Origin of the sequence: Pseudomonas sp. DE0157 (assembly GCF_007678615.1) — a bacterium.
Taxonomy (GTDB): domain Bacteria; phylum Pseudomonadota; class Gammaproteobacteria; order Pseudomonadales; family Pseudomonadaceae; genus Aquipseudomonas; species Aquipseudomonas parafulva_B.
On sequence record NZ_VEJN01000002.1, the window covers coordinates 457,020 to 514,051 of the forward strand.

The 57,032-nt window shown below is 60.0% G+C and carries 53 protein-coding genes (1 of these 53 only partly in view); 16 read left to right on the forward strand and 37 right to left on the reverse strand.

The genetic code is table 11. From position 1 onward, the window contains the following. Positions 1 to 123: 123 nt before the first annotated feature. From glmS to rpmH, 21 genes are all read right to left on the reverse strand, one after another. Positions 124 to 1,959, reverse strand: a complete 1,836-nt coding sequence (gene glmS, locus FS777_RS04850; protein ID WP_058638776.1) for a glutamine--fructose-6-phosphate transaminase (isomerizing) — start codon at positions 1,957 to 1,959, stop codon at positions 124 to 126. Between the two features lie 6 nt (positions 1,960 to 1,965). Next, positions 1,966 to 2,739 carry a DeoR/GlpR family DNA-binding transcription regulator gene (locus FS777_RS04855; RefSeq protein WP_058602719.1) on the reverse strand — a complete coding sequence of 258 codons (774 nt, stop codon included), beginning with the start codon at positions 2,737 to 2,739 and terminating at the stop codon, positions 1,966 to 1,968. A 190-nt stretch (positions 2,740 to 2,929) separates the two neighbouring features. Further along, entirely contained in the window at positions 2,930 to 4,297 is a 1,368-nt protein-coding gene (gene glmU / locus FS777_RS04860) for a bifunctional UDP-N-acetylglucosamine diphosphorylase/glucosamine-1-phosphate N-acetyltransferase GlmU (RefSeq protein ID WP_058638775.1), read from the reverse strand. A 120-nt stretch (positions 4,298 to 4,417) separates the two neighbouring features. Further along, entirely contained in the window at positions 4,418 to 4,837 is a 420-nt protein-coding gene (locus tag FS777_RS04865) for a F0F1 ATP synthase subunit epsilon (RefSeq protein ID WP_023532701.1), read from the reverse strand. Positions 4,838 to 4,881: 44 nt separating this feature from the next. After that, the gene (atpD, locus tag FS777_RS04870) at positions 4,882 to 6,258 is read right to left on the reverse strand and encodes a F0F1 ATP synthase subunit beta (RefSeq protein ID WP_023532615.1); all 1,377 of its coding nucleotides are present in this window, start codon (positions 6,256 to 6,258) and stop codon (positions 4,882 to 4,884) included. A 27-nt stretch (positions 6,259 to 6,285) separates the two neighbouring features. Next, positions 6,286 to 7,146: a F0F1 ATP synthase subunit gamma gene (atpG, locus tag FS777_RS04875; RefSeq protein WP_058602716.1), complete on the reverse strand. Its 861-nt coding sequence runs from the start codon at positions 7,144 to 7,146 to the stop codon at positions 6,286 to 6,288. A gap of 48 nt (positions 7,147 to 7,194) precedes the next feature. Further along, positions 7,195 to 8,739, reverse strand: a complete 1,545-nt coding sequence (atpA, locus tag FS777_RS04880) for a F0F1 ATP synthase subunit alpha (RefSeq protein WP_023532736.1) — start codon at positions 8,737 to 8,739, stop codon at positions 7,195 to 7,197. 21 nt (positions 8,740 to 8,760) lie between these two features. Then, positions 8,761 to 9,297 carry a F0F1 ATP synthase subunit delta gene (locus tag FS777_RS04885; protein ID WP_023532623.1) on the reverse strand — a complete coding sequence of 179 codons (537 nt, stop codon included), beginning with the start codon at positions 9,295 to 9,297 and terminating at the stop codon, positions 8,761 to 8,763. Between the two features lie 12 nt (positions 9,298 to 9,309). Further along, positions 9,310 to 9,780: a F0F1 ATP synthase subunit B gene (locus FS777_RS04890; protein ID WP_011536505.1), complete on the reverse strand. Its 471-nt coding sequence runs from the start codon at positions 9,778 to 9,780 to the stop codon at positions 9,310 to 9,312. 57 nt (positions 9,781 to 9,837) lie between these two features. Next, on the reverse strand, positions 9,838 to 10,095 hold the full coding sequence (atpE, locus tag FS777_RS04895; protein ID WP_003097235.1) for a F0F1 ATP synthase subunit C: 258 nt from the start codon (positions 10,093 to 10,095) through the stop codon (positions 9,838 to 9,840). Between the two features lie 145 nt (positions 10,096 to 10,240). Further along, the gene (gene atpB, locus FS777_RS04900) at positions 10,241 to 11,110 is read right to left on the reverse strand and encodes a F0F1 ATP synthase subunit A (protein WP_023532311.1); all 870 of its coding nucleotides are present in this window, start codon (positions 11,108 to 11,110) and stop codon (positions 10,241 to 10,243) included. A gap of 16 nt (positions 11,111 to 11,126) precedes the next feature. Beyond that, positions 11,127 to 11,534 (reverse strand): F0F1 ATP synthase subunit I, encoded by a 408-nt coding sequence (locus FS777_RS04905; RefSeq protein WP_023532288.1) that lies wholly within the window; start codon positions 11,532 to 11,534, stop codon positions 11,127 to 11,129. A 148-nt stretch (positions 11,535 to 11,682) separates the two neighbouring features. Beyond that, positions 11,683 to 12,555, reverse strand: coding sequence for a ParB/RepB/Spo0J family partition protein (locus FS777_RS04910; RefSeq protein ID WP_145254129.1), 873 nt, complete (start codon positions 12,553 to 12,555; stop codon positions 11,683 to 11,685). A gap of 9 nt (positions 12,556 to 12,564) precedes the next feature. Then, complete coding sequence (locus FS777_RS04915; RefSeq protein ID WP_023532809.1) at positions 12,565 to 13,356, reverse strand: ParA family protein; 792 nt, start codon at positions 13,354 to 13,356, stop codon at positions 12,565 to 12,567. A gap of 18 nt (positions 13,357 to 13,374) precedes the next feature. Next, on the reverse strand, positions 13,375 to 14,025 hold the full coding sequence (rsmG, locus tag FS777_RS04920; RefSeq protein ID WP_058602714.1) for a 16S rRNA (guanine(527)-N(7))-methyltransferase RsmG: 651 nt from the start codon (positions 14,023 to 14,025) through the stop codon (positions 13,375 to 13,377). Next, a complete protein-coding gene (gene mnmG, locus FS777_RS04925; protein WP_058603070.1) occupies positions 14,022 to 15,914 on the reverse strand; it encodes a tRNA uridine-5-carboxymethylaminomethyl(34) synthesis enzyme MnmG in 1,893 nt (630 codons plus the stop codon). Before mnmG ends, rsmG begins: the two co-directional genes overlap by 4 nt. Before the next feature lie 482 nt (positions 15,915 to 16,396). Further along, positions 16,397 to 17,767 (reverse strand): tRNA uridine-5-carboxymethylaminomethyl(34) synthesis GTPase MnmE, encoded by a 1,371-nt coding sequence (gene mnmE, locus FS777_RS04930; protein WP_058638773.1) that lies wholly within the window; start codon positions 17,765 to 17,767, stop codon positions 16,397 to 16,399. 86 nt (positions 17,768 to 17,853) lie between these two features. After that, positions 17,854 to 19,542, reverse strand: coding sequence for a membrane protein insertase YidC (gene yidC, locus FS777_RS04935; protein WP_058638772.1), 1,689 nt, complete (start codon positions 19,540 to 19,542; stop codon positions 17,854 to 17,856). A 2-nt stretch (positions 19,543 to 19,544) separates the two neighbouring features. After that, positions 19,545 to 19,790, reverse strand: coding sequence for a membrane protein insertion efficiency factor YidD (yidD, locus tag FS777_RS04940; RefSeq protein WP_078477749.1), 246 nt, complete (start codon positions 19,788 to 19,790; stop codon positions 19,545 to 19,547). Further along, positions 19,783 to 20,187 (reverse strand): ribonuclease P protein component, encoded by a 405-nt coding sequence (gene rnpA / locus FS777_RS04945; protein ID WP_058603069.1) that lies wholly within the window; start codon positions 20,185 to 20,187, stop codon positions 19,783 to 19,785. The genes yidD and rnpA overlap by 8 nt, the downstream gene beginning before the upstream one ends. Positions 20,188 to 20,200: 13 nt before the next feature. After that, entirely contained in the window at positions 20,201 to 20,335 is a 135-nt protein-coding gene (rpmH, locus tag FS777_RS04950) for a 50S ribosomal protein L34 (RefSeq protein ID WP_003253163.1), read from the reverse strand. A 598-nt stretch (positions 20,336 to 20,933) separates the two neighbouring features. On the opposite strand from rpmH, the gene dnaA reads away from it, so the two are divergent. From dnaA to gyrB, 4 genes are read left to right on the forward strand one after another with little or no spacing between them, the layout of a single operon-like run. Further along, the gene (dnaA, locus tag FS777_RS04955; RefSeq protein WP_058602711.1) at positions 20,934 to 22,460 is read left to right on the forward strand and encodes a chromosomal replication initiator protein DnaA; all 1,527 of its coding nucleotides are present in this window, start codon (positions 20,934 to 20,936) and stop codon (positions 22,458 to 22,460) included. Positions 22,461 to 22,500: 40 nt separating this feature from the next. Further along, positions 22,501 to 23,604, forward strand: coding sequence for a DNA polymerase III subunit beta (gene dnaN, locus FS777_RS04960; protein WP_023532585.1), 1,104 nt, complete (start codon positions 22,501 to 22,503; stop codon positions 23,602 to 23,604). A 14-nt stretch (positions 23,605 to 23,618) separates the two neighbouring features. Then, on the forward strand, positions 23,619 to 24,722 hold the full coding sequence (gene recF / locus FS777_RS04965) for a DNA replication/repair protein RecF (protein WP_145254132.1): 1,104 nt from the start codon (positions 23,619 to 23,621) through the stop codon (positions 24,720 to 24,722). 4 nt (positions 24,723 to 24,726) lie between these two features. Then, entirely contained in the window at positions 24,727 to 27,147 is a 2,421-nt protein-coding gene (gyrB, locus tag FS777_RS04970; RefSeq protein ID WP_027913303.1) for a DNA topoisomerase (ATP-hydrolyzing) subunit B, read from the forward strand. 136 nt (positions 27,148 to 27,283) lie between these two features. Here gyrB and FS777_RS04975 read toward each other — a convergent pair whose 3' ends face one another. Further along, positions 27,284 to 28,021, reverse strand: a complete 738-nt coding sequence (locus FS777_RS04975) for an SDR family oxidoreductase (RefSeq protein WP_145254135.1) — start codon at positions 28,019 to 28,021, stop codon at positions 27,284 to 27,286. 175 nt (positions 28,022 to 28,196) lie between these two features. Next, positions 28,197 to 29,495 (reverse strand): sigma-54-dependent Fis family transcriptional regulator, encoded by a 1,299-nt coding sequence (locus FS777_RS04980; RefSeq protein WP_058638769.1) that lies wholly within the window; start codon positions 29,493 to 29,495, stop codon positions 28,197 to 28,199. A 232-nt stretch (positions 29,496 to 29,727) separates the two neighbouring features. On the opposite strand from FS777_RS04980, the gene FS777_RS04985 reads away from it, so the two are divergent. From FS777_RS04985 to FS777_RS04995, 3 genes are read left to right on the forward strand one after another with little or no spacing between them, the layout of a single operon-like run. Next, entirely contained in the window at positions 29,728 to 30,612 is an 885-nt protein-coding gene (locus tag FS777_RS04985; RefSeq protein WP_145254138.1) for an MBL fold metallo-hydrolase, read from the forward strand. 37 nt (positions 30,613 to 30,649) lie between these two features. Further along, positions 30,650 to 31,921: an FAD/NAD(P)-binding oxidoreductase gene (locus FS777_RS04990; protein ID WP_058638767.1), complete on the forward strand. Its 1,272-nt coding sequence runs from the start codon at positions 30,650 to 30,652 to the stop codon at positions 31,919 to 31,921. Beyond that, positions 31,918 to 32,736 carry a sulfite exporter TauE/SafE family protein gene (locus tag FS777_RS04995; RefSeq protein ID WP_372239209.1) on the forward strand — a complete coding sequence of 273 codons (819 nt, stop codon included), beginning with the start codon at positions 31,918 to 31,920 and terminating at the stop codon, positions 32,734 to 32,736. The genes FS777_RS04990 and FS777_RS04995 overlap by 4 nt, the downstream gene beginning before the upstream one ends. On the opposite strand, the gene FS777_RS05000 is transcribed toward FS777_RS04995, so the two are convergent. Then, positions 32,725 to 33,612 carry a LysR family transcriptional regulator gene (locus FS777_RS05000; protein ID WP_027913298.1) on the reverse strand — a complete coding sequence of 296 codons (888 nt, stop codon included), beginning with the start codon at positions 33,610 to 33,612 and terminating at the stop codon, positions 32,725 to 32,727. The genes FS777_RS04995 and FS777_RS05000 overlap by 12 nt on opposite strands. 169 nt (positions 33,613 to 33,781) lie before the next feature. On the opposite strand from FS777_RS05000, the gene FS777_RS05005 reads away from it, so the two are divergent. Both FS777_RS05005 and FS777_RS05010 read left to right on the forward strand, forming a co-directional pair. Beyond that, positions 33,782 to 35,428 carry a GMC family oxidoreductase gene (locus FS777_RS05005; RefSeq protein ID WP_058638766.1) on the forward strand — a complete coding sequence of 549 codons (1,647 nt, stop codon included), beginning with the start codon at positions 33,782 to 33,784 and terminating at the stop codon, positions 35,426 to 35,428. Between the two features lie 93 nt (positions 35,429 to 35,521). After that, a complete protein-coding gene (locus FS777_RS05010; RefSeq protein ID WP_078477756.1) occupies positions 35,522 to 37,141 on the forward strand; it encodes an MFS transporter in 1,620 nt (539 codons plus the stop codon). Between the two features lie 180 nt (positions 37,142 to 37,321). Here FS777_RS05010 and FS777_RS05015 read toward each other — a convergent pair whose 3' ends face one another. The 4 genes from FS777_RS05015 to glyQ are packed head-to-tail and all read right to left on the reverse strand — an operon-like array spanning position 37,322 to position 41,681. Continuing rightward, on the reverse strand, positions 37,322 to 38,104 hold the full coding sequence (locus FS777_RS05015) for a 1-acyl-sn-glycerol-3-phosphate acyltransferase (RefSeq protein ID WP_058638765.1): 783 nt from the start codon (positions 38,102 to 38,104) through the stop codon (positions 37,322 to 37,324). Between the two features lie 47 nt (positions 38,105 to 38,151). After that, positions 38,152 to 38,679, reverse strand: a complete 528-nt coding sequence (gene gmhB / locus FS777_RS05020) for a D-glycero-beta-D-manno-heptose 1,7-bisphosphate 7-phosphatase (protein WP_100850530.1) — start codon at positions 38,677 to 38,679, stop codon at positions 38,152 to 38,154. A 3-nt stretch (positions 38,680 to 38,682) separates the two neighbouring features. Continuing rightward, positions 38,683 to 40,737 carry a glycine--tRNA ligase subunit beta gene (gene glyS, locus FS777_RS05025; protein ID WP_058602700.1) on the reverse strand — a complete coding sequence of 685 codons (2,055 nt, stop codon included), beginning with the start codon at positions 40,735 to 40,737 and terminating at the stop codon, positions 38,683 to 38,685. Beyond that, a complete protein-coding gene (glyQ, locus tag FS777_RS05030; protein ID WP_023532379.1) occupies positions 40,734 to 41,681 on the reverse strand; it encodes a glycine--tRNA ligase subunit alpha in 948 nt (315 codons plus the stop codon). The genes glyS and glyQ overlap by 4 nt, the downstream gene beginning before the upstream one ends. Positions 41,682 to 41,764: 83 nt before the next feature. Here glyQ and FS777_RS05035 point away from each other — a divergent pair, with 83 nt between their 5' ends. Continuing rightward, positions 41,765 to 42,316: a DNA-3-methyladenine glycosylase I gene (locus tag FS777_RS05035; protein WP_145254144.1), complete on the forward strand. Its 552-nt coding sequence runs from the start codon at positions 41,765 to 41,767 to the stop codon at positions 42,314 to 42,316. Between the two features lie 41 nt (positions 42,317 to 42,357). After that, on the forward strand, positions 42,358 to 43,245 hold the full coding sequence (locus tag FS777_RS05040) for a lysophospholipid acyltransferase (protein ID WP_058638761.1): 888 nt from the start codon (positions 42,358 to 42,360) through the stop codon (positions 43,243 to 43,245). Positions 43,246 to 43,300: 55 nt separating this feature from the next. Here FS777_RS05040 and FS777_RS05045 read toward each other — a convergent pair whose 3' ends face one another. Genes FS777_RS05045 through def form a run of 5 tightly spaced genes read right to left on the reverse strand, consistent with a single transcriptional unit; the run spans position 43,301 to position 47,818 of the window. Further along, a complete protein-coding gene (locus FS777_RS05045; RefSeq protein ID WP_078477758.1) occupies positions 43,301 to 43,609 on the reverse strand; it encodes a tetratricopeptide repeat protein in 309 nt (102 codons plus the stop codon). A gap of 10 nt (positions 43,610 to 43,619) precedes the next feature. Continuing rightward, the gene (trkA, locus tag FS777_RS05050) at positions 43,620 to 44,993 is read right to left on the reverse strand and encodes a Trk system potassium transporter TrkA (RefSeq protein WP_145254148.1); all 1,374 of its coding nucleotides are present in this window, start codon (positions 44,991 to 44,993) and stop codon (positions 43,620 to 43,622) included. Between the two features lie 19 nt (positions 44,994 to 45,012). Continuing rightward, positions 45,013 to 46,323: a 16S rRNA (cytosine(967)-C(5))-methyltransferase RsmB gene (rsmB, locus tag FS777_RS05055; protein WP_145254151.1), complete on the reverse strand. Its 1,311-nt coding sequence runs from the start codon at positions 46,321 to 46,323 to the stop codon at positions 45,013 to 45,015. Continuing rightward, entirely contained in the window at positions 46,320 to 47,252 is a 933-nt protein-coding gene (gene fmt / locus FS777_RS05060) for a methionyl-tRNA formyltransferase (protein WP_058638758.1), read from the reverse strand. The genes rsmB and fmt overlap by 4 nt, the downstream gene beginning before the upstream one ends. 59 nt (positions 47,253 to 47,311) lie before the next feature. After that, positions 47,312 to 47,818 (reverse strand): peptide deformylase, encoded by a 507-nt coding sequence (gene def / locus FS777_RS05065; protein WP_023532616.1) that lies wholly within the window; start codon positions 47,816 to 47,818, stop codon positions 47,312 to 47,314. A gap of 207 nt (positions 47,819 to 48,025) precedes the next feature. Between def and dprA the strand changes: the two genes are divergently transcribed. From dprA to FS777_RS05080, 3 genes are all read left to right on the forward strand, one after another. After that, positions 48,026 to 49,123, forward strand: a complete 1,098-nt coding sequence (gene dprA / locus FS777_RS05070; RefSeq protein WP_145254154.1) for a DNA-processing protein DprA — start codon at positions 48,026 to 48,028, stop codon at positions 49,121 to 49,123. Positions 49,124 to 49,164: 41 nt separating this feature from the next. Next, positions 49,165 to 49,722 (forward strand): L-threonylcarbamoyladenylate synthase, encoded by a 558-nt coding sequence (locus tag FS777_RS05075; protein ID WP_145254157.1) that lies wholly within the window; start codon positions 49,165 to 49,167, stop codon positions 49,720 to 49,722. Positions 49,723 to 50,097: 375 nt separating this feature from the next. Further along, positions 50,098 to 50,403, forward strand: a complete 306-nt coding sequence (locus FS777_RS05080; protein ID WP_145254160.1) for a hypothetical protein — start codon at positions 50,098 to 50,100, stop codon at positions 50,401 to 50,403. A 131-nt stretch (positions 50,404 to 50,534) separates the two neighbouring features. On the opposite strand, the gene FS777_RS05085 is transcribed toward FS777_RS05080, so the two are convergent. After that, on the reverse strand, positions 50,535 to 51,512 hold the full coding sequence (locus FS777_RS05085) for an NADPH:quinone reductase (protein WP_145254163.1): 978 nt from the start codon (positions 51,510 to 51,512) through the stop codon (positions 50,535 to 50,537). Between the two features lie 134 nt (positions 51,513 to 51,646). Between FS777_RS05085 and hemF the strand changes: the two genes are divergently transcribed. Together hemF and aroE are read left to right on the forward strand one after the other, a co-directional pair. Next, a complete protein-coding gene (gene hemF / locus FS777_RS05090; RefSeq protein WP_058638754.1) occupies positions 51,647 to 52,558 on the forward strand; it encodes an oxygen-dependent coproporphyrinogen oxidase in 912 nt (303 codons plus the stop codon). A 25-nt stretch (positions 52,559 to 52,583) separates the two neighbouring features. Next, positions 52,584 to 53,408, forward strand: coding sequence for a shikimate dehydrogenase (gene aroE / locus FS777_RS05095; RefSeq protein ID WP_058638753.1), 825 nt, complete (start codon positions 52,584 to 52,586; stop codon positions 53,406 to 53,408). A 39-nt stretch (positions 53,409 to 53,447) separates the two neighbouring features. On the opposite strand, the gene FS777_RS05100 is transcribed toward aroE, so the two are convergent. From FS777_RS05100 to betC, 3 genes are all read right to left on the reverse strand, one after another. After that, complete coding sequence (locus FS777_RS05100) at positions 53,448 to 55,013, reverse strand: SulP family inorganic anion transporter (protein ID WP_145254166.1); 1,566 nt, start codon at positions 55,011 to 55,013, stop codon at positions 53,448 to 53,450. 89 nt (positions 55,014 to 55,102) lie between these two features. Then, positions 55,103 to 56,032 (reverse strand): choline ABC transporter substrate-binding protein, encoded by a 930-nt coding sequence (gene choX, locus FS777_RS05105; protein ID WP_145254170.1) that lies wholly within the window; start codon positions 56,030 to 56,032, stop codon positions 55,103 to 55,105. Positions 56,033 to 56,046: 14 nt separating this feature from the next. Continuing rightward, positions 56,047 to 57,032, reverse strand: the 3' portion of a protein-coding gene (gene betC / locus FS777_RS05110) for a choline-sulfatase (RefSeq protein WP_145254173.1). Its footprint extends 532 nt past the window's final position; 986 of the gene's 1,518 nt are visible here — the last part of the coding sequence; its start codon lies beyond the right edge, outside the window; it ends in the stop codon at positions 56,047 to 56,049.

Below are 57,032 nucleotides of genomic sequence, written 5' to 3' on the forward strand. Positions count from 1 at the left end.
AAAATCGCCAATAAAAAACCCCCGTGAAAAACGGGGGTTTTGACTGCCGATCGATCAGATGATCACCGACCGTATTTCACGGCTTCTGCTCGACGTTAAGCTGGCACTGTCGAAAAGCTGCCCTCACTCCACCGTCACCGACTTCGCCAAATTCCGCGGCTGGTCAACATCAGTCCCCTTGAGCACGGCGACATAGTACGAGAGCAACTGCAAAGGAATGGTGTACAGAATCGGCGCCAGCGCATCCGCGATATGCGGGACCGGAATCACATGGGTCCCTTCGCCATTGCTCAACCCGGCTTGCTCGTCAGCGAAGACCACCAGCTCACCGCCGCGTGCACGCACCTCCTGCAGGTTGGACTTGAGCTTCTCCAGCAGTTCGTTGTTCGGCGCAACGGTCACCACCGGCATGTCGTTATCCACAAGCGCCAGCGGGCCATGTTTGAGCTCGCCCGCGGGGTAGGCTTCGGCGTGGATATAGGAGATTTCCTTGAGCTTGAGCGCACCTTCCATGGCCACCGGGTATTGAGCGCCGCGGCCCAGGAACAAGGTGTGATGCTTGTCAGCGAACAACTCGGCGACTTTCTCGACGGTTGCGTCCATGGCCAATGCTTCACCCAAACGTGTTGGCAGGCGGCGCAGTTCCTCGACCAGTTCAGCTTCGACGCCCTTGTCCAGGGTGCCGCGCACCTGGCCCAAGGCCAAGGTCAGAAGCATCAACGACACCAGCTGGGTGGTGAAGGCCTTGGTCGAAGCGACGCCGATTTCCGGGCCGGCCAGGGTCAGCAATGTCAGGTCGGATTCACGCACCAGCGAGCTGATGCCCACGTTGCAGATCGCCAGGCTGCCAAGGAAGCCCAGCTCCTTGGCGTTGCGCAGCGCTGCCAGGGTATCGGCGGTCTCGCCTGACTGGGAGATGGAAACGAACAGCGTATCGGGCTGCACGACCACCTTGCGGTAACGGAACTCGCTCGCTACTTCTACCTGGCAGGGTATCCCCGCCAGGCTTTCCAGCCAGTAACGTGCAACCATGCCGGCGTGATAGCTGGTACCACAGGCTACGATCTGCACATTGCGCACTTTGCCAAACAGCTCGGCTGCCTGCGGACCGAATGCCTGTACCAGGACATGGTCATGGCCCAAGCGACCTTCCAATGTGCGTTGCACCACCCGCGGCTGCTCGTGGATTTCCTTAAGCATGAAGTGACGGTACTGGCCCTTGTCAGCGGCCTCGGCGCCTTCGTGGTACTGCACGGTTTCACGCTGCACAGGATGGCCATCGTGGTCCCAGACGGCGACGTGGTCGCGACGGATCTCGGCGATATCGCCCTCTTCGAGATACATGAAGCGATCGGTGACCTGCCGCAGGGCCAGTTGGTCAGAGGCAAGGAAATTTTCACCGAGGCCCAGGCCAATCACCAACGGGCTGCCGCTACGCGCAGCGACCAGGCGGTCAGGCTGGCTTTTGCTGATCAATGCCAGGCCATAGGCACCGTGCAGGCGCTTGACCGCAGCCTTCAAGGCGTCTGCCAGGTCGGGAATGCCCTTGAGGAGATGGTCGATCAGGTGGACGATCACTTCGGTATCGGTCTGGGACACGAAGGCATAGCCCAATCCCTTCAGTTCCTCGCGCAGTTCCTCGTGGTTCTCGATGATGCCGTTGTGCACAACGGCCACGTCATGGCCTGAGAAATGCGGGTGGGCATTGGTTTCGGTAGGCGCGCCATGGGTTGCCCAGCGCGTATGCGCGATGCCGAGCCGTCCTGCGATTGGCTCGAGCGCGACGGCTGCTTCAAGCTCGCTGACCTTGCCGATGCGGCGACGGCGTTGCAATTCGCCCTCGGGCGTCAGCACCGCCAGGCCTGCGCTGTCATACCCACGGTATTCAAGACGCTTCAGGCCCTCGATAAGGATGGCGGTAATGTTGCGTTCGGCCACAGCACCTACAATTCCACACATGCTTGGTTACTCCTGACTGATAGCGGCGCAGATCAGATTGACGCCGCGTGCTTTAATTTGTGCGCGTGCCTGTTCGCACAGGCGTTCGTCCGAGATCAGGGTGTGCACCCTGCCCCACGGCAGTTCGAGGTTGGGAATCTTGCGGCCGACCTTGTCCGACTCAACCATCACGATCACCTCACGGGCGACCTCGGCCATGACGCGGCTCAGACCCAGCAATTCGTTGAATGTGGTGGTACCGCGTTCCAGGTCGATGCCATCGGCCCCGATGAACAACTGGTCGAAGTCATACGAGCGCAGAACCTGTTCGGCCACCTGGCCTTGAAAGGACTCGGAATGCGGGTCCCAGGTGCCACCTGTCATCAGCAGCACCGGCTCGTGCTCGAGTTCGCTGATGGCCCGGGCAACATTGAGCGAATTGGTCATGACCACCAGGCCCGGCTGGCGACCGAGTTCAGGGATCATGGCGGCGGTGGTACTGCCGCTGTCGATGATGATCCGAGCGTGTTCGCGGATGAGGTTCACAGCGGCACGTGCAATGGCACGCTTGTAGGCCGACACGGGTTGCGCCGGCTCCGCCAGCAACTCCTGCGGCATGGTTACAGCCCCGCCGTAGCGGCGCAGCAACAAACCATTGCTTTCCAGTGCCGCCAGGTCCTTGCGGATAGTGACCTCGGACGTGTCAAACCGTCTCGCCAGCGCATCCACGCTGACCTCGCCCTGCTCCGCGAGCAGGGCCAGTATGTTATGGCGGCGTTGTGGCGTGTTTCGTTTCGACATCGGCGCTTTAAGTTTCGTTTCGAAAGATAATGATCGCAATCAAAACCTAAATGCGCGGATCCGTCAACCCCGTCGTCTCGCTGTGGATAACCATACCCAGCCGTATGGCCAGCGTTAGCCAGCTAATGCCTGGGAAATAAAAAGGCCGGCTTGTTATGCACAAGGCCGGCCTCGAAAGAGCTGTGGATAATCAGGGCTTCTTGATCTTCTCTGGACGCTTCCACCCCGAAACGTTGCGCTGGCGAGAGCGTGCTACCGCCAATTCACCTGCTTCTACACACTGAGTAATCGTCGAGCCCGCAGCAGTCGTGGCCCCGGCCTTGATTTCCACAGGCGCGACGAGGGCGCTGTTGGAGCCGATGAAGACGTCTTCGCCCATGACCGTCTTGAACTTGTTGGCCCCATCGTAATTACAGGTGATGGTGCCCGCACCAATATTAGTGCGGGCGCCGATTTCGGCATCACCCAAATACGACAGATGCCCAGCTTTGGCGCCTTCACCAAGATGGGCATTCTTCAGCTCGACGAAGTTACCCACATGGGCCTTTGCATCGAGTACGGTCCCCGGACGCAAGCGTGCAAATGGACCTGCATCACTCCCCTCGCCCATGACGGCACCCTCTAGGTGACTGTTGGCCTTGATCACGGCACCTTTGCGCAGCGTGCAATCCTTGATCACACAGTTAGGGCCAATCTGCACGTCGTCTTCGATGACAACCTTGCCTTCCAAAATGACGTTGATGTCGATCAGCACATCCCGGCCGACCGTCACTTCGCCCCGGACATCGAAACGCGCAGGGTCACGCAAGGTCACACCCTGCGCCATCAGGCGGCGGGCCTCACGCAACTGGTAGTGACGCTCCAGTTCGGCAAGCTGACGGCGGTCATTGGCACCCTGCACTTCCATGGGATCGTCAGGTTGCTCGGTGGCGACCAACAGGCCATCAGCGACTGCCATGGCGATCACATCAGTCAGGTAGTACTCGCCCTGGGCATTGTTGTTCGACAAGCGGCCCATCCAATCTGCCAGGCGAGCGCCAGGAAGCGCCAGGATGCCGGTGTTGCCTTCGCGAATGGACTTCTGTGCCTCGTTAGCGTCCTTGTGCTCGACGATTGCCGTTACCTGCCCATGCGCATCACGCACAATGCGGCCATAGCCCGTCGGATCCTCGAGCGTAACCGTGAGCAAACCCAGTTGCTGCTCGCTGGCTTTGGCCAACAAGCGCTGCAAGGTCGGCACTTCGATGAGCGGCACGTCGCCATACAGCACCAGCACGGTGTCCGCGGACAGTGCCGGCAAAGCTTGCGCCAAGGCATGCCCCGTACCCAGTTGCTTGTCCTGCATGACAAAGTTGAGGTCGTCACCTGCCAGTCTCGCTTGAACCAACTCTGCCCCATGGCCTATCACCACGTGGATGCCCTGCGGCTGAAGCTGGCGAGCGCTGTGGATAACATGACCGAGCATGGAGTTGCCCGCTACCGGGTGCAATACCTTGGGCAGCGACGAGCGCATGCGGGTGCCTTGGCCGGCGGCAAGAATAACGATATCGAGGGACATGACTGGCTACCAATCCTGGGCGGTCAGTTGCTTGACCGAAAGGGGAAAATCGAAAAAAGAAAAAGGGTAGCCGAGGCTACCCTTTTACTCAATCGCTACACAAATGATGGCCGCAGCCGATCACTTGCCTCTGCGCATTTGCTGGACAGTACGCAGCTGAGCCGCAGCCTCGGCCAGACGTGCGGCAGCAGCGCCGTAGTCGAAGTCCGAGCCTTTGGTGTTCAGCGCGTTCTCGGCAGCCTTGAGGGCTTCCTGAGCCTGAGCTTCGTCCAGGTCGGCAGCACGTTGCACGGTGTCGGCAAGAACCTTCACCATGTTCGGCTGCACTTCGAGGAAGCCACCGGAGATGTAGTACACCTCTTGAGTGCCACCCTGCTTGGTCAGCGTGATCGGACCCGGCTTGAGATTGGTGATCAGCGGGGCGTGGCCTGGAGCGATACCCAGATCGCCCAAGTTGCCGTGCGCTACTACCATCTCGACCAGACCGGAGAAGATTTCTCCTTCCGCGCTGACGATATCGCAATGGACTGTCATAGCCATCTGCTTGCCTCAACCTGATTAGCGCCCCTTGCGGGGCGCCGGGATTACAGTTTCTTGGCTTTCTCGATCGCTTCGTCGATGCTGCCGACCATGTAGAACGCTTGTTCTGGCAGGTGGTCGTAGTCACCTTTGAGGATGCCGCTGAAGCCAGCGATGGTGTCTTTCAGGGAAACGTACTTGCCTGGCGAACCGGTGAAGACCTCGGCCACGAAGAACGGCTGCGACAGGAAGCGCTGGATCTTACGAGCGCGCGCTACCAGTTGCTTGTCGGTCTCGGACAGCTCGTCCATACCCAGGATCGCGATGATGTCCTTCAGCTCTTTGTAGCGCTGCAGAACATACTGAACCTGACGGGCAGTTTCGTAGTGCTCGGTACCGATCACGTTCGGGTCCAGCTGGCGCGAAGTCGAGTCCAGTGGGTCAACCGCTGGGTAGATACCCAGGGAGGCGATGTCACGGGACAGAACGACGGTGGCGTCCAAGTGGGCGAAGGTGGTCGCTGGCGACGGGTCGGTCAAGTCATCCGCAGGCACGTAAACGGCCTGGATGGAAGTGATCGAACCTTCCTTGGTCGAAGTGATACGCTCTTGCAGAACGCCCATCTCTTCGGCCAGGGTCGGCTGGTAACCTACTGCCGAAGGCATACGGCCCAGCAGTGCGGACACTTCGGTACCGGCCAGGGTGTAACGATAGATGTTGTCGACGAACAGCAGAACGTCGTTACCTTCGTCACGGAATTTCTCAGCCATGGTCAGGCCAGTCAGCGCAACGCGCAGACGGTTTCCTGGTGGCTCGTTCATCTGACCGTAGACCAGCGCTACTTTGTCGAGAACGTTGGAGTCCTTCATCTCGTGGTAGAAGTCGTTACCCTCACGAGTACGCTCACCCACACCGGCGAACACGGAATAACCGCTGTGCTCGATGGCGATGTTACGGATCAGTTCCATCATGTTCACGGTCTTGCCGACACCGGCACCACCGAACAGACCAACTTTACCACCCTTGGCGAACGGGCAAACCAGGTCGATAACCTTGATGCCGGTTTCCAGCAGATCGTTGCCGCCGGCCTGGTCCGCGAACGAAGGCGCCTTCTGGTGGATACCACGACGCTCTTCTTCACCGATCGGACCGGCTTCGTCGATTGGGTTACCCAGGACGTCCATGATGCGGCCCAGGGTAGCCTTACCGACAGGAACGGAGATGGCCGCGCCGGTATCGACGACGTCCAGACCGCGCTTCAGACCTTCGGTCGAGCCCATCGCAATGGTACGAACCACGCCGTCGCCCAGCTGCTGCTGAACTTCCAGGGTGGTTTCCGCGCCTTGTACTTTCAGCGCGTTGTAAACACTCGGCACGACGTCACGTGGGAATTCCACGTCGATGACGGCGCCGATGATTTGAACGATACGTCCGCTACTCATAGCTGGATCCTCTGAATTTTTGAACCGTTAAACCGCGGCAGCGCCGCCGACGATTTCCGAGATCTCCTGGGTGATCGCAGCCTGACGCGCCTTGTTGTAGATCAGCTGGAGTTCGCTGATCAGGTCACCGGCGTTGTCTGTGGCGTTCTTCATGGCGATCATCCGGGCTGCTTGTTCAGCAGCATTGTTCTCGACCACCGCCTGGTACACCTGCGACTCCACGTAACGCACCATCAAGCCGTCCAGCAGCTCTTTTGCGTCGGGTTCGTACAGGTAGTCCCAGTGATGCTTGAGATCCTGATCCGGGGTTGCCACCAACGGTACCAACTGCTCGACCGTCGGCTTTTGGGTCATGGTGTTGATGAACTTGTTCGAAACCACCGAGAGGCGATCGATACGGCCATCGAGGTAGGCGTCCAGCATGACCTTGACGGAGCCGATCAAGTCATTGATCGATGGCTCTTCGCCCAGGTGGCTGATCGCGGCTACTACGTTGCCGCCAAAGATACGGAAGAAAGTCGCACCCTTGCTGCCGATCACGCACAGGTCGATTTCCACGCCCTGTTCGCGGTTTTCGTTCATGTCCTTGACCAAGGCCTTGAACAGGTTGGTATTCAAGCCACCGCACAGACCACGGTCACTGCTCACCACGATGTAACCGGCGCGCTTTACAGGGCGCTCGATCATGAACGGGTGGCGGTATTCCGGGTTGGCGTTGGCCAGATGACCGATCACCTGGCGGATACGCTCCGCATAAGGACGGCTAGCAGCCATGCGCTGTTGTGCCTTGCGCATTTTGCTGACCGCCACTTTTTCCATGGCGCTGGTAATTTTTTGCGTGCTTTTGATGCTCGCAATCTTACTGCGAATCTCTTTTGCGCCTGCCATGTATCACCTATCAGGTTAGCAAGCGGGGGCCTGGGCCCCCGCTGCGGCTTACCAGGTCTGGGTGGCCTTGAACTTCTCGATACCGGCTTTCATGCCTGCATCGATTTCGTCGTTGAAGTCACCCTTCACGTTGATCTTCGCCATCAGTTCGGCGTGATCACGGTGGAAGAAGGCGATCAGTGCTTGCTCGAAGCTGCCGACCTTGGAGACTTCTACGTCGGTCAGGAAGCCACGCTCAGCGGCGTACAGCGACAGGGCCATGTCCGCGATGGACATCGGCGCGTACTGCTTCTGCTTCATCAGCTCGGTAACGCGCTGACCATGCTCCAGCTGCTTGCGGGTCGCTTCGTCCAGATCGGACGCGAACTGGGCGAATGCCGCCAGTTCACGGTACTGAGCCAGTGCGGTACGAATACCACCGGACAGCTTCTTGATGATCTTGGTCTGAGCGGCACCACCTACACGCGATACCGAAACACCGGCGTTCACTGCAGGGCGGATGCCCGAGTTGAACATGGCCGATTCCAGGAAGATCTGACCGTCGGTGATGGAAATCACGTTGGTCGGAACGAACGCCGAAACGTCGCCAGCCTGGGTTTCGATGATCGGCAGAGCGGTCAGGGAACCGGTCTTGCCAGTGACTGCGCCGTTGGTGAACTTCTCGACGTATTCTTCCGAAACGCGCGATGCACGCTCCAGCAGACGGGAGTGGAGATAGAACACGTCGCCTGGGTACGCTTCACGTCCTGGTGGACGACGCAGCAGCAGGGAGATCTGGCGGTAGGCAACAGCCTGCTTGGACAGGTCATCGTAGACGATCAGGGCATCTTCACCGCGGTCACGGAAGTACTCGCCCATGGTGCAGCCGGAGTACGGCGCCAGGAACTGCAGTGCAGCCGATTCCGAGGCGCTGGCGGCAACAACGATGGTGTTGGCCAGGGCACCGGCTTCTTCGAGCTTGCGCACGACGTTGGCGATGGTCGACTGCTTCTGGCCGACGGCCACGTATACGCAGAAGATACCGCTGTTTTTCTGGTTGATGATCGCATCGACCGCCATGGCAGTCTTACCGATCTGACGGTCACCGATGATCAGCTCACGCTGGCCACGGCCAACCGGGATCATGGCGTCGACCGACTTGTAGCCAGTCTGTACAGGCTGGTCTACCGACTTACGCCAGATCACGCCTGGAGCAACTTTCTCGACCGCGTCGGTCTCGGTGTTGTTCAGCGGACCTTTGCCGTCGATCGGGTTACCCAGTGCGTCCACGACGCGACCCAGCAGTTCCTTACCAACCGGAACTTCCAGGATGCGACCGGTGCACTTGGCGCTCATGCCCTCGGCGAGGGAGGTGTACGCACCCAGTACCACTGCACCTACGGAGTCTTGCTCCAGGTTCAGTGCCATACCGTATACGCCGCCCGGGAACTCGATCATTTCGCCGTACATAGCGTCGGCCAGACCGTGGATCCGTACGATACCGTCGGAAACGCTTACGACGGTACCTTCGTTACGGGCTTGGGAGCCGACATCGAGCTTCTCGATGCGGCCCTTGATGATTTCACTAATTTCGGAAGGATTGAGTTGCTGCATTGCTCTGCTGCCCCTTCAAACTCAAGATTTCAATGCTTCGGCCAGTTTCGCGATCTTGCCGCGAACAGAGCCATCGATTACCAGGTCGCCGGCGCGGATGACGACGCCGCCGATCAGGCTGGCATCCTCCGACGCGTGCAGGCGCACTTCCCGGCTGAGCCGTGCACTGAGAACCTTGGCGAGTTTGTCTTGCTGTTCTTGGTTCAACGCAAAAGCACTGGTGACTTCCACGTCCACGGATTTCTCTTGTTCTGCCTTGTACAGGTCGAACAGAGCGGCAATCTCCGGCAGAAGCAGGAGACGGTCGTTTTCCGCGGCAACATGAATGAAATTCTGTGCCGATGCATCGAACTTGTCACCGCAAACGTCAATGAATGCGGCGGCCTTTTCTGCGCTTGTCAGTCGCGGGGCCTTGAGCAGGCGCTGCATGGTGTCGTCTTCGGACACTGCAGCAGCCAGGCCGAGCATGGCTGACCAATTGGCCAGTTGCTGATGGGCCTGGGCATGCTCAAAGGCAGCCTTAGCGTAAGGTCGGGCCAACGTGGTCAGTTCTGCCATGATCGCCCTCGCTTAAATTTCAGCGGCCAGTTTGTTAACCAGCTCTGCATGCGCGTTTTGATCGATTGTGGCGCCAAGGATCTTTTCAGCACCGCCAACAGCCAGGGCACCCACTTGGGCACGCAGGGCGTCTTTGACGCTGTTCAGTTCCTGTTCGATCTCGGCCTGAGCCTGAGCCTTCACACGGTCAGCTTCGACACGAGCCTGTTCACGGGCTTCGTCTACTAGCTGAGCAGCGCGTTTCTTGCTTTGCTCAATGATTTCAGCTGCCTGTGCCTTTGCTTCACGCAGTTGCTGACCCACTTTCTCTTGGGCCAGCTCCAGGTCGCGAGCTGCGCGGTTGGCAGCGTCCAAGCCGTCTGCAATCTTCTTTTGACGCTCTTGCAGAGCAGTGATGACCGGAGGCCATACGTACTTCATGCAGAAGAGTACAAAAATCAGAAAAGCAACGGATTGGCCAATCAGGGTTGCATTAATGTTCACGCCAACACCTCGCTCGGTCTTTGTCCATCACACCCATCAACTCGTCGAAACGAGTGATTAGCCGGCGATTTGACCAACGAAGGGATTCGCGAAGGTGAAGAACAGAGCGATACCAACACCGATCATGGTGACGGCGTCGAGCAGACCGGCAACGATGAACATTTTGACCTGCAGCATCGGAACCATCTCAGGCTGACGAGCAGCGCCTTCCAGGAATTTGCCGCCCAGCAGGCCGAAACCAATGGCGGTACCCAGAGCACCCAGGCCGATCAGCAGAGCAACAGCGATAGCGGTCAGACCAACTACAGTTTCCATCTTTCCTCCCGACTTTTACGTCGTATTGGTTAGGTTTTTTAGTTTGAAGCGGTAAAACGAATCGTTTGGTACAGCATGCCCTTGCGGACTTTTTAAGCCCTCCCCCCAAACGAGCGGGGAAGGCTATCAGACACGCCAGGCGGTCTTAATGGTTATCTTCGTGAGCCATCGACAAGTAGACGATGGTAAGCATCATGAAGATGAAGGCTTGCAGGGTGATGATCAGGATGTGGAACACAGCCCACGCCCATTGCAGCACGATACCCAGGCCGCTGAGCCACAGGATGCCGGCGCCGAACATCACGGCAATCAGGATGAACACCAGCTCGCCGGCGTACATGTTGCCGAACAGACGCAGTGCCAGCGAGATCGGCTTGGCGATCAGGGTCACGAATTCCAGCAGGAAGTTGACCGGGATCAGCAGGATCTGCAGGAAGATATTCTTGCTGCCGAACGGGTGCAGGGTCAGCTCACCGATGAAGCCACCCAGGCCCTTGACCTTGATGCTGTAGAAGATGATCAGCGCAAACACGCAGAAGGCCATGGCCAGGGTCGCGTTCGGGTCGGTGGTCGACACGGCGCGGAACGGAATGTGCGGATCACCCGAGATCAGGATGGCCAGCTGAGGAATCCAGTCGACCGGTACCAGGTCGATGGCGTTCATCAGGAATACCCAGACGAAGATGGTCAGCGCCAGCGGCGCGATCACCGGGCTACGGCCGTGGAAGGAGTCCTTCACGCTGCCGTTGACGAAGTCCACCAGCACTTCGACGAAGTTCTGCAGGCCGCTCGGTTGGCCAGAAGTCGCCTTCTTGGCCGCCATGCGGAAGATGAACAGGAAGATCAGACCCAGTGCGACGGACCAACCCAGGGTATCCACGTGGAATGCCCAGAAGCCCATAGCCTTGGCTTCTGCAGCCGAATGGGCGAAGCCCCAGCTGCCGTCTGGTAGTTGACCGTAAGTCAGGTTCTGCAAGTGGTGCTGGATATAGCCCGAAGCGGTTTCTGCTGCCATGGTTGCCTCAAACGCCCTAAGGTCTCGAAAGTCTTTTATTCATCAGCAGGGGCGCGAACCAGCTGACCAAAAGGGTCAACACGAAGACGCCGAATACTGCCAGCGGCGCCAGTGGCTTCACTCCTGCGAAGGTCAGTGCAAAGAGCACTGCCGTCAAAATCATCTTGCCTGCCTCGCCAGCGTAGAACGACTTGACGATGGCCTGCGCCGCCCGAGCTCCGCTAAAGCGAAAAGCCTTCCAGGCGAAATAAACATTGGGCAGCCAGGCAATCAGGCCTCCGCAGAGCCCTGAATATCCGCTGACCGTCCCAGCCAACTGCCACAACACCAAGGTTGCCAGCAGCAGCACGACGAATTGCGTCAGCAATACCGGAAAAACCGCCCAGCGATGGAAAGGCAACCGGTTTGGCGTGCGGATTTCCATCACAACTGCTCCCCGTGAATCGGCCTGCCAGTCAGCGATGACTTGGCATAATTTGTGCCGACAAAATGCGCGCAGAGTATAGGGGTGGATTAACCCCTATTCAACTATTCGTAGTGATTTCCGATTGCGCGCTACAACAGGAATTGTTTCAGCGAATGTGTGTGAGTACGCCCTGCAACTCATCGAGCGAGTTATAGCGAATCACCAGTTGGCCCTTGCCTTTAGCGCCGTGGCGAATCTGTACAGCCGAGCCTAAACGCTCTGCAAGCCGCTGTTCCAGGCGTGCAATGTCCGGATCAGGTTTGCCGGGTTCTACCGGATCAGGCTTGTCGCTCAGCCATTGGCGCACCAGCGCCTCGGTCTGACGTACGGTCAGCCCACGTGCGACAACATGACGCGCCCCTTCCTCCTGGCGATTCTCTTCCAGGCCTAGCAAAGCCCGTGCGTGACCCATCTCCAGGTCACCATGGGCGAGCATCGTTTTGATCGCTTCAGGCAACGTGATCAACCGCAGCAGGTTGGCCACGGTCACCCGCGACTTGCCCACGGCATCGGCCACTTGCTGCTGGGTCAGCTCGAACTCCTGCTGCAACCGCTGCAGGGCCAGCGCTTCTTCCAGAGGGTTCAAGTCCTCGCGCTGGATGTTTTCGATCAGGGCCATGGCTATGGCCGCTTCGTCAGGGACCTCGCGGACCATGGCCGGAATGGTGTCCAGACCGGCTTGTTGAGTCGCGCGCCAGCGCCGCTCACCGGCGATGATCTCATAGCGCTCATCGCCAACCGGGCGCACCACGATCGGTTGCATCACGCCGTGGCTGCGGATCGAGTGAGCCAGTTCTTCGAGCGCCTGCGGGTCCATGTCGCGACGTGGCTGGTACTTGCCCCGTTGAATCAACTCGACGGGCAGGTGCTGAAGCTCCTTGAGGTCGATCTTTACAGCCTGCTCTTCGAGCGCGCTCACGGATGGACCGCTGAGCAGCGCATCCAACCCACGTCCGAGACCCCGTTTCTTGACGGCCATGCGGATTCCTTAAGTTGCTTGTGCAGTGCGGGACTGGCGGCGTTGACGACGAACCAGTTCTCCGGCCAGGGCAAGGTAGGCCTGTGCGCCGCGCGATTGCTTGTCGTAGGCCAATGCCGGCATACCGAAGCTGGGTGCTTCGGCCAGGCGGATGTTTCGCGGAATGACGGTATCGTACAACTGCGAACCGAAATGCTCCTTGAGCTGCGCCGATACATCGTTGTTCAGGCTCAGCCGCGGATCATACATGGTTCGCAGCAACCCCTCGATCTTGAGCGCGGGGTTCAACTTGGCAGCGATCCGCTTGATGTTGTCCACAAGGTCGCTCAGCCCTTCCAGCGCGTAATACTCGCACTGCATGGGGATGATCACGCCATCGGAAGCCACCAAGGCATTGAGCGTCAGCATCGACAATGAAGGCGGGCAGTCGATGAGGATGAAATCGTAGTTATCACGAATGGGCGCCAGCGCATTACGCAGGCGGCTTTCCTTGACCTGCATCTCCAGCAGCACGACTTCGGCAGCGGTCAGGTCACGGTTGGCCGGCAACAGCTGGAACCCACCATGCTCGGAATAGTGCATGGCCTGGGCCAGGTCACACTCTCCGATCAGCAGGTCGTACACAGAGTGCTCGAGCTCGTGCTTGTCCACGCCGCTGCCCATGGTGGCATTGCCCTGCGGATCGAGGTCGATCAGCAGCACACGACGCTTGGTCGCCACCAGCGAGGCAGCGAGATTGATACAGGTGGTGGTCTTGCCCACACCACCTTTCTGGTTCGCGATTGCGAATACCTTAGCCATTGATGCGTCTGTTCCCAATCAAGCCTTGCGGCGCAGTATCAGCAGATGACGTTGGCCCTGGCAACCCGGAACGGTCAGGGCCTGCTCGCTTTCCACTGTGAAGTCTGCGGGCAATGCTACCAGTTCATCGGCAGGATGCAGCCCCTTCATTGCAAGCCACTGCGTCCCGGTGTCGCCCAGGTGGCGGGTCCAGTTGGTGAAATTCTCCATGCTGCTGAAAGCGCGGGAGATGATGCCGTCGAACGGCTGGGCCGGCGTGTACCCCTCGACCCTGCTGTGGATAACCGTAAGGTTGTCCAGCTTGAGCTCCATTTTCACCTGGGTCAGAAAGCGCGTCTTCTTGCCATTGGCATCCAGTACGGTGATCCGCTTGTGGGGATGCAGGATAGCCATGGGCACACCTGGCATGCCTCCGCCGCTGCCGACATCCAGCCAGTTACTGCGCTCGCTGTGGATAAACGGCATCACGCTGAGGCTGTCGAGCAGGTGACGCGAAACCATTTCATCCGGATCCCGGACGGCGGTGAGGTTGTAGGCCTTGTTCCACTTGATCAACAGGGCCAGGTAGCCCAGCAGTTTTTCATGGTGTTCAGGGCTCAGGGGCACAGCCAACTGGCGGGCACCTGTGGACAACTCTTCGGCATGTTGGGAGGTAACCAGGGAACTCAAACGCTTTGCTCCAGCTCGCGGCCTGCACCGCGTTTTTTCAGGTGGATGAGCAACAGGGAAATGGCCGCCGGCGTCACGCCTGGAATGCGCGAGGCCTGCCCCAGGGTTTCGGGACGGGTCTGGCTGAGCTTGCCCTGAATCTCTTTGGACAGCCCCGAAATCGTGGCGTACTCGATATCCACAGGCAGGCGCGTGTCCTCACTGGCGCGCAGCCGCGCGATTTCGTCCTGCTGACGGTCGATGTAACCCGCGTATTTGGTGCGAATCTCGACCTGCTCGGCGACCTGTGGATCGATCGACTCACCGCCGGTAGCCGCCATTAACCCTGCATAGTCGATTTCGGGTCGTGCCAGCAGGTTCAGCAGGCTGTACTCGTGGCTCAATGGCGTACCGAACTTGTCCACAACGGCTTGGCCTTGCTCGGTGTTGGGCCTTATCCAGGTCGATTTCAGCCGCTGCTCTTCTTTTTCGATACCGTCGCGCTTGGTGCAGAAGGCGGCCCAGCGCTCGTCGTCGATCAACCCCAGTGCTCGCCCTTTTTCTGTGAGACGCAGGTCGGCGTTGTCCTCCCGCAGGATCAACCGGTATTCGGCCCGGGATGTGAACATGCGATACGGTTCTTGAGTGCCCAAGGTGATCAAGTCGTCGACCAGCACGCCGATGTAGGCTTCATCGCGCCGCGGACACCAGGCCTCGCGGCCCTGAGCGCGCAGTGCGGCGTTGGTCCCGGCCAACAGGCCTTGCGCACCGGCTTCTTCGTAACCGGTGGTGCCGTTGATCTGGCCAGCGAAGAAAAGACCACCAATGACTTTGGTTTCCAGGCTGTACTTCAAGTCGCGCGGATCGAAGTAGTCATATTCGATGGCGTAGCCTGGGCGGACGATATGCGCGTTTTCCATGCCCCGGATCGAGCGCACCAACTCCAGCTGCACATCGAAGGGCAGCGAAGTGGAAATACCGTTGGGGTAGAGCTCGTGAGTGGTCAGGCCTTCAGGCTCGATGAATACCTGGTGGCTTTCCTTGTCCGCAAAGCGGTGGATCTTGTCTTCGATCGACGGGCAGTAACGTGGCCCTACCCCTTCGATGACCCCCGAGTACATGGGCGAACGGTCAAGGTTCGAAGCGATGATGTCATGTGTCCGGGCGTTGGTGTGAGTGATGTAGCAGCTTACCTGGCGCGGATGCATGCCCGCATTGCCCATGAACGACATCACCGGGATAGGCGTATCGCCGGGCTGCTCGGTCATGACCGAGAAATCCACGGAGCGACCGTCGATACGAGGCGGCGTACCTGTCTTCAGGCGGCCGACGCGTAGCGGCAATTCACGCATGCGATGCGCCAACGCGATGGAGGGCGGATCCCCTGCGCGTCCTCCCGAGTGGTTCTGCATACCAATATGGATCAGGCCGCCCAGGAAGGTGCCGGTGGTGAGCACGACCGAGTTTGCAAAGAACCGCAGCCCCATCTGGGTGACCACGCCTTTGACTTCATCCTGTTCAACGATCAGGTCGTCACAGGACTGCTGAAATATCCACAGGTTGGGCTGGTTTTCCAAAATCTCACGCACAACCGCTTTGTAGATGGCGCGGTCAGCCTGTGCACGCGTGGCGCGAACGGCTGGGCCCTTGCGGTTATTCAACACGCGAAACTGAATGCCACTCTTGTCGGTGGCCAGCGCCATGGCGCCGCCCAGGGCATCGATTTCCTTGACCAGATGGCTTTTGCCGATGCCACCAATGGCAGGGTTGCAACTCATGTGCCCGAGGGTTTCCACGTTGTGGGTCAGCAGCAGGGTTTTGACACCCATGCGTGCAGACGCAAGCGCAGCCTCGGTACCGGCATGGCCGCCGCCGATGACGATCACTTCAAAACGGGAAGGGAAATCCACCACGCACCTCTTGCCTGTTGTGCAAATAGAAAAGGTAAGCCGACAAGTATAGGGACATCACCCCCCTCATTGAAACCGTCTGAGCAAATTTTGATCAGGCTGTGGATGAATGGCACACAACAGAAATCAACGAAGAGAGATTTATAAAAGCTTTGTTTTTATGTTTATTCTTATGCACAGCGATATCTGTGGATAAGGTCTTAAAGACCAGGAAACGCGTGTTGTACAGAGATCCTGAACCCTGTGCTTTAACCCCACTGAGCCTTCTGGATAACAGGGAATAGCCTGTGGATGAAATACAGAGTTACCCACAGGGCGATTTATCCTCAAGAAAAATTAGCGCTTATCAACGGAGCTCAGATAGGGTTTTCCACAGGGCTTAGCGGCTACCGTTCCTGGCTGTCCCTTCGCTGGAGGCTTATTTCAAGCCAAAAAAAACCGCCCCTAAAGGGCGGTTGGCTGGTCCGGGACCAGGTTGTTTGTTACTTGCCGATGCAGAAACTCGAGAAAATCCGCCCCAACAAGTCGTCGGAACTGAAGGCCCCGGTGATTTCCCCAAGCACCTGCTGCGCCTGACGCAAGTCCTCTGCCAGTAATTCACCTGCACCTGCGAGGGTCAGCTGCGCACGACCGTGCTCAAGGTGCTCACTGGCCTGGCGCAAGGCATCCAGGTGCCGTCGACGGGCGCTGAAACCACTCTCGGCGGTTTGTTCATAGCCCATGCAGGCCTTGAGATGGTCGCGCAACAGCTGCAGCCCCCCACCCTCTCCTTTGGCGCTCAGCGTGATGGTGGCTTGTCCATCTTCACCCTGGTGCAGCGCTACTGGCTCCCCACTCAGATCCGCTTTATTGCGTATCAGGGTTACCCGTGCTGGATCCGGACGCTGGTCCAGAAACTCGGGCCATAAAGCAAAGGGATCGTCGGCTTCAGGGGCTGTGGAGTCCACAACCAGCAATATCCGGTCTGCCTCGCCTATCGCTTGTAGCGCTCGCTCGACACCGATCTTTTCCACATGATCATCTGTTGAACGTAGCCCAGCTGTGTCCACCACGTGAAGCGGCATGCCGTCGATGTGGATATGTTCGCGCAGGGTGTCCCGGGTCGTGCCGGCGATATCCGTTACGATCGCCGCTTCACGTCCCGCTAGCTGGTTGAGCAGACTCGACTTGCCTGCATTGGGTCGCCCAGCGATGACCACTGTCATGCCATCACGCAGCAAAGCCCCTTGGCCCGCCTCACGCAGCACTGTGGATAAATGATCCCTCACGGCATCGAGCATCGACAGCACGTGGCCATCGGCCAGGAAGTCGATTTCTTCCTCGGGAAAATCAATGGCGGCCTCCACGTAGATGCGCAGCGCGATCAACGCTTCGGTGAGGCTGTGGACATGTCTGGAAAATTCGCCCTGCAGCGATCGCAGTGCATTTCGCGCTGCCTGGCTGGAGCTGGCTTCGATCAAGTCGGCGATGGCCTCGGCTTGAGCCAGGTCAAGCTTGTCATTGAGAAATGCCCGCTCGCTGAACTCCCCTGGCCTGGCCAGGCGACACCCCAGTTGTACACAGCGCTGTAGCAGCATATCCAGGACCACGGGGCCGCCATGGCCTTGCAACTCAAGTACATCTTCACCGGTGAATGAGTTGGGCCCCGGAAAGAACAGCGCGATACCTTCATCCAGTACCACCCCCTCCTCGTCGCGGAATGGGCCGTAATGAGCATGACGCGGTTGCAGGCTGCGGCCGGTTATCCACTGGCCCGCCTGGGCAGCCAGTGGTCCTGACAACCTCACGATGCCTACGCCGCCGCGGCCTTGGGCAGTTGCGATGGCGGCAATGGTTTCACGCACAGTATTCATGCTGGGGAGCCTCTACGACAAATACGACAGATAGCAAAAACGCCCCACGAGGGGGCGTTTTATTCACAAGCTAGCGTAGCAGCCCGTCAGGCAGCCGCTTTCTTGTTGGCGGCCTCGATGCTGCGCGTGATGTACCACTGCTGCGTGATGGACAGGCAGTTGTTCACAACCCAGTACAGCACCAGACCGGCTGGGAACCACAGGAAGAAGAAGGTGAAGATGATCGGCATCATTTTCATCACCTTGGCCTGCATCGGATCCGGCGGGGTCGGGTTCAGGCGCTGCTGAATGAACATGGTAGCGCCCATGATGATCGGCAGGATGAAGAACGGATCCTTGATCGACAGGTCGGTAATCCACAGCATCCAAGGTGCCTGACGCATCTCGACGCTTTCCAGCAGTACCCAGTAGAGGGCCAGGAATACTGGCATCTGGACCAGGATTGGCAAGCAACCGCCCAGCGGGTTGATTTTCTCTTTCTTGTACAGCTCCATCATCGCCTGGGACATCTTCTGGCGATCATCGCCGAAGCGTTCCTTGAGCGCTGCGAGCTTGGGCGAAACAGCACGCATACGTGCCATGGAACGGTAGCTGGCAGCGGACAGCGGGAAGAACAGGCCCTTGATGAGCATGGTCAGCACGATGATCGACCAGCCCCAGTTACCCAGCAGGCTGTGGATATGTTGCAGGAGCCAGAAGATCGGCTGTGCGATGAACCACAGGAAACCGTAGTCGACGGTCAGCTCCAGGCCTGGGGACAACTCCTTGAGCTTGGACTGGATCTTGGGACCGGCATACAACATGGCGCTGGTTTCGGCCTTGCCGCCCGCAGGTACGCTGATAGCCGGGCCGGTGTAGCCGATGATGTAGTTGCCCTGGCTGTCCTTGCGGGTTTGCACCACATTGTTGTCAGACTTGGCCGGGATCCATGCGGTCACGAAGTAGTGCTGAAGCCATGCTACCCAACCGCCGGACACATTTTCTTTCAAACTACCTTTGTCGATGTCCTTCATCGAGACCTTTTTGTAGGGCTCCGAAGGTGTCCACAGGGCCGCACCCAAGTAGGTCGCGGTGCCGGTGGCAGTGCTCGACGACGGATCGGAACTGGCATCGCGCTTGAGCTGGGCGAACATGTTGCCGCTCCAGGCCTGGCTGCTCTGGTTGTCGATCAGGTAGCTGACGTTCAGGTCATACTCGCCGCGCTTGAAGCTGAAGCGCTTGATGTAGTTGACCCCGTTGTCGCTGAACTTCAGGTCTACCACCAACTGGTCCTGACCATCGGCCAACTGATAACGCTTCTGATCAGCAGCGTAGAGGGGGCGACCGGTCGAACGGGCATCTGGACCGTTTGCACCGGTCAACCCGCTTTGTGCGAGATAGACGCGCTCTGCACCGTTGTCGAACAGTTGGAACGGGATATCCGGATGGTCCTGACGGCGTGGATACTGCGGCAGGTTCAATTGGACGACGTCACCACCTACCGGATCGATAGCCAAGTCCAGCACATCGGTCTTGACCCGGATCAGATCCTTGCTGACAGCCACGGGTGCCAAATCGGCAGTGCGGGTTTCAGCAGTGGCGCTTGGCACATCGGCGCTGGCACCAGCACCGGCATTGCCGGCAGGTACGCCATCGGGCAAACCAGGGTTGTTCGTGCTGGCAGCAGTATTCTGAGTCGGCAGGGCAGCCTGGCCGTAGTCCTGGTTCCATTTAAGGACCATGACGTAGGACACGATTGCCAGGGCGACGATCAGGATCGTGCGTTTAATATCCATGATTACTCGGCTATCGAAGAAGTTCGGGAGGAAGGAGCGGGTGGAACGGGGTCGAAACCGCCGTCGTTCCACGGATGACAACGCCCCAGGCGACGAACGGCTAGCCATCCACCACGCCAGAGACCGTGGTTTTCGATGGCTTCGTAGGCGTAACAAGAGCAACTGGGGTAGAAACGGCAGTGGCTGGCCATCAGAGGACTAATGGCATAACGGTAAAACTGGATCGGAACGAGTGCCAGTTTACGCATCTTGGCTGCTTACCCCTGCGCAATCGGCGGAGACTGCTGGTGCCGGTCGGCTGCGCGCCAGGCGTTTCCAGAGTTTGCCGAAGTGTTGGTGCAATTCCGGGTTTTCTATCTCACCCAATCCCTTGCGCGCGACGATCACGATATCCAACCCGGCAAGTGAATGCTGGTTCAGACGAAAGGAATCGCGCATCAAGCGCTTGAGGCGGTTGCGTTGAACGGCGAGCTTGACGCTTTTCTTGCCAATCACCAGGCCTAGGCGCGGGTGATCCAGACCGTTCTCGCGAGCAAGGATCAGCAGGTTTTTCCCTGGAACCTTGCCGGTTGGGGAGTCGAAGACCGCTTTGAAATGCCGGGGTGTAAGCAGTCGCTTTTCCCGACTGAAGTCCTGACTCACCACCTGTGCCGAAAAATCAAATGGCCAGACGCTTACGGCCTTTGGCACGACGACGCGACAGAACAGCGCGGCCGTTCTTGGTAGCCATACGGGCACGGAAACCGTGAGTGCGCGCGCGCTTGATGGTGCTTGGTTGGAAAGTACGTTTCATGGCGTGTTACCTGGGTTTGTCGACGACGGGCCGGGATGGCCCCCTTTTAAGAGACCGGCGATTCTAGAGAAAGCAAGCCTATAGGTCAATTTCCAACCAACCTTTCCTTTAGGTGTGGGATGAACGGGCGTAGGCCTGGGCTAGCGGCACGGACACCTATATGAAGCTCGGCAAGGAAACACTGCTCAACATGAAAAATAAGAAAAACATATAAAAAGCTTCTTTAAAGATCTTAATACTCTTAAGTGGATAACTTTCTGTGGATAACCTTCTGCAGGCCTTGAATTCAGAGATGTACAGCATTTTTAAACCCTGTTTGAAAGCCGTGCTACAGCTGTTGCAGGCTTGAATTTAAGCTGTGCATAAGTATGGATTTTATACACAGGTAGGTTATGCACAGGTCGATTCATGGGGTTGTGCATAGACCTTAGGCCTAGTTATGCACAAGGCTTATGCACAGTGTATGAGTGGTGTTTCGGTCATTTAGTGGCTGGTTTGCCATGAATGCCGACGTGTCTGCATGTGGATAACTGAGCGCGTGCCCAGTACAATGGCCGTTTGTTTCAGCCTTCGTGGCTTTCAAGCTCAGGGGATATCCGTGTCAGTGGAACTTTGGCAGCAGTGCGTGGAGCTTCTGCGCGATGAACTGCCTGCCCAGCAATTCAACACCTGGATCCGTCCGTTACAGGTCGAAGCCGAAGGCGACGAGTTGCGCGTCTATGCGCCTAACCGTTTCGTTCTCGATTGGGTCAATGAAAAGTACCTGGGGCGTTTGCTTGAGCTTTTGGGAGAAAAAGGCACGGGCATAGCCCCCGCGTTGTCGCTGCTTATTGGCAGCCGGCGCAGCTCTGCGCCCCGTGCAGCACCTAATGCCCCGGTAAGCGCGGCTGTTGCAGCCTCCCTGGTTCAAACGACGCCCAAGGCCCCCGCCGTCACGCTGTCCGAGCCTGCTCCAGCGGCGACACTTGACCCCGCGCCTGCAAACGCCAACGATGTGGTCGAGCCTTCTTCGAGGGATAGCTTCGATGCCATGGCCGAACCTGCTCAGGCCCCCACGGGTAGGACGGAGCAGCGCACGGTACAGGTAGAGGGTGCCCTCAAGCACACCAGCTACCTGAACCGCACGTTCACGTTCGACACCTTTGTGGAAGGCAAGTCGAACCAGCTGGCCCGTGCCGCCGCCTGGCAAGTTGCCGACAACCCCAAGCACGGTTACAACCCATTGTTCCTTTATGGCGGTGTGGGCCTGGGTAAAACCCACCTCATGCATGCCGTGGGTAACCACCTGCTTAGAAAAAACCCGAATGCCAAGGTGGTGTACCTGCATTCCGAGCGCTTCGTCGCCGATATGGTCAAGGCACTTCAGCTCAATGCGATCAACGAGTTCAAGCGCTTCTACCGCTCAGTCGATGCGTTGCTCATTGATGACATTCAGTTCTTCGCGCGCAAGGAGCGTTCACAGGAAGAGTTTTTCCACACCTTCAACGCATTGCTTGAAGGTGGCCAGCAGGTGATTCTCACCTCCGATCGGTATCCCAAGGAAATCGAAGGGCTCGAGGAACGCCTTAAATCGCGCTTTGGCTGGGGCCTCACGGTGGCCGTAGAGCCGCCGGAACTGGAAACGCGCGTTGCGATCCTGATGAAGAAGGCCGATCAGGCCAAGGTGGAACTGCCGCACGATGCCGCTTTCTTCATCGCTCAGCGTATTCGGTCGAACGTGCGTGAGCTCGAGGGCGCCCTGAAACGAGTGATTGCTCATTCGCACTTCATGGGGCGCGACATCACCATCGAATTGATCCGCGAATCCCTGAAGGACCTTCTGGCATTGCAAGACAAGCTGGTGAGTGTGGATAACATCCAGCGTACGGTGGCCGAGTACTACAAGATCAAGATCTCTGATCTGTTGTCCAAACGCCGCTCCCGTTCGGTGGCACGTCCACGCCAGGTGGCGATGGCGCTCTCCAAGGAGCTGACCAACCACAGCTTGCCAGAAATCGGCGACATGTTTGGTGGGCGCGACCATACGACTGTGTTGCATGCCTGCCGCAAGATCAATGAACTGAAAGAATCCGACGCGGATATCCGCGAGGACTACAAGAACCTGCTGCGCACGCTGACGACCTGAGGGGCGTCAGCGCAGCCATATGAAGGCAAGGGACAAGACCATGCATTTCACCATTCAACGCGAAGCCTTGCTCAAACCTCTGCAACTGGTGGCAGGTGTCGTCGAGCGCCGGCAGACGTTGCCGGTGCTTTCCAATGTTTTGCTGGTCGTACAAGGCCAGCAACTGTCGCTGACCGGTACCGACCTTGAGGTTGAACTGGTTGGCCGTGTGCAACTGGAAGAACCTGCCGAGCCTGGCGAGATCACTGTCCCAGCCCGCAAGTTGATGGACATTTGCAAAAGCCTGCCCAGCGACGTGCTGATCGACATCAAGCTCGATGAGCAGAAACTGCTGGTCAAGGCCGGGCGTAGCCGCTTCACACTGTCGACATTGCCTGCCAATGATTTCCCGACCGTTGAAGAAGGCCCTGGCTCGCTCACGTGCAATCTGGAGCAGAGCAAACTGCGTCGATTGATCGAGCGCACCAGCTTCGCCATGGCCCAGCAAGACGTCCGTTACTACCTTAACGGTATGCTGCTGGAGGTTTCGCGAAATACCCTGCGCGCCGTTTCCACGGATGGTCATCGCCTGGCCTTGTGCTCGATGAGTGCACCGATCGAACAGGACGACCGCCACCAGGTAATCGTGCCGCGCAAAGGTATTCTTGAGCTTGCTCGCTTGCTGACCGAGCCTGAAGGCATGGTTAGCATCGTGCTTGGCCAGCACCATATCCGCGCAACGACAGGTGAATTCACATTCACTTCCAAGCTCGTCGACGGGAAATTCCCCGACTACGAGCGCGTGCTGCCCAAGGGTGGTGACAAACTGGTAATCGGCGATCGCCAAGCTTTGCGCGAGGCATTCAGCCGCACCGCTATCCTGTCCAACGAAAAGTACCGCGGGATTCGTTTGTTGCTTGCTGCCGGCCAGTTGAAGATCCAAGCCAATAACCCCGAGCAGGAAGAGGCTGAGGAAGAAATCAGCGTCGATTACGACGGCAGCTCGCTTGAGATTGGTTTCAACGTTAGTTATCTGCTGGATGTGCTGGGCGTGATGACTACTGAGCAGGTACGCCTGATTTTGTCAGACTCCAATAGCAGTGCATTGCTGCAGGAGGCAGGCAATGACGACTCTTCGTACGTTGTCATGCCGATGCGGCTGTAAGCAAAGCAGGCCCAATGTCACTTAGGCGTATCATCGTCACCGGGGTGCGAAATCTGCACCCGGTGACGCTCTCCCCCTCCCCGCGTATCAACGTGCTCTATGGCGATAACGGGAGCGGCAAGACAAGTCTTCTCGAAGCCGTTCATTTGCTCGGTCTGGCTCGATCCTTTCGCAGTACGCGCTTGAACCCGGTGATCCAGTATGAGCAAGCGTCTTGTACGGTATTCGGAGAGGTGCTCCTCGCCGAAGGAGGTACCTGCAACCTCGGGGTGTCTCGCGAACGTCAGGGTGATTTCACCATCAGGATCGATGGGCAGAATGCGCGTAGCGCGGCACAACTTGCTGAATTGCTTCCATTGCAGCTCATCAACCCAGATAGCTTTCGGCTACTGGAAGGTGCCCCAAAAATCAGGCGGCAGTTCCTGGATTGGGGTGTGTTCCACGTGGAACCCCGTTTCATGCCTGCGTGGCAGCGCCTGCAGAAGGCCCTCCGGCAGCGGAACTCATGGTTGCGGCATGGTACACTTGACCCAGCTTCGCAAGCCGCTTGGGACCGAGAGTTGTGCTTGGCCAGCGCCGAAATAGATGAGTACCGCCGCGAATATATCAAGGCCCTGAAGCCTGTATTCGAAAAGACCCTGAGCGAGTTGCTTGAACTCGACGGTCTGACCTTGAGCTATTACCGAGGCTGGGACAAAGACCGTGAACTGCAGGATGTGTTGGCTGCTTCTATTCTCCGTGACCAACAGATGGGACACACGCAGGCGGGTCCGCAACGGGCAGATTTGCGACTTCGATTAGCTGCAAACAACGCAGCAGACATCTTGTCCCGTGGCCAACAAAAGCTGGTGGTATGCGCATTGCGGATAGCTCAAGGTCATTTGGTTGGCCAAGCGCGACGCGGCCACTGCATTTATCTCGTGGACGATTTGCCATCGGAGCTCGATGAGCAACATCGCCGTGCACTGTGTCGCTTGCTTGAAGAATTACGCTGCCAGGTATTCATCACCTGTGTAGATCATGAATTATTGAGGGAAGGCTGGCAGACGGAAACGCCGGTTGCTTTGTTCCACGTGGAACAGGGCCGTATCACCCAGACCCACGACCATCGGGAGTGAAGGCATGAGCGAAAATCAGACGTACGACTCCTCCAGCATCAAGGTGCTAAAAGGTTTGGATGCCGTGCGCAAGCGTCCCGGCATGTACATTGGCGACACCGATGATGGTAGCGGCCTGCACCACATGGTATTCGAGGTGGTCGACAACTCCATCGACGAAGCCCTGGCCGGCCATTGCGACGACATCACAGTAATTATCCACCCTGATGAATCCATCAGCGTGCGTGACAACGGCCGTGGCATTCCGGTCGATGTGCATAAAGAAGAAGGCGTGTCGGCAGCAGAAGTCATCATGACGGTGCTGCACGCAGGCGGTAAGTTCGATGACAACTCCTACAAGGTATCCGGTGGATTGCACGGGGTAGGTGTTTCGGTCGTCAACGCATTGTCCGAGCAATTGATACTGACGGTACGTCGCAGCGGCAAGATCTGGGAGCAGACGTATGTCCATGGTGTGCCTCAGGCGCCGATGGCGATCGTTGGCGAGAGCGAGACGACCGGTACTCATATTCACTTCAAGCCGTCCGCTGAGACATTCAAGAATATTCACTTCAGCTGGGACATCCTGGCCAAGCGCATTCGTGAACTGTCTTTCCTGAACTCGGGCGTTGGCATTCTGCTGAAAGACGAGCGAAGTGGTAAGGAAGAGTTCTTCAAATACGAAGGCGGCCTGCGGGCGTTCGTCGAGTACTTGAATACCAACAAGACGCCGGTAAACGCTCAGGTGTTCCACTTTAGCGTGCAGCGTGAAGACGGTGTGGGCGTAGAAGTTGCTCTCCAGTGGAACGACAGCTTCAACGAGAACCTGCTGTGCTTTACCAACAACATCCCGCAGCGTGATGGCGGTACGCACTTGGTAGGCTTCCGTTCTTCGTTAACCCGCAGCCTGAACAGCTACATCGAGCAAGAAGGCCTGGCAAAGAAGAACAAGGTTTCGACCACCGGGGACGACGCCCGTGAAGGCCTGACTGCAATCATTTCGGTCAAGGTGCCCGATCCCAAGTTCAGCTCGCAGACTAAAGACAAGCTGGTTTCGTCGGAAGTGAAAACCGCTGTCGAGCAGGAGATGAACAAGTACTTCTCCGATTTCCTGCTGGAAAACCCGAACGAAGCCAAGGCTGTCGTTGGGAAGATGATCGATGCTGCGCGCGCTCGTGAAGCTGCCCGCAAAGCGCGTGAGATGACCCGCCGTAAGGGTGCACTGGATATCGCGGGCTTGCCAGGCAAGCTGGCTGACTGCCAGGAGAAGGACCCTGCCCTGTCTGAACTCTACCTGGTCGAGGGTGACTCCGCAGGCGGCTCTGCGAAGCAGGGGCGTAACCGTCGGACCCAGGCCATTCTGCCGCTCAAAGGCAAGATCCTGAACGTGGAGAAAGCTCGGTTCGACAAGATGATCTCGTCCCAGGAAGTGGGGACATTGATCACTGCGCTGGGCTGCGGCATTGGTCGGGAAGAGTACAACATCGAAAAACTGCGGTATCACAACATCATCATCATGACCGATGCTGACGTTGACGGTTCGCACATTCGTACGTTGCTGCTGACCTTCTTCTTCCGCCAATTGCCGGAGCTGGTCGAGCGCGGTTACATCTACATCGCCCAGCCACCGCTGTACAAGGTCAAGCGCGGCAAGCAGGAGCAGTACATCAAGGACGATGAGGCCATGGAAGAGTACATGACCCAATCGGCCCTGGAAGACGCCAGCCTGCACCTGGACGAGTCCGCGCCACCGGTATCCGGCGTGCAACTGGAAGCCCTGGTCAACGAGTTCCGCGGTGTGATGAAGACCCTCAAGCGTCTGTCGCGCTTGTACCCGCAGGAGCTAACCGAGCACTTTATCTATCTGCCTGAAGTCACCCTCGAGCAGCTGGGTGATCATGCCGTGATGGAAGCCTGGAAGAACCAGTTGCATGAGCGCCTGAATTCGACCCAGAAATCGGGCCTGGTCTACAAGGCCAGCCTGCGTGAAGACAAGGAACGTAACGTATGGCTGCCTGAGGTGGAAATTACCTCCCACGGGCTTGCCAGTTACATCACGTTCAACCGTGACTTCTTCGGCAGCAACGACTACCGCACCGTAGTCAACGTAGGTGCCAAGCTGTCCAGCCTGTTGGGCGAAGGCGCTTATGTGCAGCGTGGCGAGCGTCGCAAAGCCATCGTCGAGTTCAAGGAGGGCCTGGACTGGTTGATGAACGAGACCACCAAGCGCCATACCATCCAGCGCTATAAAGGGTTGGGCGAGATGAACCCGGATCAGCTGTGGGAAACCACCATGGACCCAACAGTGCGCCGGATGCTGAAGGTCACGATTGAAGATGCAATCGCGGCTGACCAGATCTTCAACACCCTGATGGGTGATGCCGTTGAACCGCGCCGTGACTTCATCGAAAGCAATGCACTGTCGGTTTCCAACCTGGACTTCTGATTAGCCTCGACCGTCACATGACCGGGTAGCTTCGAAATTCGAGTTTAACCGGTCATCATCAAGCCCGCGCCAGCGGGCTTTTTATTTCCCGATCTTTGGGTAGGCAAGCTCACCCCCATCGGCTCAAGGGTAAAGCTCAGAACGGACTTGCCGTGGGTCGCACGATCAGTTCACTGACATCCACCTCTGCCGGTTGCGCAACCGCATACGCTATCGCTTGAGCGATGGCTGAAGCAGGTATTGCGACCTTGCGAAACGCCTGCATCTCCGCTCGGCCGCCTGCATCTGAAATGCTATCGGCCAGCTCCGACTCGGTGACGCCCGGCGCGATCAGCGTCACCCGAATGTCGCCCCCTACTTCCTGACGCAGACCTTCAGAAATCGCACGTACCGCATATTTAGTGGCGCAGTACACTGCAGCCGTCGGGCTAACCGCATAGGCCCCAATGGATGCGATATTGATGATCTGCCCTGCACGCTGTCGCTGCATTACTGGAAGCGCCGCGGCGATGCCATGCAGCACGCCTCGAATGTTCACGTCAATCATCCGGTCCCACTCTTGGACCTTGAGTGCTTCGAGTTTTGAAAGCGGCATGACCCCAGCGTTATTGATGAGGACGTCAATGCGACCGTGCAGCGACATGGCGAAATCAACGAAGGACTGCATGCTGTCCAAGCGCGTGACATCCAGCGCCTGTACATCGGCTGTACCTCCCGCCAAGCGAAGCTCGTTGGCGACCGCATGTAGGCGATCAATGCGACGGGCACCCAGCACTACGCTGGCGCCTTTGCCTGCGAGCAAGCGGGCTGTTGCTTCACCGATACCGCTGCTGGCCCCGGTGATGACGACGACTTTGCCTTGAATACCGTCCATATGTCGCTCCTGCTTCAGCTTGGAAAAGCCACCTTGATGGCAGCGGGTGAACCCAAGATTAGGAGGCATGAGGTAATACGGGTTATGCGATTTCTGCCAATCGCTTGCATGATTCTGCAAGAGCGACGTGCGACGAGGGCGAGCGATGCCCCGGGTTCGGCTTGCGTGCAGGGCGTCAATGTACGTCGGCAATGCCCGCCGCTTTCAAGCGCCGATACAACGTACGTTCGCTGATCCCCAAGTACTTGGCCAGCTCACTGCGCGACCCCTTGAAATGACTGAGCACCTGTATGAGATCTGCCGGGCGACTTGCGTTGGCGCGCACTTCGGCAGGGAGCGACACCACGTCTTCGGGCAAGTGTTCCGGCTCAATGACGCCTTCATCGGCAAACAGACGTGCCCGCTCCAGGATGTTGCGTAGCTCGCGGATGTTCCCCGGAAACGGATACATCCTCAGTTGATCAAGTGCTGCATCACCGAGCGTGGGCGCGCTGGGCCCTGCGATTCTTTTCAGCAGGCTTTGGATCAACAGAGGCAAATCCTCGCTACGCTCGCGCAGTGCAGGCATGCGGATGGGGAAACCACTGATCCGATAGTACAGGTCCTCCCTGAACGTCCCGTCGGCCACCATCTGCCTCAAGGGTTTATGGGTTGCCGACACCAGTCTGAAGTCCGAATGCACGGTGCGCAGGCTACCTACTGGCCGGAAGCTGCCGGTTTCGATCAAGCGCAACAGCTTGACCTGCATGGCCAAGGGCACCTCACCTATCTCGTCCAGGAACAGCGTACCGCCATGGGCAGCTTCCGCCAGGCCGGTCTTGCGCTGGTGCGCACCGGTGAATGCGCCCTTCTCATAACCGAACAGTTCGCTTTCGAAAAGCGCCTCCGTCAGGCTGGTGCAATCGACCACGACCAAGGGCCCATCGGCTCTGGGGCTGCCCATGTGCAATGCGCGCGCGAACAGTTCCTTGCCGGTGCCGGACTCACCCTGGAGCAAGACAGGGATGTCAGCCGGCGCCGCGCGTTGCAAGCTGGCCAATGCCGCCTTGAATGCAGGTGCCTGGCCCACTAGGCCCTGTTCCTGAGGCTGGGCAGATGCGATGACGATACGGGTGAGCCGTTCGACGAAAGCAATCACCCTGCCCTGCTCATCCAGGATCGGCCGAAGTTCGACATCCACATGTTCCGGCCCGCGTGGGGTGTGATGCACATGCAGCACACGCTCGGGCACCTTGCTGGACCAGGCCTTGCGCATCGGGCAGTCCTCGCCGGCCTGGTCGCAGGGAACGTGGTAATGGTGTGAGACCTTGTGACATTTCTGCCCAAGCGGCGCCTGCTGGTCCTGGCCGAACTGACGTCGATAAGCGGCGTTGGCGGCCAGAATGTTGTAGTCGGTGTCCAGCACGATGGCGGGCAGTACGTCGTGCTCCAGGAAAGACACCAAGGCAAGCACGGAAGGGTGAGGTTCGGACATGACGGCACCAGTCGGATAACGAGTTCGAGGGTAGCAAGGACTGCCAGCTGCTGCCATCGACTGACACCTGACTGCCACTGTTCACTGCCAACGAAGCTGCCATTTGCCTGTCACTCCGCCAATTCTGGGCTCCAGGCGAGTATCAGTGGGGTGGCATGCATCTTGATGGGGATAGGTATGGCGCCCTCTGGAAAAATGCAGCCAACGAGGGGGAGCCGAATGGGAGACTTGAATGATCATTGGCAATAACTTTCACGTGGAAGCGTTCTTCGACAGCGCCACCTCAACCATCAGCTACCTGGTCATGGATGGCGAAACGAGTGCTTGCGCCTTGATCGACAGCGTTCTGGATTACGACCCGAAGGCTGGGCGCGTGACCACAGCCTCTGCAGATTGCCTGATCGAACGCGTGAAAGCGCTTGGCGCCCAGGTGCAGTGGATATTGGAAACCCATGTGCATGCAGATCACCTGTCCGCTGCTGCCTACCTTAAAGACAAGCTGGGAGGCCGCATTGCAATCGGCGCTTGCATCACCCAGGTCCAGAAAGTCTTCGGCAGTTTGTTCAACGCTGAACCTGGCTTCGCCCGTGATGGCAGCCAGTTCGACGTCCTGTTCGACGATGGAGACATTTTCCAGATAGGCAATCTGCAGGCTCAAGCCCTGCATACCCCTGGGCATACGCCTGCCTGCATGAGCTACCTCATCGAGCATGAAGGCGAGTCGGCAGTCTTCGTCGGCGACACGCTGTTCATGCCGGACTACGGGACTGCGCGATGCGACTTCCCTGGCGCCGATGCTCGGACCCTGTATCGGTCGATCCACCGCCTCCTGGCCCTTGGAGATGGCACCCGGCTGTTCATGTGCCACGACTACCTGCCCGAAGGGCGCGAGCTGCGGTACATGACCACCGTGGCCGAGCAGCGCACTCAGAACATTCACATCCACCAGGGTATCGACGAAGACAGCTTCGTTGCCATGCGCCAAGCGCGTGATCGAACGCTGGACATGCCTGTCCTGATCCTGCCCGCCGTCCAGGTGAACATGCGCAGCGGCCAGTTCCCAGCGCCTGAAGCCAATGGGGTGCGCTACCTGAAGATTCCCCTCAATTCGCTGTAGTCAGGCACATCCCATAACCAGACAGTCAGGATCAACCATGCCCGCCGTGCCCTCTTCCGTCCCAGCCTTTCATCACCAGATCATCATCATAGGCGCCGGTGCTGCTGGCATTGCGACGGCGTCCAGCCTCCTCAAGCGCGACCGCTCGCTGGACATTGCCCTGATAGACCCCGCCGAGGTCCATTACTACCAACCCGGCTGGACCATGGTCGGTGCTGGGGTCTTCGATGCCCCGAGCACGGCTCGGCCGATGTCGTCCGTCATCCCTCGCGCGGTGCGCTGGATCAAGTCACAGGTGCAAGGGTTCGATGCACATTGTCGCAAGGTCCTGCTGGCAGATGGCAGGGCTTTCACCTATGAACAGCTGGTGGTCTGCCCCGGATTGAAGCTGGATTGGACGGCCATCGATGGGCTGGCCGATACCCTGGGCGAGCATGGCGTCACGTCCAATTACCGCTATGACCTGGCGCCCTATACCTGGGAGTTGGTGCAAGGCCTCAGGCAAGGCCGCGCCGTGTTCTGCCAGCCGCCCATGCCCATCAAATGCGCTGGCGCACCGCAAAAAGCGCTGTACCTTTCGTGCGACCACTGGCTGCGCCAGGGCCGACTGGGCACTGTGCGAGCCAGCTTTTTCAATGCCGGCAATGCCTTGTTCGGGGTGCCGGCCTATGTGCCTGCCTTGATGGCGTATATCGACAAGTACTCGGTAGACCTCAACTTCGGCCATCGGCTGATCGCGGTGGATGGACCGAAGCAGCAGGCTGTGTTCGCCCATACGTTTGCGGATGGCACTCAGCACCTTCGCACCGAGCCGTTCGACATGCTGCATGTGGTACCGCCGCAGGTCGCCCCCGACTTCATTCGTCACAGCTGCCTCGCCGATGGCGCTGGCTGGGTGGATGTGGATCCCGCGACCCTGCGCCATCGTACCTTCGCCCATGTGCACGCCCTTGGGGACGTGATCAATGCCAGCAACGCGAAGACGGCAGCCGCTGCACGCAAGCAAGCGCCGGTGGTGGCCAACAATGTATTGGTGGCCCTGGGCCGACGCACGGGCCTGGCGCACTATGATGGCTACGGGTCCTGCCCACTGACGGTCGAGCGCGGCAAGATCGTGCTGGCCGAGTTTGGCTATGGTGGCGCGCTCAAGCCGAGCTTTCCCCAATGGCTCCTTGACGGCCGCAAACCCACACGGCTGGCCTGGCTGCTCAAAGCTCGCCTGCTACCACCCTTGTACTGGCAAGGCATGCTCAAGGGCCGTGAATGGCTGGCCAAGCCGGTAGCAAGCACGACCGAGGCAGCCCAGTGATCAATCAGGCGTGGCTCAGTACAGGCCTAGGCACGATCATCGGCGCGGTCTTGGCACTGACCGGTGCCGGTGGCGGCATCCTTGCGGTTCCGTTGCTGGTGTTCGGCCTGGGACTTTCGATGGCGCAGGCCGCCCCGATCGGTTTGCTGGCTGTGGGGCTGTCGGCCGCGGTGGGTGCCGGCTTGGGCTTGCGCCAGGGCGTGGTGCGCTACCGTGCGGCCCTGTTCATCGCAGCAGTGGGCATCGTGTTCACGCCCCTGGGGCTGATGCTCGCGCACCGCTTGCCCAACGCACCGCTGCAACTGATGTTTGCGGGCATCCTGATCTACGCGTGCATGCGCACCTGGTTGAAGGCTCGTCAGCAATTGAATGGCGCAGACTCAGGTGCACATCGCTTCATCGAGCCCTGTGTACTCAACCCTCTGCAGGGCCGGTTACGCTGGACGCTTCCGTGCGCTCGGGCGCTTGCCGGCACCGGGGCGCTGTCGGGGTTGCTGTCAGGCCTGCTGGGGGTGGGCGGCGGCTTTGTCATCGTCCCTGCCCTGCGGCGCTACACCAACTTGCGTATAGTCAGCATCGTCTCTACCTCCCTGGCAGTCATCGCGCTAGTCGCCTTGGGCAGTGTCGCTACCGCCACCCTTGCAGGGAGCATGCGCTGGCAGGTGGGTGCGCCATTTGCGCTAGGTGCGGTACTGGGCCTGCTGGTAGCCCGGCCACTGGCGGCAAGGCTGGAGGGCCCCCGCCTGCAACAACTGTTCGCCATCGCAGGCTGGGCCGCAGCGGCGTTGTTGATCAGCAGAGCGCTAGGGGGCTAGCAGCGCATCCTGCTCGGCGGCACACAGGTTCAGCAGGTAATCCCATACCACGCGCAGGCGCACGGATTTATGCAGTTCGCGCCGGGTGCAGATCCAATAACTGCGCTGGATGGTTTCCCCCGGCAGCACCCTAACCAGCGTTGGGTCGTGCCGCGCCATGTAGTTGGGTAGCACGGCGATACCCAGCCCAGCACGCGCCGCCGCTTGCTGGGCAATCACGCTGGTACTGCGAAATACCACGTTCGGCGATCGGCAGAAGCTGTTGAGAAACAGCAGCTCCTGACTGAACAGCAAGTCGTCCACGTAGCCGATCCAACTGTGCCGCGCCAGGTCTTCGCGGTTGCGCAATGGCGCGGCACGCTCCAGGTACGCTGCGCTGGCATAGAGGGCCAGCCGGTAGTCGGTCAGCTTGCGGGTGATCAGCAAGTCTGCACTTGGCCTTTCCAGGTGAATGCTGATTTCCGCTTCACGGTTGAGGATGCTGACGAAACGCGGCACCGCAACCAACTCCACTTCCAGGCCAGGGTAGCGCTCGAACAGCTCATTCATCCGTGGCGTGAAGAACATGATGCCGATCCCCTCCGTGACGCCGAGGCGGATCTTGCCCAGCGGCGTGATGGCCTGGGTGATTTCCTCCTGCGCCAGCAAGGCGGTGTTCTCCATGGCTTCGGCATGTTTGAGCAGTGCCTGACCAGACGGCGTCAGCTCATACCCCTGCGCATGCTGAACGAACAACGCAGTGCCCAGGCTCTGCTCGATACGCTCGATGTGACGCGCAACGGTGCTGTGGGTCGTCTCCAGACGCTTGGCGGCCGTCAACAAGCGCCCGCTGCGTTGCAGCTCCAGGAAAAACCGCAAATCATTCCAATCGAACATGCTGGTCCTTGCATATCTGTATCGAACACCCAGGTGTTAGGTGCCGACGCTCCACGAGGTATCGCTGTGCTTAAACGCACAACGGGTGCGCGAAATCGCGTGTTTCTTCCGCGAAATTACTCACTAAGCTGGTTGGGGACAAGAACAAAAACAGGCCCTGAGGTCCTCTATGTCATCAGTCGATTCTGCCTACGACTATGTGATCGTGGGTGCCGGCCCCGCTGGCTGCTTGCTGGCAAACCGGTTGTCTGCCGACCCGTCATGCCGGGTGCTGCTGCTCGAAGCCGGTGGGCGGGATAACTACCCTTGGATTCACGTGCCAGTGGGCTACCTGTACTGCATCGGTAACCCGCGCACGGACTGGTGCTTCAAGACCGAGGCCCAGCCTGGGCTGCAAGGTCGATCGCTGGGTTACCCTCGTGGCAAGGTCCTGGGCGGGTGCTCTTCGATCAATGGCATGATTTACATGCGTGGCCAGGCAGCTGACTACGATCACTGGGCTAGCCTAGGCAACCGGGGCTGGGCCTGGAAAGACGTGTTGCCGCTGTTCAAGCAAAGCGAAAGCCACCATGGCGGTGCCAGCGAACACCATGGTAGTAGCGGTGAATGGCGTGTAGAGCGCCAACGCTACAGCTGGCCGATCCTCGACGCTTTCCGCGATGCAGCCGAGCAGACGGGTATTACCAAGGTCGATGACTTCAATACGGGTGACAACGAAGGCTGTGGATATTTTCAGGTCAACCAGCGCAGTGGTGTTCGCTGGAACGCATCCAAAGCCTTTTTGCGCCCCATCAAACACCGCCCTAACCTGAGTGTCCTGACCGATGTGCAGGTGGACCAGGTGCTGCTCAGCAACACGCGTGCTCGCGCAGTTAAAGCCTATTGGCAGGGCAGCTGGCACGAGTTCTCGGCGCGACGAGAGATTGTGCTGTGTGCAGGTGCAGTAGGCTCGCCCGGCATCCTGCAACGCTCGGGCATTGGTCCACAGCAGTTGCTGGAGGGCTTGGGTATCGGGGTGCGCCATTCCGTACCGGGTGTGGGTAGCAACCTGCAGGATCACTTGCAACTACGGCTGATCTACCAGATCGGCAACGCACGTACCCTCAACCAGATGGCCAATAGCCTGTGGGGGAAGATGGGCATGGGCCTGCGCTACCTGTACGATCGCAGCGGTCCGCTGGCCATGGCCCCGAGCCAGCTGGGCGCATTCGTGCGTTCAAGCCCCGACCAGGCCACTGCGAACTTGCAGTACCACGTGCAGCCTCTGTCACTGGAGCGTTTTGGCGAGCCGTTGCATCAGTTTCCAGCCTTCACGGCTTCGGTGTGCAATTTGCGGCCACTGAGCCGTGGACGTATCGATATTCGCAGTGCAGACATGCACAGCGCGCCCTTGATCGACCCCAATTACCTCAGCGACCCCCAGGACCTGCGCGTCGCCGCCGACGCCATTCGTCTCACCCGGCGCATTGTGCAGGCCCCTGCCCTTGCCGCCTTTGCGCCCAAGGAATATCTGCCAGGGCCTGCCCTGCAGACCGAAGAACAGCTGCACGAAGCGGCGGGCAAGATAGGCACGACGATCTTCCATCCCGTAGGGACCTGCCGCATGGGCAATGGCCCTATGGATGTGGTCGATGACCAGCTTCGTGTTCATGGCATCCCAGGCCTACGCGTGGCAGACGCATCGATCATGCCCCAGATCACGTCGGGCAATACCTGTTCACCTACCCTGATGATCGCCGAGAAGGCGGCGCAGCTTATTTTGAAAGGAGTAGCCACTACGACCTTCCTCAACCAGGATGCAGTACCAACACCCTGACCGGGTGTGCAATACGACAGCGCGTAGTCGGACGCTGTCGGCAGTGGAACAACAAGAATAATCACTGTGGCCTGCGGGCCGAGGACAGCAACGATGTCGGATTACATCCAAGAGCAGGATGCGGCCGCCAGCCGCCCCAGTCGTCGTGAAGAACGCAAGATCATCTTCGCGTCATCGCTCGGTACGGTTTTCGAGTGGTACGACTTTTTCCTCTACGGCGCCCTGGCTGCCGTGATCAGCAAGCAGTTTTTCGCGGGCGTCAACGACACCACCGCGTTCATTTTTGCACTGATGGCGTTTGCCGCGGGCTTTCTGGTGCGACCGTTTGGCGCGCTGGTGTTCGGCCGCCTGGGGGACATGATCGGGCGCAAGTACACCTTTCTCATCACCATCGTGCTGATGGGACTGTCCACGTTCGCCGTTGGCCTTTTGCCCACCTATGCCAGCATCGGCATCGCAGCGCCGATCATCCTGGTCGTGCTGCGCATGCTGCAAGGCCTGGCGCTGGGCGGTGAGTACGGCGGTGCAGCCACCTACGTGGCCGAACATGCACCACCTGGCAAGCGGGGGTTCCATACTGGGTTCATTCAGTCCACCGCCACCTTGGGTCTGTTGCTGTCATTGCTGGTGGTACTGGGCAGCCGTTACGTGAGTGGTGATCAGTTCGAAACCTGGGGCTGGCGGCTGCCGTTTCTGCTGTCCATCGTGCTGTTGGGGATCTCGACCTGGATTCGGATGAGCATGCACGAGTCACCGGCTTTCGTGAAAATGAAGGCACAGGGCAAGGTCAGCAAGTCGCCAATTCGTGAGTCATTTACGTCTTGGCCAAACCTGAAGGTCGTGCTCACTGCGCTGTTCAGTATCAATGCGGGCCAGGCTGTTACCTTCTATACGGCACAGTTCTACGTGCTGTTTTTCATGACCCAGATGTTGAAGATGGACCCGGCCCAGGCCAACACCCTGCTGATCATCAGCGTGGTGATCGGGGCGCCGTTTTTCGTGTTCTTTGGATGGCTGTCCGATCGGATTGGGCGCAAACCGATATTGATGCTGGGCCTGCTGTTGGCCACGGTGCTCTACTTCCCCTTGTTCAAGGCCCTTAGCTTCTACGCCAACCCGCAGATCGACACCGCCAGCCGCCAGGCACCCATCGTCGTCACCGCTGACCCGAAAGGTTGCACCTTCCAGTTCGACCCTGTGGGCAAAGCCCGCTTCGATAGCCCTTGCGACAAGGTAAAGACCTTCCTGGTCAAGCAGGGCTTACCCTACAACTCGGTAAGCGTTGATGGCAGCGACGTGGTCGTGAGCATCGGCGACAAGACCATCAATGGCTATGACGAAGCGGCCATGCGTGCGGCGGTCGAGCAGGCCGGGTACCCCGCCAAGGCTGATCCGGCCCAAGTCAACAGCGTGATGGTGGTGGTGTTGATTGTGGCCATGATCCTGATCGCCACCATGACCTATGGACCGCTGGCTGCCGTGATGGTCGAGCTGTTCCCTACGCGTATCCGGTACACCTCCATGTCCTTGCCCTATCACATCGGCAATGGCTGGTTCGGCGGTTTCCTGCCCACGGTATCGTTCGCTTTGGTGGTCTACACCGGGGATATTTTCTACGGGTTGTGGTATCCGGTACTGGTCACAGGCATCAGCCTGGTAGTGGGCATCTTCTGTCTCAAAGAGACCAAGGATGTGGACATCGACAAGGTGTGATTCGCTAAACCGCAGCCATAAAAAAACCGGCTCTAAAAGCCGGTTTTTTTATGCCGTGAAAAAACTTATGCACGTTTTTCCAAAAAATCAATAAAGAACAAATATGCAGCAAATTCATAGGCTTAGCTAATTTTCGCAACAGCTAATCCATAATTTGCTCACACGTTATCCACAAGCGGCTCAGGCCTGGGCCTGCGTGCTTTCTTCGACCTGCGCAAGAGAGCCCAGGCCCCGTTGGGTGGCTTCGTTCCAGGCTTGGGCGCGGTCATTGAGTTCGGCGATGGCGCGAGGGCCTGTGCCGTTGGCGTACATGGGTTCGCCGATCACCACTTCGATGGTGCCAGCGTGCTTGCCCCAGCCATTCTTCGGCCAGTACTTGCCGGCATTGTGGGCAATGGGTAATACCGGTAGCCCAGCGTTTACCGCCAGCGCCGTTCCGCCTCGAGAGAACTTGCCCACCGTGCCAAAAGGTACGCGTGTGCCCTCCGGGAAAATCAGGACCCAGGTTTTCTGCTTGAGCAGTTCATCGCCCTTCTTGGCCACCTGGCGCAAGGCTTCCTTGGGGTTGTCGCGGTCGATGGCAATGGGGCGCAGCATGGCCATGGCCCAGCCAAAGAAAGGCACATACAGCAGTTCACGCTTGAGCACTTGGCTGAGCGGCGAGAAATACTGGGACAGGAAAAACGTCTCCCAGGTGCTCTGGTGATTCGACAAGATCACGCAAGGCTCGGCTGGCACGTTTTCAGCGCCGGTAATCTTGTAATCGATGCCTACGATGACGCGTGCCAGGAAAATAGCGCAGCGGCACCAGTACACATTGATGAATCTGTAGCGCTTGGGGAACGACAGAAATGGCGCAACGAAGAAGCTCAGCGAGCACCAGAGCAGCGAACTGGTACCCAGCAGCAGGTAAAAAAGAAAGACTCTGATCGCCTGCAGGATCGACATAGTGGTTCGTACCATTGCGGGACTTGCCCGCTTTTAGAAAAGTGCGCCCAAAGGCGCACCGTTTAGATAAGTGCTCTGGCGATGGCAGCCAGATCGTCATAGATCAGGGTTGAGGCCGGAACGCCCTTCTCCAGGGTGCGTTCGCCTTTGCCTGTCTTTACCAGAACAGGTTGTGCATCGACGGCCAGCGCAGCCTGTAGGTCACTTTGGCTATCGCCCACGAACCAGACGCCCTCAAGGTTTGCCTGGTAATGCTCGGCGATGGCCCGCAACAGGCCCGGCTTGGGCTTGCGGCAGTCGCAGCCTTCATCGGGGCCATGCGGGCAATACACGATATGCCCCACCTCACCGCCCTGCTCGGCCACCAGCATGCGCAAGCGCGCATGCATGGCCTCGAGCGTCGCGATTGGGTAATAACCACGGGCGATACCGGACTGGTTGGTGGCCACGGCCACCGTCCAGCCCGCTTTGCTCAACTGCGCGATCGCCTCGATGGCGCCAGGGATGGGCACCCATTCATCCAGCGACTTGATATAGGCGTCGGAGTCCTGGTTGATGACCCCGTCACGATCGAGAATCAGCAGTTTCAAGGCTTACCCCAGCAGCGAAATGTCGGCCACGCCAAGGAACAGCCCACGCAGACGGCTGAGCAGGGCATATCGGTTGGCACGTACCTTGGCGTCCTCGGCATTGACCATCACGGCCTCGAAGAAGGCATCGACCGGATCACGCAGTGCGGCAAGGCGCGCCAGCGACTCGCTGTACTGGCGTGCAGCAGCCATCGGTTGCACAGCCTGATCGGCTTGCTGGATGGCCGAGTACAGCGAGAACTCGTTGGCGTTGTCGAAGTACTTGGGCTCGACCTGTTCGGCGATGGCGCCTTCTGCCTTGCTCAACAGGTTCGACACGCGCTTGTTGACGGCGGCCAGTGCCTCGGCTTCGGGCAGCTTGCGGAAGGCCTGGACAGCCTGAACGCGCTGATCGAAGTCCAGTGCAGAACCCGGCTGAAGCGCGCGAACCGAAAGGTAGGTGGCGACGTCGATGCCTTCGTCTTCGTATCGAGCACGCAGCCTGTCGAAGATGAACTCCAGCACCTGGTCAGCCAGCCCGGCAGCCTTGACCTTGGCCCCGTATTGCTTGACCGCGAACTGCACGGCACCGGTCAGGTCCAGGTCCAGCTGCTTCTCGATCAGGATACGCAGCACGCCCAGTGCGGCGCGGCGCAGGGCGTACGGGTCCTTGCTGCCGGTTGGCAGCATGCCGATGCCGAAGATACCCACCAGGGTATCGAGCTTGTCGGCGATGGCGACGGCAGCACCGGTCAAGGTCTGAGGCAGTTCTGCACCAGCACCGCGTGGCATGTACTGCTCGTTCAGCGCCAGCGCCACATCCTGCGGTTCATCGTCGTTGAGCGCGTAGTAGTAGCCGGCTACGCCCTGCATCTCTGGGAACTCACCGACCATTTCCGTGGCCAGGTCGCACTTGGACAGCAAGCCGGCACGCGCGGCCCGTTGAGCATCGCCGCCAATCAAGGGCGCAATGAACGCTGCCAGTTTCGATACTCGCTCGGCCTTGTCATAGACCGTACCCAGCTGGGCCTGGAATACCACATTCTTCAAGCGCTCGTTGAAGGTTTCCAGCGGTTGCTTCTTGTCCTGCTTGAAGAAGAACTCGGCGTCGGTCAGGCGCGGACGCACGACCTTTTCATTACCCTGCACGATCTGCTTGGGGTCGCGGCTCTCGACGTTGGCCACGGTGATGAAGCGCGGCAGCAGCTTGCCTTCGCTGTCGAGCAGGCAGAAGTACTTCTGGTTGTCCTGCATGGTGGTGATCAAGGCTTCTTGCGGCACCTCCAGGAAACGCTCTTCGAACGAGCACACCAGCGGTACCGGCCACTCGACCAGCGCGGTCACCTCGTCCAGCAACGCGGGCGGCACGATAGCGGTGCCTTCCTGCTGCATGGCCAGCTCGGCGGTGCGTTTGGCGATCAGGTCGCGACGCTCACTGAAATCGGCCAGCACGTAGGCCTTGCGCATGTCTTCGACATAGTTGGCCGGGGCGCTGATGGTGACGTTTTCCGGATGGTGGAAGCGGTGCCCGCGCGATTGGCGGCCGGCTTTCTGGGACAACAGGGTGCAGTCGACCACCTGATCGCCCAGCAGCATCACCAGCCATTGGGTCGGACGCACGAACTCTTCACGGCTTGCCGCCCAGCGCATGCGCTTGGGAATAGGCAGGTCGTTAAGCGAGTCTTCGACGATAGTCGGCAGCAGGCCTGCGGTCGCCTTGCCGGGGATGTGCTGGGAGAAGCGCAGCTTGGGGCCGCTACGGTCGATGTCGGCCAGCTCCACACCGCACTTCTTGGCAAAGCCCAGTGCAGCCTGGGTCGGCTCGCCTTCTGCGTTGAAGGCCGCTTGCAGGGGCGGGCCATCGATGTTGATGCTGCGGTCAGGCTGCTGCACATCGAGTTGACGGATCAGCACCGCCAGGCGACGCGGCGCGGCGTAGACCGATTTGCCGGTGTAGTTCAGGCCAGCAGCTTGCAGGCCTTTTTCGATACCGGCCAAAAACGCGTCGCCCAGGGTCGCAAGGGCCTTGGGTGGCAGCTCTTCGGTGCCCAGTTCTACCAGGAAATCTTGAGCACTCATTGTGCAGCCTCCAGCTTAGCCAACACTTCGTCACGCAGTTCGGGGGTCGCCATCGGGAAGCCCATGCGCGCACGGGCCTGCAGGTAGCTTTGCGCCACGTCGCGGGCCAGGGTTCGCACCCGCAGGATGTAACGCTGGCGCTCGGTCACCGAGATGGCGCGACGGGCATCGAGCAGGTTGAACGTATGGGATGCCTTGAGGACCATTTCATAGGTCGGCAACGGCAGCTCCAGCTTGATCAGGCGGTTGGCTTCGCTTTCGTAGAAGTCGAACAGCTCGAACAATTTCTCGACGTTGGCGTGCTCGAAGTTGTAGGTCGACTGCTCCACTTCGTTCTGGTGGAACACGTCGCCGTAGCTGACCTTGCCGAACGGACCATCGGCCCATACCAGGTCGTAGACCGAGTCCACGCCCTGGATATACATGGCCAGGCGCTCCAGGCCATAGGTGATTTCACCGGTCACCGGGTAGCATTCGATACCACCGACCTGCTGGAAGTAGGTGAACTGGGTCACCTCCATGCCATTGAGCCAGATTTCCCAGCCCAGGCCCCAAGCGCCGAGGGTTGGCGATTCCCAGTTGTCTTCGACGAAGCGAATGTCGTGCACCAACGGGTCCAGACCGATGGCCTTCAGCGAGCCGAGGTACAGCTCCTGGAAGTTGGCCGGGTTGGGCTTGAGCACCACCTGGAATTGATAGTAATGCTGCAGGCGGTTGGGGTTTTCGCCATACCGCCCGTCGGCAGGGCGACGGCTTGGCTGCACGTAGGCGGCGTTCCAGGTTTCTGGACCCACTGCGCGCAGGAAGGTAGCGGTGTGGAAAGTGCCGGCGCCTACTTCCATATCGTAGGGCTGAAGCACCACACAACCTTGCTCGGCCCAGTAGTTCTGCAGGGCGAGGATCAGGTCTTGGAAGGTACGCACGGCTGGCGTAGGCTGGCTCACGAAATTCACCTGTATCTGGGGATGCGGATGTAAAGAGCGGGAGTATAACCTGATTCGCCTCGCCCTCTACTCATTGGAGCCTTATGCCACGCTGCTTTTGGTGTACCGACGATCCGTTGTACCAGGCCTACCATGACCAGGAATGGGGAACGCCCCAGCGTGACCCGGCGTTGCTGTTCGAGATGCTTTTGCTCGAAGGGTTCCAGGCAGGGCTTTCCTGGATCACCGTGCTGCGCAAGCGCGAGCGCTACCGTGAAGTGCTGGAGGGCTTCGATCCTGCGAAACTCGCGGTGATGAGCGACGAGCGCATCGAGGCGTTGATGCAGGATGCCGGCATTATCCGCAATCGGCTCAAGCTCAAGGCTGCCAGGCGCAATGCCCAGGCCTGGCTGGCTGTGGATAACCCCGCCGAGTGGCTATGGTCGTTCGTCGGCGGCGCCCCGAAGATCAATCATTTCAACACGCGCAGCGAAGTCCCGGCCGTGACCGAAGAAGCCCAAGCCATGAGCAAGGCGTTGCGCAAGGCCGGCTTCACCTTCGTCGGCCCGACCATCTGCTATGCCTTCATGCAGGCAACCGGCATGGTCATGGACCACACCACCGACTGTGATCGCTACGCCGCCTTGTCCCACTGAAGGGTTACAATGCCCGTCTTGCTGAAATAAGGAACTCGCCTGTGGAAAAGTTCAAGGGCGCCCTGATGGTCGGGGTGCTGCGACTGTTCGCCAAGTTGCCTTGGGGTGCGGTGCAACGCGTCGGGGCCGGCATCGGCTGGCTGATGTGGAAAATACCCAATGGCTCGCGCAACGTGGTGCGCATCAACCTGGCCAAATGCTTCCCCGAGATGGACCCGGTTGCCCGCGAGCAGCTGGTCGGCCAGGCACTGCGGGATATTGGCAAATCCTTCGTCGAAAGCGCCTGCGCCTGGATCTGGCCCCCACACCGTTCGCTGGAACTGGTCAAGGAGGTGCATGGGCTGGAGGTGCTGGAGCAGGCCCTGGCGTCAGGAAAGGGGGTTGTGGGTATCACCAGTCATTTGGGCAACTGGGAAGTGCTGAACCACTTCTATTGCAACCAATGCAAGCCGATCATTTTCTACCGCCCACCCAAGCTCAAGGCGGTGGACGACCTGCTGCGCGAGCAGCGTGTGCAGATGGGCAACCGCGTGGCACCTTCGACCAAGGAAGGCATCCTCAGTGTGATCAAGGAAGTTCGGCGCGGTGGCCAGGTCGGCATCCCGGCCGACCCCGAGCCGGCCGAATCGGCGGGTGTATTCGTTCCCTTCCTGGGCACTGAGGCGCTGACCAGCAAGTTCGTGCCGAACATGCTGGCTGGCGGCAAGGCAGTCGGGGTTTTCCTGCATGCCCTGCGTCTGCCTGATGGCTCAGGCTTCAAGGTGTTTCTGGAAGCCGCGCCGGAGGCGATGTACAGCACCGACGTGCACGAGTCGGCGGCCGCGATGAGCAAGGTGGTCGAGCGGTATGTGCGCGAGTATCCCAGCCAGTACATGTGGAGCATGAAGCGCTTCAAGAAGCGTCCGGCAGGTGAGGCGCGCTGGTATTGAGGCGCGCATCGCCAGCAGCGGCTGTCTGGCAGCCGATGCGTCGGCGCTAGCGAGCTCAGCGTTTGTCGAGTTTCTTGAGAAACACCGTCATCTCTTTCTCGGCCTGCTTGTCACCATGGGCCTGCGCCGACGCGATGCCGTCTTCCCAGGCCTTGCGCGCCGCTGGCAGGTCCGCCAGCAACTGGTAGGCCTTGCCTAACAACTTCCAGGCTGCCGAGTACTTGGGGTCCTGCTCGACACAGCGAGCCAGGTGCACTGCAGCCTGCGCGCCATTGCCTTCGTCGAGCCAAGCCTTGCCCAAGCCAAAGCGCAGCAATGGGTTATCCACACCCTTGGCCAGCATGTTTTCCAACGATTGGCGCATGTCCCGCCTCCTAGAAGAAACTCAAGCCGACGTGGAACAGCTTTTCCACATCCCGAATGTGTTTCTTGTCCACAACGAATAGGATCACGTGGTCACCTGATTCGATGACTGTCGTGTCGTGCGCGATGAGCACAATGTCGTGGCGAATGATGGCACCGATGGTCGTGCCTGGGGGCAGGGTTATGTCCTCGATTGCCTTGCCCACCACCTTGCTCGACTTCGCATCACCGTGGGCCACCGCCTCGATGGCTTCGGCTGCACCACGACGCAGCGAATGCACGCTCACGATATCGCCACGGCGTACATGCGCCAGCAAAGTGCCGATGGTGGCCAATTGCGGGCTGATGGCAATGTCGATTTCACCCCCCTGCACCAGGTCTACATAGGCCGGGTTGTTGATGATCGTCATGACCTTGCGTGCACCCAGGCGCTTGGCCAGCAGGGACGACATGATGTTGGCTTCGTCATCGTTGGTCAGAGCCAGGAAGATATCGGTGTCGGCGATGTTTTCTTCCAGCATCAGGTCCTTGTCCGATGCGCTGCCCTGCAGCACCACGGTACTGTCCAACGTATCGGACAGGTAGCGGCAGCGTGCCGGGTTCATCTCGATGATTTTTACCTGGTAGCGGCTTTCGATGGCTTCGGCCAGGCGCTCGCCTATCTGCCCGCCGCCAGCGATGACGACACGCTTGTTGGTTTCATCGATGCGGCGCAGCTCACCCATGACCGCCCGGATATCCTTTTTGGCGGCGATGAAGAACACCTCGTCATCGGCCTCGATCACCGTGTCACCGCGCGGTGTGATCGAGCGGTCACGGCGGAAGATCGCCGCCACCCGGGTTTCCACATGGGGCATGTGCGCGCGTATCTGGCGCAGCTGCTGGCCGACCAGCGGGCCGCCGTAGTACGCCTTCACGGCCACCAACTGCGCCTTGCCCTGGGCGAAGTCGATAACCTGCAACGAACCGGGCTGTTCGATCAGGCGCTTGATGTAGTGGGTGACGACCTGTTCTGGGCTGATCAGCACATCGACCGGGATGTGATCGTTGTCGAACAGTTCTTCGCGGGTCAGGTAGGCCGACTCGCGCACCCGGGCGATTTTTGTCGGTGTGTGGAACAGCGAGTAGGCCACCTGGCACGCGACCATGTTGGTCTCGTCGCTGTTGGTCACGGCAACCAGCATGTCGGCGTCCTCGGCGCCTGCCTGTCGCAACACCGTAGGCAGCGACCCACGCCCCTGCACAGTGCGGATATCCAGGCGATCACCCAGGTCGCGCAGGCGGTCGCCATCGGTGTCGACCACGGTGATGTCGTTGGCCTCGCTGGCCAGGTGCTCTGCAAGCGTTCCGCCCACCTGGCCGGCGCCCAGGATGATGATCTTCATCCGCTACTCCCCAGTTTGCTCAACCGCGCGAGGCGGCAATCTTGATCAGCTTGGCATAGTAGAAACCGTCGTGGCCGCCTTCCTGGGCCAACAACTGGCGCCCATGCGTCTGGCGCAGGCCCGCTTCGGTGGCCAGGTCCAGCTCGCGTGCGCCTGGCGTACGCGCCAGGAAGGCGCCGATCACCTCGGTATTTTCGGTCGGTAGGCTGGAGCAGGTGGCGTACAGCAGCATGCCGCCCACCTCCAGTGTTGGCCACAGGGCATCGAGCAACTCGCCCTGTAAGGCCGCCAGCGGCGCGATGTCTTCGGCCTGGCGAGTGAGCTTGATGTCTGGATGACGACGGATGACGCCAGTGGCCGAGCAAGGAGCGTCCAGCAGGATGCGCTGGAACGGTTTGCCATCCCACCAACTGGCCGTGTCGCGGGCATCGCAGGCGATCAGTTCGGCGTCGAGCCTCAGGCGGTCGAGGTTTTCGCGCACGCGCACCAGGCGCTTGGCTTCAAGGTCGATGGCCACCACGTGAGAGAGCCCGGCTTCGGCCTCCAGCACATGGCAGGTCTTGCCTCCCGGGGCGCAGCATGCGTCGAGCACGCGTTGACCGGGCGCCAGCTCTAGCAGGTCGGCGGCCAGTTGCGCGGCTTCGTCCTGGACGCTGATCCAGCCCTCGGCAAAGCCTGGCAGGCCGCGAACATCCCGCGGCTCGGCCAGCACGATACCGTCACGGCTATACGCGCAGGCCTGGGCCTGGACGCCTGCATCGGCGAGCAGCTTCAGGTAGCCGTCGCGGCTGTGATGGCGGCGGTTGACGCGCAGGATCATCGGCGGGTGCGCATTGTTGGCGGCGCAGATGGCTTCCCACTGGTCCGGCCAGAAGGCCTTGAGCGCCTTTTGCAGCCAGCGTGGATGGGCGGTGCGCACTACCGGGTCGCGCTCCATGTCGGCCAGCATGGCTTCGCCGTCGCGCTGTGCACGGCGCAGCACCGCGTTCAGCAGCCCCTTGGCCCAGGGTTTTTTCAGCTTGTCGGCGCAACCCACGGTTTCACCAATGGCGGCATGAGCCGGGATGCGGGTATAGAACAACTGGTACAAGCCAATCAGCAACAACGCCTGCACATCGGCATCGGCGGCCTTGAAGGGCTTTTGCAACAGCTGCGCTGCCAGCAGGCCCAGGCGCGGCTGCCAACGGGCGGTACCAAAGGCCAGGTCTTGGGTCAGCCCGCGGTCACGGTCCTCGACCTTGTCCAGTTGCGCGGTCAGGGAGCTGTTGAGGGAGGCCTTGCCGCTGAGCACAGCGGCAAGGGCACGGGCGGCAGCCAGGCGTGGGTTCATTGGCCGAGCACCTTGCCTGGCGTGAATTTCTCTTTGCGGCTGTTGAACAGGTCAGCGAAGGCTAGCGCTTTGCCACCCGGCAATTGCAGGCGGGTCAGGCTGAGCGCCTGCTCGCCGCAGGCAACCACCAGGCCGTCTTTGCTTGCCGCCAGGATTTCACCGGGTGCGCCCTGCCCTGTGGCCAAGCACGCACCCAGCACCTTCACGGTTTCCCCGTCGAGCGTGCTGTGGCAAATCGGCCAAGGGTTGAATGCCCGAATCAGGCGCTCCAGCTGTTCAGCTGGCAGGGACCAGTCCAGACGCGCTTCGTCCTTGTTCAGCTTGTGCGCATAGGTAGCCAGGGCGTCGTCCTGCGTCTCGCCGTGCAAGGTGCCATCGGCCAGCCCGGCGATGGCCTGGATGACGGCCGCCGGCCCCATTTGCGCCAGGCGATCGTGCAGGCTGCCGCCGGTATCAGTGGCGTTGATCGGGGTGACGACCTTGAGCAGCATGGGGCCGGTGTCCAGGCCCGCTTCCATGCGCATGACGGTCACGCCGCTTTCGGCATCGCCCGCCTGCACTGCCCGCTGAATCGGGGCCGCCCCGCGCCAGCGTGGCAGCAGGGACGCGTGGCTGTTGATGCAGCCAAGGCGCGGGATGTCCAGTACCGCCTGAGGCAGGATCAAGCCGTAGGCAACCACGACCATCAGGTCGGGTGCCAAGGCTGCCAATTGTGCCTGGGCCTCGGCATTGCGCAGGCTTGGTGGTTGCATCACCGGGATGTCATGGGCCACGGCCAGCGCCTTGACGGCGCTGGGCATCAGCTTCTGACCGCGGCCTGCCGGGCGATCGGGCTGGGTGTAGACGGCCACGACTTCGTACGGGCTGTCGAGCAAAGCCTTGAGATGTTCGGCGGCAAACTCGGGAGTGCCTGCAAAGACGATGCGCATGGTGTTCTCGCTGCAAAAAGAAAAAGGCTTGCCGGAGCAAGCCTTCTGGAAGGTGGGAATCAGGCTTGCTGGCGGTGCTGTTTTTCCAGCTTCTTCTTGATTCGATCCCGCTTGAGCTGTGACAGGTAGTCGACGAACAGCTTGCCATTGAGGTGATCGAACTCGTGCTGCACGCACACCGCCAGCAGGCCTTCGCATTCCAGCTCGAACGGTGTGCCGTCACGATCCTGGGCCTTGACCCTCACGCGCAGGGGCCGATCGACGTTCTCGTAGAAGCCCGGCACTGACAGGCAACCTTCCTGGTACTGGCCCATGTCATCGGTCAGTTCCTCGACCGACGGGTTGATGAAGACGCGAGGTTCGCTGCGGTCTTCGCTGAGGTCCATCACCACGACTTGCTGGTGCACGTTGACCTGGGTCGCAGCCAGGCCGATGCCAGGGGCTTCGTACATGGTTTCAAACATGTCGTCGATCAGCTGGCGCAGGGCGTCGTCGAACGCCGTCACCGGTTTGGCGATGGTGCGCAGGCGCGGGTCCGGGAATTCGAGAATGTTCAAAATGGCCATAAGGTCAGGCAGTCACTGTGCGTTTGGTTGAAAACTGAACACACATAATAAAGGGAAACGCGGACTTCGGCACCAGGCAACCTCGTCTAGGGTGACTATTGGCGTGATAGCCCCCAGCCAATGGACAGCTTTTCAAAGTGTTACTCACAGAGTTATCCACAGGTTGCGCAGCCTGAATCAACCGTTTCGCATCAAGGATGATTGCCGATGTCTGATTGCTCTTTATCTACTTGCCCGCCTGCAGAACTGGAGGCGCGGTTGCGCCTGCATTGCCTTCCTGAGACCGGCTTGCGCCGCTTTTCTACCCTGATCGAGGCCTTCGGAAGTGCCTCATCGGCGCTCAGTGCCCCCGGTGCTGCCTGGCGCGCACTGGGCATCCCCCATGCCAGCATCGATGCAAGGCGCAGCCCTCAAGTGCGGGATGCGGCCAGTGCTGCAATGCGCTGGCTAGAGCGTCCGGGCCAGCAATTGCTGATGTGGGACAGCCCAGACTACCCCGCACTGCTCGCCGAAATCGACGATGCCCCGCCGCTGCTGTTCGTGGCGGGGAACGCTTCACTGCTCAGCCGCCCACAACTGGCGATCGTGGGCAGCCGCCGCGCGACGCCGCCGGCGGTGGACACGGCTGGCGCATTTGCCAGGTACCTTGCCCAGGCGGGCTTCGTCGTCACCAGTGGCCTGGCGGTAGGCATCGATGGTGCCGCTCACCGTGCTGCGCTGCAGGCTGGCGGGGCCACGATAGGCGTACTGGGCACAGGGCTTGAAAAACTTTATCCACAGCGGCACAAGCCGTTGGCCCAGGCGATGATCGACAACGGCAGTGCACTGGTGTCGGAGTACCCGCTCGACGCCGGGCCGCTGCCCGGTAATTTTCCCCGGCGCAACCGCATCATCAGCGGTCTTTCGTTGGGTGTGCTGGTGGTCGAGGCCAGCCTGGCAAGTGGCTCGTTGATCACGGCCCGGCTCGCCGCCGAGCAGGGCCGTGAGGTCTATGCCATTCCCGGCTCCATTCATCACCCCGGCGCCAAGGGCTGTCACCAGCTGATCCGCGACGGCGCCCTGCTTGTCGAAAGCGTCGAGCAGATACTCGAAACCCTGCAAGGCTGGCAGAACCTGCCTCCGGCAGCTGCAGACACCTTCGATCACCCGCTGCTGGCGCTGCTGCATGCGGCACCGCAGAGCACCGAAAGCCTGGCCCATTGCAGTGAGCAGCCGCTGGCAGAGGTACTGGCGCAGCTCACCGAACTGGAGCTCGCTGGCCGGGTCAGCAATCAAGCGGGACGTTGGTTTGCCCGCTCGGGCTGAGTAAACTGCGCCCAGGCAACATTCCCAGTGGAGAAACATCAATGGTGAGCAGTTTTCGTGTGCAACAAGCCGCACGTGAAATCCGGGCTGGCGCAGTAATCGCCTACCCGACGGAGGCGGTCTGGGGCCTGGGCTGCGACCCGTGGAACGAGGACGCGGTCTATCGGCTGCTGGCACTGAAGTCGCGACCTGTGGATAAGGGGTTGATCCTGGTCGCTGACAACTTCCGCCAGTTCGACTTCCTGTTCGAAGACTTCCCCGAAGACTGGATCGACCGGATGGCCAGCACCTGGCCTGGTCCCAACACCTGGCTGGTGCCGCATCAGGATCTGTTACCTGAATGGGTGACCGGGCAGCACGACACCGTAGCGCTTCGCGTCAGCGACCACCCCGTGGTGCGCGAGCTGTGCGCGTTGGTCGGGCCGCTGATCTCCACGTCGTGCAACCCTGGCGGGCGCCCTGCGGCAAAGACCCGGCTGCGGGTGGAGCAGTACTTCCACGGACAACTGGATCTGGTGCTGGGTGGGGCGTTGGGCGGGCGGAAGAACCCGAGTTTGATTCGCAATCTGGCTACCGGTGAAGTGGTGCGGCCGGGTTGATGCACCTGCGGGCCATGCTGTTGGCCAGGCTTGGACCGAGCGCCTGAGCCATCCCCCTCATGACGACTTGGTTTTTTCTGATTTTTGCCAAGGCGGTTGTTTGATATTCGGTTTGGGAAATATCCTACGAGCCGCGTCCCCTTCCATCACCTTTTCAGTAGGAACCTCTCCCCATAGGCTTCAGCTGTCGCCAAATACCTTGGCGATCGGGTGTGGTAACCCGGATGTACCTGGGGCGTCACAGCTATGGCAGCTGTGCGCGGGAGGCGTCATGCCTGCCGGGAGCGCTCCAGCCCGGTTTACCACCTCGCGTACAGCTGCCGCCTTAACCGTGTGGTAACGGCTTGGCGCCAGCTTCATCATCTGGAGCAAGCCATGAAAAAAATCGTACCTGATCCACCCCTTTCTTCTACTTCCGCTCACCCATTCGGCCGCTGCGACGCGGGTCACGAGCCGCTGTTTGCAGTCAACCCGAACATTTCCGCCGAGGACGCTCTGGTCCACGTAGCCCTGTACCTGCGTAGCGCCTACGAAACCGGCTACAAAGCCCTGGATTACCTGCGAGAAGAAGGCCGTGGCATGTTCTGGTCGAACCTGCATGCGATTGAAATGGCAGAAGGCGTAGTCGAGGCCATCCTGGATGGCATCGAGTCGACTCCGCCGTCGCAGAAGAAGGTGTGAGGGCTGACAGGTGTTCGCCTTTAGGTTTATCGCGCCTGTGAGATCGAGCGCCGCCCGCGTGGCGCTCGATCTGCGCAACACTACAAAAACCAAGGCAAGCACCTGGTCGCCATAACGCGACCTTCTGCCAATCAAGGCAACAAAACAGTGGACCCCACAGTCCGCCGCGCCGACAGCTCGCTCTGGGCCTTGGCCGCTTCGCTGAGCGGGTAGCGTTGCTGGATATCCACCGTCAGTTGGCCGCTGGCAATCATGGCGAAGAGGTCATCAGCCATGGCCTGGGTGTTCTCGGCGTTGTTGGCATAGGTCGCCAGGGTCGGCCGTGTGACGTACAGCGAGCCCTTCTGCGCCAGAATGCCCAGGTTCACACCGCTCACCGCACCCGAGGCATTGCCGAAGCTCACCATCAACCCCCGCGCTTGCAGGCAATCGAGCGACGTCAGCCAGGTGTCGGCGCCCACGCCGTCATACACGACTGGGCATTTCTTGCCGTCGGTCAGCTCCAGCACCCGTTTGGCGACATCCTCCTGGCTGTAGTCGATGGTGGCCCAGGCGCCCAAGGCCTTGGCCCGCTCGGCTTTTTCGGCAGAGCTCACGGTACCGATGAGCTTGGCACCCAGCGCCTTTGCCCACTGGCACGCCAGCGAACCCACACCGCCTGCGGCCGCATGGAACAGAATTACATCGCCAGGCTGCACAGCGTAGGTCTGCTTGAGCAGGTACTGCACGGTCAGGCCCTTGAGCATGACGGCGGCAGCCTGCTCGAAGCTGATGGCCTCTGGCAGCTTGACCAGGTTGGCCTCAGGCAGCGTGTGCACCTCGCCGTAGGCGCCCAATGGGCCCCCGCCATACGCCACGCGGTCGCCGACCTTCAATCGGGACACGCCAGGGCCCACGGCCTCGACCACCCCTGCCCCTTCGGTACCCAGGCCCGAAGGCAGGGACGGCGGCGCGTACAAACCGCTGCGGAAATAGGTATCGATGAAGTTCAGGCCCACAGCGTGGTTGCGCACGCGCACTTGCTGAGGCCCAGGGTCAGCGGGCTCGAAGTCAACCCACTGCAGCACTTCGGGGCCGCCGTGCTGGCTGAACTGGATACGCTTGGCCATCTCGTACTCCTGGATTCGGGATCGGGAAAGGGGCCTCTATCGGACGCCTTTGCTTGACTGCCGTCAACTGCGGGGCGCTGGCAGGCGGTGTTATGCTACGCGCCACTTGTTTCCTGCCCGCTCCTGGTGACCCGATGATTAGCCGCACCGAGGCTGTGAAAGCCTATCTGCTCGACTTGCAAGACCGCATCTGCTCAGCCCTGGAACGCGAAGACGGCGGCGCCCGCTTCGTCGAGGACGCCTGGGTGCGCGAAGCGGGTGGCGGGGGCCGTACGCGGGTGATCGGCGAAGGCACCGTCATCGAGAAAGGCGGGGTGAATTTCTCCCATGTGTTCGGCACCGGGTTGCCGCCTTCAGCCAGCGCCCATCGGCCGGAGTTGGCTGGGCGCGGTTTCCAGGCGCTCGGGGTGTCGCTGGTGATCCACCCGCATAACCCCCACGTGCCTACTTCCCACGCCAACGTGCGGTTTTTCATCGCCGAGAAGGAAGGCGAAGAGCCGGTCTGGTGGTTCGGCGGTGGCTTCGACCTGACGCCGTATTACGGTGTGGAGGAAGATTGCGTGCACTGGCATCGAATCGCGGAACAGGCGTGCTCGCCTTTTGGCGCCGATGTTTACCCACGCTACAAGGCCTGGTGCGACCGGTATTTTCACCTCAAGCACCGGGGTGAGCCCCGTGGCATCGGCGGGCTGTTCTTCGATGACCTGAACGAGTGGGACTTCGATACCTGCTTCGCCTTCATCCGCGCCATCGGCGATGCCTATATCGACGCGTACCTGCCCATCGTGCAGCGCCGCAAGGGTACGCCCTATACCCCACAGCAACGGGAATTCCAGGAGTTTCGCCGGGGCCGTTACGTCGAGTTCAACCTGGTCTACGACCGTGGCACGCTATTCGGGCTGCAGTCTGGCGGGCGCACCGAGTCCATCCTCATGTCGCTGCCACCGCAGGTACGCTGGGGCTACGACTGGAAACCCGCGCCAGGCAGCGAAGAGGCGCGGCTGACCGAGTACTTCCTGCAAGACCGTGACTGGCTCGGCCAGTAAGCCTGTAACCATTCAAGGAGCCGTCATGGACCAGTACGTCGTTTTTGGCAACCCGATCGGCCACAGCAAGTCGCCGCTGATTCATCGCCTGTTCGCCGAACAGACCGGCCAGGACCTGGAGTACGCCACGCTGCTGGCGCCGCTGGACGACTTCAGTGACTGCGCGCGCGGCTTCTTCAAGCAAGGCAGCGGTGCCAACGTCACCGTGCCATTCAAGGAAGAAGCCTATCGCCTGTGCGACAGCCTTACCCCGCGCGCGCGTCGTGCAGGCGCGGTGAACACGCTCAGCAAGCTGCACGACGGTACTTTGCAGGGGGACAACACCGACGGTGCGGGGCTGGTCCGTGACCTGACCGTCAATGCTGGTGTGGAACTGGCAGGTAAACGCATCCTTGTCCTCGGTGCCGGCGGCGCCGTGCGCGGGGTGCTGGAGCCGCTGCTAGCGCAAAACCCGCAGTCACTGGTGATCGCCAACCGCACGGTGGAAAAGGCCGAACGCCTGGCCGAGGCGTTCGATGAGCTGGGGCCGGTGGTGGCCAGCGGGTTCGCCTGGTTGCAAGAGCCGGTGGACGTGATCATCAATGCAACCTCGGCCAGCCTGGCCGGTGAGCTGCCACCGATTGCCAGCAGCCTCATCGAACCCGGTCGCACGGTGTGCTACGACATGATGTATGGCAAGGCGCCAACGCCGTTCTGCCAGTGGGCCACCCAACATGGCGCTGCCAAGGTGCTGGACGGTCTGGGGATGCTGGCCGAACAAGCCGCCGAAGCTTTTTATGTGTGGCGCGGTGTGCGGCCGGACACTGCTCCGGTTCTCGCTGAACTGCGCCGCCAGCTGGCGCGGGGCTGACAGCAAGCTGGGCGCCTGAGCGGCGCTTCATGTGGCTGCTCAGTCCTCGAACCGGATTGGGCAACGCGCCGGGCCTTCGAGCTTGTGCAACTCTTCGATTACCTGTGGCCTGGCGCCGCGCAAGGTCAGGCTGCCGCCCGTTCGCTGCAGCCGCCTCGCCTCGCGGTGCAGCATGTCCACCCCTGAATAGTCGATGAAGTTGACCTGCCGCGCATCCATGACCACCTGCGGGCCCTGGCAGCGCTGCAGGCGTACTTGCAGGTAATGCGCGGCACCGAAGAAGATCGAGCCGCCTACACGCAAGATGTCCGCATCGCCTTCGCGGCTCTGGTGGATGCGCGGACGCGAGGTGCGCTTGAGGTAGAAGAACAGGGAAACCAGCACACCGGCATAGATGGCCGTCTGCAATTCCAGGAGCAAGGTGGCCGCTGCCGTCAGCGCCATGACCACGAACTCGGCACGGCTCACACGCAGCAATGCGCCGATGGCCTTGCGATCAACCAGCCCCCAGCAAATCAACAGAATGCTGCCAGCCATCGCCGGAATCGGCAGGTGCGCGATCAGCCCGGCACCGGCGACGGCGAACACCGCTACCCACAGCGCCGAGAACACCCCGGCCATGGGTGAGCGCGCGCCTGCGTCATAGCTCAGGCCCGATCGGGTGAACGAGCCCGACGAGAGGTAGCCGGAAAAGCACGCACCGACGATGTTGGAGAGCCCTTGGGCTCGTATTTCCCGGTCGGCGTCAATCAGTTGCTCGGAGCGCGCAGACAACGAACGGGCGATGGACAAGCTGGTCACCAGCCCCAGCATGCCAACGGCCACGGCGCTGGGGAGCAGGCGCAGTATCAGGTCCATGTCCAGCAGCGGCACGGCACTCAGAGGTGGCAGGCGCCCCTCGAACGCCGGTACACGCGGCACGTGCTCGAACACGCCGGGCAGCAGCCACGCCAGCAGGCTGACGGCCAACAGACTTATCAACAGGCTGGGCCAGCGAGGGCGCCATAGTTTCAGCGCCATGCCCATTGCCACGGTAAGCGCCCCCAGAATCAAGGACGGCACGTCCGTTTCGCCGGCATGGCTGGCCAAGTCCTGAGCTGTCTTCAAGGCGGTGGCTTGGCTGGGCAAATCCAGCCCGAGCAGGTTGGGCAGCTGCCCCAGCGCGATGACCACGGCAGCCCCAAGGGTGAAGCCGATCACTACCGAATGTGAGACGAAATTGACCAAGGCCCCGAAACGCAGAAGCCCCAGCAGCAACTGGAAGACACCACCCAGAAAGGTCAGCAGCAGCACAAGGGTGATGTAGTCATCGCTTCCTGCTACTGCCAACGGGCTGACACTGGCGTAAAGCACGATGGAAATGGCCGCCGTCGGTCCGCAGATCAGGTGCCAGGAGGACCCCCACAGGCAGGCGATCAGCACCGGGACGATGGCTGCATACAGCCCATATTCCGCTGGCAGGCCGGCGATCAGGGCATAGGCGATGGATTGCGGGAGCGCAAGGATGGCGCCGCTCAAACCTACCAGCAGGTCCTGACGCAAGCTGCGGGGCGTCTGGCGCGGCAGCCAGGCTAGAAAGGGCAGCAGGCGTATGAGGCGATGCATAGGGTGGTCAAATCCCCAGGATGTGTCTGTTCTGGAGAGTGATCTGTTTCACGAATCAACCGCAGACAGACCCGCTCTCCACTCGCTGTTTACAAGGTTTGTTTCACGGCCGCGACGGCGTCTGCACCCGCTTTGGTGGTCACGCCGTTCAGCCAGCCATCCAGTGCCTCGGGGTGCGCTTTCACCCAGGCCCTGGCCGCCTCGTCGAAGCTGATCTTCTTATCCAGAACCTCGGCCATGATGGTGTTTTCCATGTCCAGCGTGAAGCTCAGGTTGCTCAGCAACTTTGCCGCGTTCGGGCAGGCTTGTGGATAACCCTTACGTGTCAGCGTGAACACGTCGCCTTTGCTACCGAACCACTTCTCGCCACCGGTCAAGTAATGCATGTTCAGCTTCACGTTCATGGGGTGCGGCGTCCAGCCGAGGAAGGCTATGTACTGCTGTTTCTTGACCGCTCGATCCACCTGGGCCAGCATGGCCTGCTCGCTGGACTCCACCAGTTTCCATTTGCTCAGGCCGAAGGCATCACCCTTGATGATCTCTTGCAGCGAGAGATTGGCCGGCGCGCCTGAGCCAATGCCGTACAGCTTCCTGCCAAACTGATCGGCGTGCTTGTTCAAGTCCGCGAAATCACGTACCCCGCCTTTCCACACATAGTCCGGCACCGCCAGGGTGAATTCGGTTCCTTGCAGGTTACGCGAGAGCTGCTGCACATCCCCGTTGGCGACGAACTTGTCATGGAAGCCTTGGTGCGCAGGCATCCAGCTCCCAAGAAAGGCATCGACTTGGCCATCCTTGAGCCCGCCATAGATGATCGGCACCGCCAGGCTCTCCACCTTCACCTGGTACCCCAGGGGTTCAAGCAACAGCCGGGCCACTGCGTTGGTGGTGGCGATGTCACTCCACCCGGGGTCGGCCAGCTTGACGGTTGAGCATTGCGCGTTGTTATCGGCGGCCTGGGCGTTAAGCGTACTCAGGCTGACGGCTAGCGCGAACAAGGTAGCAGCGAACGTATGCATGGCGGGCTCTCTTTTCAATCCAGTGGGGCGGGCTGTGGATAACGTGCCTTGCGCTCGAGGTCGTCAAGATCGATGTGGTTGCGCATGTACTGCTGACTGGCGTCCACCCAAGGTTGGTGATCCCAGCTGCTCAACTTGCCAATGGCCAGTGACTGGGCCACCAGACGGCGACGTCGCTGGCTGGCCAGCACCTGCTTGCGCAGGCCGGGTATGTCCCAGCGCTGGCGCGCCTCGGTGACGAACCCCTGCAGCAATGCCTGATGATCCGGGCTGGTAGCCAGATTCTCCCGCTCGTACGGGTCGCGGCTCAGGTCATAGAGTAGACAGGGGTCGTCCTCGCTGTACACGAACTTGTAGGAACCGCGGCGGATCATCATGAGCGGGCCGACGGTACCCTCGGCCATGTATTCACCAATCACTTCGTCGTGACCACCCTGCCCTCGCAGATGGCCAAGCAGTGAGCGGCCGTCCAGGTGAAGGGATTTATCCACAGCCCCACCTGCCAGCTCGACCAGGGTAGGCAGCAGGTCGCAGGTCGAGACGGACGCACTGACGCGGCCGGCCGCGAAGCGTTGCGGGGAATGGATCAGGAGCGGTACACGGGCTGACATCTCAAACCAATGCATTTTGTACCAGAGGCCGCGCTCACCCAGCATGTCGCCATGGTCGCCCGAGAACACGATCAAGGTGTCGTCGGCGAGGTTGCATTCCTCAAGGGTGTGCAGCAATTGACCGATATTGTCGTCGATGTAGCTGCAAGCGCCGAAGTAGGCCCGCCGGGCATCGCGGATTTTGTCCACAGGGAGCGGTTTGTCCCAAAGGTCGTAGACCTTGAGCAATCGCTGGGAGTGGGGATCGAGCGAGGCTTGGCTATCCGTGTGCTTGGGTAACGGGATATCCACACCGTCGTAGCGATCCCAGTAGCGTTTGGGGATGGTGTAGGGATCGTGAGGGTGGGTCATGGACACTGTCAGACAGAACGGGCGGCCGTCGTTTTCAC

What these genes read in the sequence shown, in the direction of transcription:
- glmS (WP_058638776.1), bottom strand. Translation starts at nt 1,959, where the DNA reads ATGTGTGGAATTGTAGGTGCTGTGGCCGAACGCAACATTACCGCCATC.
- FS777_RS04855 (WP_058602719.1), bottom strand. Translation starts at nt 2,739, where the DNA reads ATGTCGAAACGAAACACGCCACAACGCCGCCATAACATACTGGCCCTG.
- glmU (WP_058638775.1), bottom strand. Translation starts at nt 4,297, where the DNA reads ATGTCCCTCGATATCGTTATTCTTGCCGCCGGCCAAGGCACCCGCATG.
- FS777_RS04865 (WP_023532701.1), bottom strand. Translation starts at nt 4,837, where the DNA reads ATGGCTATGACAGTCCATTGCGATATCGTCAGCGCGGAAGGAGAAATC.
- atpD (WP_023532615.1), bottom strand. Translation starts at nt 6,258, where the DNA reads ATGAGTAGCGGACGTATCGTTCAAATCATCGGCGCCGTCATCGACGTG.
- atpG (WP_058602716.1), bottom strand. Translation starts at nt 7,146, where the DNA reads ATGGCAGGCGCAAAAGAGATTCGCAGTAAGATTGCGAGCATCAAAAGC.
- atpA (WP_023532736.1), bottom strand. Translation starts at nt 8,739, where the DNA reads ATGCAGCAACTCAATCCTTCCGAAATTAGTGAAATCATCAAGGGCCGC.
- FS777_RS04885 (WP_023532623.1), bottom strand. Translation starts at nt 9,297, where the DNA reads ATGGCAGAACTGACCACGTTGGCCCGACCTTACGCTAAGGCTGCCTTT.
- atpE (WP_003097235.1), bottom strand. Translation starts at nt 10,095, where the DNA reads ATGGAAACTGTAGTTGGTCTGACCGCTATCGCTGTTGCTCTGCTGATC.
- atpB (WP_023532311.1), bottom strand. Translation starts at nt 11,110, where the DNA reads ATGGCAGCAGAAACCGCTTCGGGCTATATCCAGCACCACTTGCAGAAC.
- FS777_RS04905 (WP_023532288.1), bottom strand. Translation starts at nt 11,534, where the DNA reads ATGGAAATCCGCACGCCAAACCGGTTGCCTTTCCATCGCTGGGCGGTT.
- FS777_RS04910 (WP_145254129.1), bottom strand. Translation starts at nt 12,555, where the DNA reads ATGGCCGTCAAGAAACGGGGTCTCGGACGTGGGTTGGATGCGCTGCTC.
- FS777_RS04915 (WP_023532809.1), bottom strand. Translation starts at nt 13,356, where the DNA reads ATGGCTAAGGTATTCGCAATCGCGAACCAGAAAGGTGGTGTGGGCAAG.
- mnmE (WP_058638773.1), bottom strand. Translation starts at nt 17,767, where the DNA reads ATGAATACTGTGCGTGAAACCATTGCCGCCATCGCAACTGCCCAAGGC.
- yidC (WP_058638772.1), bottom strand. Translation starts at nt 19,542, where the DNA reads ATGGATATTAAACGCACGATCCTGATCGTCGCCCTGGCAATCGTGTCC.
- yidD (WP_078477749.1), bottom strand. Translation starts at nt 19,790, where the DNA reads ATGCGTAAACTGGCACTCGTTCCGATCCAGTTTTACCGTTATGCCATT.
- rpmH (WP_003253163.1), bottom strand. Translation starts at nt 20,335, where the DNA reads ATGAAACGTACTTTCCAACCAAGCACCATCAAGCGCGCGCGCACTCAC.
- dnaN (WP_023532585.1), top strand. Translation starts at nt 22,501, where the DNA reads ATGCATTTCACCATTCAACGCGAAGCCTTGCTCAAACCTCTGCAACTG.
- recF (WP_145254132.1), top strand. Translation starts at nt 23,619, where the DNA reads ATGTCACTTAGGCGTATCATCGTCACCGGGGTGCGAAATCTGCACCCG.
- gyrB (WP_027913303.1), top strand. Translation starts at nt 24,727, where the DNA reads ATGAGCGAAAATCAGACGTACGACTCCTCCAGCATCAAGGTGCTAAAA.
- FS777_RS04975 (WP_145254135.1), bottom strand. Translation starts at nt 28,021, where the DNA reads ATGGACGGTATTCAAGGCAAAGTCGTCGTCATCACCGGGGCCAGCAGC.
- FS777_RS04980 (WP_058638769.1), bottom strand. Translation starts at nt 29,495, where the DNA reads ATGTCCGAACCTCACCCTTCCGTGCTTGCCTTGGTGTCTTTCCTGGAG.
- FS777_RS04985 (WP_145254138.1), top strand. Translation starts at nt 29,728, where the DNA reads ATGATCATTGGCAATAACTTTCACGTGGAAGCGTTCTTCGACAGCGCC.
- FS777_RS04990 (WP_058638767.1), top strand. Translation starts at nt 30,650, where the DNA reads ATGCCCGCCGTGCCCTCTTCCGTCCCAGCCTTTCATCACCAGATCATC.
- FS777_RS05000 (WP_027913298.1), bottom strand. Translation starts at nt 33,612, where the DNA reads ATGTTCGATTGGAATGATTTGCGGTTTTTCCTGGAGCTGCAACGCAGC.
- FS777_RS05005 (WP_058638766.1), top strand. Translation starts at nt 33,782, where the DNA reads ATGTCATCAGTCGATTCTGCCTACGACTATGTGATCGTGGGTGCCGGC.
- FS777_RS05010 (WP_078477756.1), top strand. Translation starts at nt 35,522, where the DNA reads ATGTCGGATTACATCCAAGAGCAGGATGCGGCCGCCAGCCGCCCCAGT.
- FS777_RS05015 (WP_058638765.1), bottom strand. Translation starts at nt 38,104, where the DNA reads ATGGTACGAACCACTATGTCGATCCTGCAGGCGATCAGAGTCTTTCTT.
- glyS (WP_058602700.1), bottom strand. Translation starts at nt 40,737, where the DNA reads ATGAGTGCTCAAGATTTCCTGGTAGAACTGGGCACCGAAGAGCTGCCA.
- FS777_RS05035 (WP_145254144.1), top strand. Translation starts at nt 41,765, where the DNA reads ATGCCACGCTGCTTTTGGTGTACCGACGATCCGTTGTACCAGGCCTAC.
- FS777_RS05045 (WP_078477758.1), bottom strand. Translation starts at nt 43,609, where the DNA reads ATGCGCCAATCGTTGGAAAACATGCTGGCCAAGGGTGTGGATAACCCA.
- trkA (WP_145254148.1), bottom strand. Translation starts at nt 44,993, where the DNA reads ATGAAGATCATCATCCTGGGCGCCGGCCAGGTGGGCGGAACGCTTGCA.
- rsmB (WP_145254151.1), bottom strand. Translation starts at nt 46,323, where the DNA reads ATGAACCCACGCCTGGCTGCCGCCCGTGCCCTTGCCGCTGTGCTCAGC.
- fmt (WP_058638758.1), bottom strand. Translation starts at nt 47,252, where the DNA reads ATGCGCATCGTCTTTGCAGGCACTCCCGAGTTTGCCGCCGAACATCTC.
- def (WP_023532616.1), bottom strand. Translation starts at nt 47,818, where the DNA reads ATGGCCATTTTGAACATTCTCGAATTCCCGGACCCGCGCCTGCGCACC.
- dprA (WP_145254154.1), top strand. Translation starts at nt 48,026, where the DNA reads ATGTCTGATTGCTCTTTATCTACTTGCCCGCCTGCAGAACTGGAGGCG.
- FS777_RS05075 (WP_145254157.1), top strand. Translation starts at nt 49,165, where the DNA reads ATGGTGAGCAGTTTTCGTGTGCAACAAGCCGCACGTGAAATCCGGGCT.
- FS777_RS05080 (WP_145254160.1), top strand. Translation starts at nt 50,098, where the DNA reads ATGAAAAAAATCGTACCTGATCCACCCCTTTCTTCTACTTCCGCTCAC.
- FS777_RS05085 (WP_145254163.1), bottom strand. Translation starts at nt 51,512, where the DNA reads ATGGCCAAGCGTATCCAGTTCAGCCAGCACGGCGGCCCCGAAGTGCTG.
- hemF (WP_058638754.1), top strand. Translation starts at nt 51,647, where the DNA reads ATGATTAGCCGCACCGAGGCTGTGAAAGCCTATCTGCTCGACTTGCAA.
- aroE (WP_058638753.1), top strand. Translation starts at nt 52,584, where the DNA reads ATGGACCAGTACGTCGTTTTTGGCAACCCGATCGGCCACAGCAAGTCG.
- FS777_RS05100 (WP_145254166.1), bottom strand. Translation starts at nt 55,013, where the DNA reads ATGCATCGCCTCATACGCCTGCTGCCCTTTCTAGCCTGGCTGCCGCGC.
- choX (WP_145254170.1), bottom strand. Translation starts at nt 56,032, where the DNA reads ATGCATACGTTCGCTGCTACCTTGTTCGCGCTAGCCGTCAGCCTGAGT.